This window comes from Caballeronia choica (genome assembly GCF_001544535.1).
In the GTDB taxonomy this organism is placed as follows: Bacteria; Pseudomonadota; Gammaproteobacteria; order Burkholderiales; family Burkholderiaceae; genus Caballeronia; species Caballeronia choica.
On sequence record NZ_FCON02000003.1, the window covers coordinates 1 to 55,629 of the forward strand.

The 55,629-nt window shown below is 64.5% G+C and carries 55 protein-coding genes, 1 tRNA gene and 1 pseudogene (1 of these 57 only partly in view); 33 read left to right on the forward strand and 24 right to left on the reverse strand.

Going from position 1 to position 55,629, the window contains the following annotated elements; genetic code table 11:
• The coding region (locus tag AWB68_RS01880) for a helix-turn-helix domain-containing protein (RefSeq protein ID WP_327381686.1) at positions 1-210 on the forward strand (210 nt) is incomplete at its 5' end.
• 165 nt (positions 211-375) lie between these two features.
• Positions 376-1,347 carry a thymidylate synthase gene (locus tag AWB68_RS01885; RefSeq protein ID WP_087642676.1) on the forward strand — a complete coding sequence of 324 codons (972 nt, stop codon included), beginning with the start codon at positions 376-378 and terminating at the stop codon, positions 1,345-1,347.
• Between the two features lie 85 nt (positions 1,348-1,432).
• Here the strand turns inward: AWB68_RS01885 and AWB68_RS01890 are convergent, their stop codons facing one another.
• Both AWB68_RS01890 and AWB68_RS01895 read right to left on the reverse strand, forming a co-directional pair.
• Positions 1,433-4,282, reverse strand: a complete 2,850-nt coding sequence (locus AWB68_RS01890) for a DUF6600 domain-containing protein (protein WP_087642677.1) — start codon at positions 4,280-4,282, stop codon at positions 1,433-1,435.
• Positions 4,283-4,431: 149 nt separating this feature from the next.
• Complete coding sequence (locus AWB68_RS01895; RefSeq protein WP_087642678.1) at positions 4,432-5,175, reverse strand: ArsR/SmtB family transcription factor; 744 nt, start codon at positions 5,173-5,175, stop codon at positions 4,432-4,434.
• Between the two features lie 156 nt (positions 5,176-5,331).
• Here AWB68_RS01895 and AWB68_RS48085 point away from each other — a divergent pair, with 156 nt between their 5' ends.
• From AWB68_RS48085 to AWB68_RS01905, 3 genes are all read left to right on the forward strand, one after another.
• On the forward strand, positions 5,332-5,484 hold the full coding sequence (locus AWB68_RS48085) for a hypothetical protein (RefSeq protein WP_160109947.1): 153 nt from the start codon (positions 5,332-5,334) through the stop codon (positions 5,482-5,484).
• A 121-nt stretch (positions 5,485-5,605) separates the two neighbouring features.
• Complete coding sequence (locus tag AWB68_RS01900) at positions 5,606-6,130, forward strand: acyl-CoA thioesterase (protein ID WP_087642679.1); 525 nt, start codon at positions 5,606-5,608, stop codon at positions 6,128-6,130.
• Positions 6,131-6,313: 183 nt separating this feature from the next.
• Positions 6,314-7,861 (forward strand): class I SAM-dependent methyltransferase, encoded by a 1,548-nt coding sequence (locus AWB68_RS01905; RefSeq protein WP_087642680.1) that lies wholly within the window; start codon positions 6,314-6,316, stop codon positions 7,859-7,861.
• A gap of 63 nt (positions 7,862-7,924) precedes the next feature.
• Here AWB68_RS01905 and fumC read toward each other — a convergent pair whose 3' ends face one another.
• Positions 7,925-9,331, reverse strand: coding sequence for a class II fumarate hydratase (fumC, locus tag AWB68_RS01910; RefSeq protein ID WP_087642681.1), 1,407 nt, complete (start codon positions 9,329-9,331; stop codon positions 7,925-7,927).
• 15 nt (positions 9,332-9,346) lie between these two features.
• Positions 9,347-10,912 carry a phospholipase D family protein gene (locus tag AWB68_RS01915; RefSeq protein WP_235028171.1) on the reverse strand — a complete coding sequence of 522 codons (1,566 nt, stop codon included), beginning with the start codon at positions 10,910-10,912 and terminating at the stop codon, positions 9,347-9,349.
• 459 nt (positions 10,913-11,371) lie between these two features.
• Between AWB68_RS01915 and AWB68_RS49220 the strand changes: the two genes are divergently transcribed.
• Both AWB68_RS49220 and AWB68_RS01925 read left to right on the forward strand, forming a co-directional pair.
• The gene (locus AWB68_RS49220) at positions 11,372-12,262 is read left to right on the forward strand and encodes a hypothetical protein (RefSeq protein ID WP_235028165.1); all 891 of its coding nucleotides are present in this window, start codon (positions 11,372-11,374) and stop codon (positions 12,260-12,262) included.
• 23 nt (positions 12,263-12,285) lie between these two features.
• Entirely contained in the window at positions 12,286-12,753 is a 468-nt protein-coding gene (locus tag AWB68_RS01925) for an Imm50 family immunity protein (protein WP_087642683.1), read from the forward strand.
• A 197-nt stretch (positions 12,754-12,950) separates the two neighbouring features.
• On the opposite strand, the gene AWB68_RS01930 is transcribed toward AWB68_RS01925, so the two are convergent.
• Both AWB68_RS01930 and AWB68_RS01935 read right to left on the reverse strand, forming a co-directional pair.
• On the reverse strand, positions 12,951-14,381 hold the full coding sequence (locus AWB68_RS01930) for an MATE family efflux transporter (RefSeq protein WP_087642684.1): 1,431 nt from the start codon (positions 14,379-14,381) through the stop codon (positions 12,951-12,953).
• A 201-nt stretch (positions 14,382-14,582) separates the two neighbouring features.
• Positions 14,583-14,804: an RNA-binding S4 domain-containing protein gene (locus AWB68_RS01935; protein WP_087642685.1), complete on the reverse strand. Its 222-nt coding sequence runs from the start codon at positions 14,802-14,804 to the stop codon at positions 14,583-14,585.
• Between the two features lie 285 nt (positions 14,805-15,089).
• On the opposite strand from AWB68_RS01935, the gene AWB68_RS01940 reads away from it, so the two are divergent.
• Together AWB68_RS01940 and AWB68_RS01945 are read left to right on the forward strand one after the other, a co-directional pair.
• Positions 15,090-15,494: a hypothetical protein gene (locus AWB68_RS01940; protein WP_087642686.1), complete on the forward strand. Its 405-nt coding sequence runs from the start codon at positions 15,090-15,092 to the stop codon at positions 15,492-15,494.
• 64 nt (positions 15,495-15,558) lie between these two features.
• Positions 15,559-15,807 (forward strand): hypothetical protein, encoded by a 249-nt coding sequence (locus AWB68_RS01945; protein WP_200828613.1) that lies wholly within the window; start codon positions 15,559-15,561, stop codon positions 15,805-15,807.
• Between the two features lie 223 nt (positions 15,808-16,030).
• Here AWB68_RS01945 and AWB68_RS01950 read toward each other — a convergent pair whose 3' ends face one another.
• Complete coding sequence (locus AWB68_RS01950; protein WP_087642688.1) at positions 16,031-16,918, reverse strand: nucleotidyl transferase AbiEii/AbiGii toxin family protein; 888 nt, start codon at positions 16,916-16,918, stop codon at positions 16,031-16,033.
• Positions 16,908-17,924, reverse strand: coding sequence for a type IV toxin-antitoxin system AbiEi family antitoxin (locus AWB68_RS01955; protein ID WP_087642689.1), 1,017 nt, complete (start codon positions 17,922-17,924; stop codon positions 16,908-16,910). The genes AWB68_RS01950 and AWB68_RS01955 overlap by 11 nt, the downstream gene beginning before the upstream one ends.
• Before the next feature lie 304 nt (positions 17,925-18,228).
• Between AWB68_RS01955 and AWB68_RS01960 the strand changes: the two genes are divergently transcribed.
• The gene (locus tag AWB68_RS01960; protein WP_087642690.1) at positions 18,229-20,355 is read left to right on the forward strand and encodes an ATP-dependent helicase; all 2,127 of its coding nucleotides are present in this window, start codon (positions 18,229-18,231) and stop codon (positions 20,353-20,355) included.
• Between the two features lie 15 nt (positions 20,356-20,370).
• Here AWB68_RS01960 and AWB68_RS01965 read toward each other — a convergent pair whose 3' ends face one another.
• The 6 genes from AWB68_RS01965 to AWB68_RS01990 form a co-directional block, all read right to left on the reverse strand.
• Positions 20,371-21,135, reverse strand: coding sequence for a DUF4088 family protein (locus AWB68_RS01965; protein ID WP_087642691.1), 765 nt, complete (start codon positions 21,133-21,135; stop codon positions 20,371-20,373).
• A gap of 131 nt (positions 21,136-21,266) precedes the next feature.
• Entirely contained in the window at positions 21,267-21,617 is a 351-nt protein-coding gene (locus tag AWB68_RS01970) for a branched-chain amino acid transport AzlD family protein (RefSeq protein WP_087642692.1), read from the reverse strand.
• Positions 21,614-22,282: an AzlC family ABC transporter permease gene (locus AWB68_RS01975; RefSeq protein ID WP_087642799.1), complete on the reverse strand. Its 669-nt coding sequence runs from the start codon at positions 22,280-22,282 to the stop codon at positions 21,614-21,616. The genes AWB68_RS01970 and AWB68_RS01975 overlap by 4 nt, the downstream gene beginning before the upstream one ends.
• A gap of 177 nt (positions 22,283-22,459) precedes the next feature.
• Positions 22,460-23,281, reverse strand: a complete 822-nt coding sequence (locus tag AWB68_RS01980; RefSeq protein ID WP_087642800.1) for a helix-turn-helix transcriptional regulator — start codon at positions 23,279-23,281, stop codon at positions 22,460-22,462.
• A gap of 76 nt (positions 23,282-23,357) precedes the next feature.
• A complete protein-coding gene (locus AWB68_RS01985; RefSeq protein ID WP_087642693.1) occupies positions 23,358-23,849 on the reverse strand; it encodes a CreA family protein in 492 nt (163 codons plus the stop codon).
• 303 nt (positions 23,850-24,152) lie between these two features.
• Positions 24,153-24,899, reverse strand: coding sequence for a FadR/GntR family transcriptional regulator (locus tag AWB68_RS01990; protein WP_087642694.1), 747 nt, complete (start codon positions 24,897-24,899; stop codon positions 24,153-24,155).
• A gap of 109 nt (positions 24,900-25,008) precedes the next feature.
• Here AWB68_RS01990 and AWB68_RS01995 point away from each other — a divergent pair, with 109 nt between their 5' ends.
• The 3 genes from AWB68_RS01995 to AWB68_RS02005 are packed head-to-tail and all read left to right on the forward strand — an operon-like array spanning position 25,009 to position 27,718.
• Positions 25,009-25,752: a (Fe-S)-binding protein gene (locus tag AWB68_RS01995; RefSeq protein ID WP_087642695.1), complete on the forward strand. Its 744-nt coding sequence runs from the start codon at positions 25,009-25,011 to the stop codon at positions 25,750-25,752.
• Positions 25,749-27,140 carry a lactate utilization protein B gene (locus AWB68_RS02000; protein ID WP_087642696.1) on the forward strand — a complete coding sequence of 464 codons (1,392 nt, stop codon included), beginning with the start codon at positions 25,749-25,751 and terminating at the stop codon, positions 27,138-27,140. The genes AWB68_RS01995 and AWB68_RS02000 overlap by 4 nt, the downstream gene beginning before the upstream one ends.
• Positions 27,137-27,718: a LutC/YkgG family protein gene (locus AWB68_RS02005; RefSeq protein WP_087642697.1), complete on the forward strand. Its 582-nt coding sequence runs from the start codon at positions 27,137-27,139 to the stop codon at positions 27,716-27,718. Before AWB68_RS02000 ends, AWB68_RS02005 begins: the two co-directional genes overlap by 4 nt.
• 91 nt (positions 27,719-27,809) lie before the next feature.
• Here the strand turns inward: AWB68_RS02005 and AWB68_RS02010 are convergent.
• Positions 27,810-27,885: transfer RNA gene (locus AWB68_RS02010), tRNA-Asn, on the reverse strand.
• 114 nt (positions 27,886-27,999) lie between these two features.
• On the reverse strand, positions 28,000-28,323 hold the full coding sequence (fdxA, locus tag AWB68_RS02015) for a ferredoxin FdxA (protein ID WP_087642698.1): 324 nt from the start codon (positions 28,321-28,323) through the stop codon (positions 28,000-28,002).
• A 336-nt stretch (positions 28,324-28,659) separates the two neighbouring features.
• Here fdxA and pncB point away from each other — a divergent pair, with 336 nt between their 5' ends.
• The 5 genes and pseudogenes from pncB (at position 28,660) to AWB68_RS02040 (ending at position 34,088) form a co-directional block, all read left to right on the forward strand.
• Positions 28,660-29,850 carry a nicotinate phosphoribosyltransferase gene (pncB, locus tag AWB68_RS02020; protein WP_087642699.1) on the forward strand — a complete coding sequence of 397 codons (1,191 nt, stop codon included), beginning with the start codon at positions 28,660-28,662 and terminating at the stop codon, positions 29,848-29,850.
• Positions 29,851-29,971: 121 nt separating this feature from the next.
• Positions 29,972-30,187: pseudogene (locus AWB68_RS02025) on the forward strand (lactate utilization protein C); the annotation flags it as partial.
• Between the two features lie 32 nt (positions 30,188-30,219).
• The gene (locus tag AWB68_RS02030) at positions 30,220-31,635 is read left to right on the forward strand and encodes a sodium:proton antiporter (RefSeq protein ID WP_374729547.1); all 1,416 of its coding nucleotides are present in this window, start codon (positions 30,220-30,222) and stop codon (positions 31,633-31,635) included.
• A 9-nt stretch (positions 31,636-31,644) separates the two neighbouring features.
• Positions 31,645-32,625 (forward strand): 2-hydroxyacid dehydrogenase, encoded by a 981-nt coding sequence (locus tag AWB68_RS02035; protein WP_087642701.1) that lies wholly within the window; start codon positions 31,645-31,647, stop codon positions 32,623-32,625.
• Positions 32,622-34,088, forward strand: coding sequence for a DNA recombination protein RmuC (locus AWB68_RS02040; protein ID WP_087642702.1), 1,467 nt, complete (start codon positions 32,622-32,624; stop codon positions 34,086-34,088). The genes AWB68_RS02035 and AWB68_RS02040 overlap by 4 nt, the downstream gene beginning before the upstream one ends.
• 3 nt (positions 34,089-34,091) lie before the next feature.
• Here the strand turns inward: AWB68_RS02040 and AWB68_RS02045 are convergent, their stop codons facing one another.
• From AWB68_RS02045 to AWB68_RS02070, 6 genes are all read right to left on the reverse strand, one after another.
• Positions 34,092-34,598, reverse strand: coding sequence for a GNAT family N-acetyltransferase (locus AWB68_RS02045; RefSeq protein WP_200828607.1), 507 nt, complete (start codon positions 34,596-34,598; stop codon positions 34,092-34,094).
• Positions 34,598-34,873, reverse strand: coding sequence for a hypothetical protein (locus AWB68_RS02050; RefSeq protein WP_087642703.1), 276 nt, complete (start codon positions 34,871-34,873; stop codon positions 34,598-34,600). The genes AWB68_RS02045 and AWB68_RS02050 overlap by 1 nt, the downstream gene beginning before the upstream one ends.
• 48 nt (positions 34,874-34,921) lie before the next feature.
• Positions 34,922-36,220, reverse strand: coding sequence for a molybdopterin molybdotransferase MoeA (gene moeA, locus AWB68_RS02055; protein WP_087642704.1), 1,299 nt, complete (start codon positions 36,218-36,220; stop codon positions 34,922-34,924).
• A 111-nt stretch (positions 36,221-36,331) separates the two neighbouring features.
• The gene (mobA, locus tag AWB68_RS02060; protein WP_235028172.1) at positions 36,332-36,913 is read right to left on the reverse strand and encodes a molybdenum cofactor guanylyltransferase MobA; all 582 of its coding nucleotides are present in this window, start codon (positions 36,911-36,913) and stop codon (positions 36,332-36,334) included.
• Positions 36,914-36,983: 70 nt separating this feature from the next.
• Positions 36,984-38,093, reverse strand: coding sequence for a GTP 3',8-cyclase MoaA (gene moaA, locus AWB68_RS02065; protein WP_087642706.1), 1,110 nt, complete (start codon positions 38,091-38,093; stop codon positions 36,984-36,986).
• 200 nt (positions 38,094-38,293) lie between these two features.
• Positions 38,294-41,650, reverse strand: a complete 3,357-nt coding sequence (locus AWB68_RS02070) for an Rne/Rng family ribonuclease (RefSeq protein WP_087642707.1) — start codon at positions 41,648-41,650, stop codon at positions 38,294-38,296.
• Positions 41,651-42,544: 894 nt separating this feature from the next.
• Between AWB68_RS02070 and AWB68_RS02075 the strand changes: the two genes are divergently transcribed.
• From AWB68_RS02075 to AWB68_RS02090, 4 genes are read left to right on the forward strand one after another with little or no spacing between them, the layout of a single operon-like run.
• Entirely contained in the window at positions 42,545-43,549 is a 1,005-nt protein-coding gene (locus AWB68_RS02075) for an RluA family pseudouridine synthase (protein ID WP_087642708.1), read from the forward strand.
• On the forward strand, positions 43,550-44,209 hold the full coding sequence (locus AWB68_RS02080; RefSeq protein WP_087642709.1) for an HAD-IA family hydrolase: 660 nt from the start codon (positions 43,550-43,552) through the stop codon (positions 44,207-44,209). It abuts the gene before it with no gap.
• Positions 44,206-44,583, forward strand: a complete 378-nt coding sequence (locus AWB68_RS02085; protein ID WP_087642710.1) for a Rieske (2Fe-2S) protein — start codon at positions 44,206-44,208, stop codon at positions 44,581-44,583. Before AWB68_RS02080 ends, AWB68_RS02085 begins: the two co-directional genes overlap by 4 nt.
• A 37-nt stretch (positions 44,584-44,620) precedes the next feature.
• Positions 44,621-45,613, forward strand: coding sequence for a S49 family peptidase (locus AWB68_RS02090; RefSeq protein WP_087642711.1), 993 nt, complete (start codon positions 44,621-44,623; stop codon positions 45,611-45,613).
• An 87-nt stretch (positions 45,614-45,700) separates the two neighbouring features.
• Here AWB68_RS02090 and AWB68_RS02095 read toward each other — a convergent pair whose 3' ends face one another.
• A complete protein-coding gene (locus AWB68_RS02095) occupies positions 45,701-46,420 on the reverse strand; it encodes an SAM-dependent methyltransferase (protein ID WP_087642712.1) in 720 nt (239 codons plus the stop codon).
• Entirely contained in the window at positions 46,417-47,025 is a 609-nt protein-coding gene (locus tag AWB68_RS02100) for a Maf-like protein (protein ID WP_087642713.1), read from the reverse strand. The genes AWB68_RS02095 and AWB68_RS02100 overlap by 4 nt, the downstream gene beginning before the upstream one ends.
• Before the next feature lie 273 nt (positions 47,026-47,298).
• Here AWB68_RS02100 and AWB68_RS02105 point away from each other — a divergent pair, with 273 nt between their 5' ends.
• The 11 genes from AWB68_RS02105 to AWB68_RS02155 all read left to right on the forward strand — a co-directional run.
• A complete protein-coding gene (locus AWB68_RS02105) occupies positions 47,299-47,940 on the forward strand; it encodes a DUF177 domain-containing protein (RefSeq protein WP_087642714.1) in 642 nt (213 codons plus the stop codon).
• A 103-nt stretch (positions 47,941-48,043) separates the two neighbouring features.
• Positions 48,044-48,223: a 50S ribosomal protein L32 gene (gene rpmF / locus AWB68_RS02110; protein ID WP_062633572.1), complete on the forward strand. Its 180-nt coding sequence runs from the start codon at positions 48,044-48,046 to the stop codon at positions 48,221-48,223.
• A 129-nt stretch (positions 48,224-48,352) separates the two neighbouring features.
• Entirely contained in the window at positions 48,353-49,516 is a 1,164-nt protein-coding gene (plsX, locus tag AWB68_RS02115) for a phosphate acyltransferase PlsX (RefSeq protein WP_087642715.1), read from the forward strand.
• Positions 49,516-50,505, forward strand: a complete 990-nt coding sequence (locus AWB68_RS02120; protein WP_087642716.1) for a beta-ketoacyl-ACP synthase III — start codon at positions 49,516-49,518, stop codon at positions 50,503-50,505. Before plsX ends, AWB68_RS02120 begins: the two co-directional genes overlap by 1 nt.
• A gap of 101 nt (positions 50,506-50,606) precedes the next feature.
• Positions 50,607-51,539 (forward strand): ACP S-malonyltransferase, encoded by a 933-nt coding sequence (fabD, locus tag AWB68_RS02125; protein ID WP_087642717.1) that lies wholly within the window; start codon positions 50,607-50,609, stop codon positions 51,537-51,539.
• Positions 51,540-51,579: 40 nt separating this feature from the next.
• The gene (fabG, locus tag AWB68_RS02130; protein WP_087642718.1) at positions 51,580-52,320 is read left to right on the forward strand and encodes a 3-oxoacyl-ACP reductase FabG; all 741 of its coding nucleotides are present in this window, start codon (positions 51,580-51,582) and stop codon (positions 52,318-52,320) included.
• A gap of 231 nt (positions 52,321-52,551) precedes the next feature.
• Positions 52,552-52,791 (forward strand): acyl carrier protein, encoded by a 240-nt coding sequence (gene acpP, locus AWB68_RS02135; protein ID WP_004197638.1) that lies wholly within the window; start codon positions 52,552-52,554, stop codon positions 52,789-52,791.
• Positions 52,792-52,937: 146 nt separating this feature from the next.
• The gene (fabF, locus tag AWB68_RS02140) at positions 52,938-54,176 is read left to right on the forward strand and encodes a beta-ketoacyl-ACP synthase II (RefSeq protein ID WP_087642719.1); all 1,239 of its coding nucleotides are present in this window, start codon (positions 52,938-52,940) and stop codon (positions 54,174-54,176) included.
• 33 nt (positions 54,177-54,209) lie between these two features.
• Positions 54,210-54,659 carry a protein YgfX gene (locus AWB68_RS02145; RefSeq protein ID WP_235028166.1) on the forward strand — a complete coding sequence of 150 codons (450 nt, stop codon included), beginning with the start codon at positions 54,210-54,212 and terminating at the stop codon, positions 54,657-54,659.
• Positions 54,660-54,756: 97 nt separating this feature from the next.
• Positions 54,757-55,356, forward strand: a complete 600-nt coding sequence (gene rpoE, locus AWB68_RS02150) for an RNA polymerase sigma factor RpoE (protein ID WP_027795258.1) — start codon at positions 54,757-54,759, stop codon at positions 55,354-55,356.
• 83 nt (positions 55,357-55,439) lie between these two features.
• Positions 55,440-55,629 carry the beginning of a sigma-E factor negative regulatory protein gene (locus AWB68_RS02155; RefSeq protein WP_374729548.1) on the forward strand. Its footprint extends 440 nt past the window's final position, so 190 of the gene's 630 nt are visible here — the first part of the coding sequence; its start codon is at positions 55,440-55,442; its stop codon lies beyond the right edge, outside the window.

Consider the following 55,629-nt stretch of genomic DNA (forward strand, 5'->3'; position numbering starts at 1 on the left):
GTGGAAGTGGCGCCGGTGTCGCTGGCGCAGGCGCGCGAAGCGGCCGAGCGGCAGGCGATCGAACTGGCGTTGCTGCGCCATCGCGGGCGCCTGGGCGATGCGGCCCACGAACTCGGCATTTCGCGTGTGACGCTGTACCGGCTCCTGAGCGCACACGGCATGCGCCACATCGAAGTCGACGCGCCCACCGAGCACGCGACCCGAGTCTGACCGACCGACAGGCCGTCGATTCCAGGCGGGCGCCATCCGCGCGCCCGCCTCTCCTCCAACCCTCCGTTTCTCTCGCCCGCTCCGACGCTTCCTTCGCGCGCTTGGTAAAATCACGCCTTTACGCCCATCTACAGCGAGCCGTGCAGGCGCGTCGAAGGAAATTGAATGAAACAGTATCTCGAGCTCGTCCGCGCGATTCTCGATACCGGCACCTGGCAGGAAAACCGCACGGGGATCCGCACGATCAGCATGCCCGGCGCGATGCTGCGCTTCGACTTGCAGCAGGGTTTCCCGGCCGTGACGACGAAGAAGCTCGCGTTCAAGTCGGCGATCGGCGAGATGGTGGGTTTTCTGCGGGCGTCGAAGAACGCGGCGGATTTTCGCGCGCTCGGCTGCAAGGTCTGGGACGCCAACGCCAACGAGAATCCACAGTGGCTCGCGAATCCGTACCGCCAGGGCCCTGACGACCTCGGCGACGTGTACGGCGTGCAATGGCGCAAGTGGCCGGCGTACAAGGTCATCGACGCAGGCGCGGGCGACCGTATCTCCGATGCCACCAATCGCGGCTATCAGGTCGTGACGAGTTTCGTGGAAGGCGGCCGCGAGCAGGTGCTCCTGTACAAGGCGGTCGATCAGTTGCGCCAGTGTCTCGATACGATCATCGAGAACCCGACCGACCGTCGCATTCTGTTTCATGCGTGGAATCCGGCGAAGCTCGATGAAATCGCGCTGCCCGCGTGCCATCTGCTGTATCAGTTCATCCCGAACGCCGCGAAGCGTGAAATCTCGCTGTGCCTCTATATCCGCAGTAACGACGTCGGGCTGGGCACGCCGTTCAACCTGACCGAAGGCGCGGCGCTGCTGCATCTCGTCGGGCGGCTGACGGGTTATGCGCCGCGCTGGTTCACGTATTTCATCGGCGATGCGCATATCTACGAGAACCAGCTCGACATGCTCAATGAGCAGTTGAAGCGCGAGCCTTTCGCGAGTCCGCAACTGATCCTGTCGGATCGCGTGCCCGATTACGCGACCACCGGGCGCTATGAACCGGAATGGCTCGAGAAGATCGAGCCGAGCGATTTCGCGCTCGAAGGGTATCGGCACCATGAGGCGCTCAAGGCGCCGATGGCGGTTTAGCGTCTGGTTTCCATGGGCAGCAAGGCAAAACGCGCGGCCGAGGCCGCGCGTTTTGCGTTTGTGAGGCAGAGTCTGGCGTTGAAAGTCAGCTTCTGTGGTGTTGATCGTTGCCGTTGCCTGCGGCGTGCGGCTCCTGGTGCTGCGGCTGAGCGGGCTGCGGCTGCGGGCGTGGCGCTTGATGGACTTCCTGATGCGGCTGAACCTGCTGTCGAGGCGCCTGCTGCGCCTGTTGCTGCGGCGGCGGATGAAACTCCTGACGCGGCGCTTGTTGGACCTGCTGCGGCGGCGGATGAAACTCCTGACGCGGCGCCTGCTGGACCTGCTGCGGCGGCGGATGAAACTCCTGGCGCGGCGCCTGCTGGACCTGCTGCGGCGGCGGATGAAACTCCTGACGTGGCGCCTGCTGGACCTGCTGCGGATGATTCTCGGGACGCGCGGCCTGAGCCGCAGCCGGCGTCTGAGTCGCGTGGAAGTCCTGCCGGGGTTGCTGGACATTCGCGGGTTGCGCCTCTTGCGGTGGCGTCGGCTGGAATCCGTTTTGCGCCTGCTGAACCGGCTGCGGATGATTGTCGGGACGTGGCGTCTGGATCGGCGCGGGCCGTGGCTGCGGGACGCTCACAGGTTGCAGCGCATGGGCCGGCGCCGGCTGGAATCCGTTCTGCGCTTGCTGGACCGGCTGCGGACGCGGGGCCTGACTCCGGCCCTGTGCAGCATCGAAGTTCTGGCGGGGCTGCGCGACGGCAGCGACTTGCGGCTGTTGCGGCCACTGCTGTGGCTGTTGCGGCGACATCGCGTGCGGAAGATGCTGCTCGCCGCCAGCGGGCGCCTGCATGGCATTGCCGACCGGCGGTTGGCCGACGTGTGCGGGCGGTCGCGGCACTGCGCTGGCGTCGCGCTGCGGGGCGCCATTCGGTTCGTGCGCTGGCTGACCGGCAAAACGCGAAGGCTGCGGCGCGACGCCGGCATCAGGTGGCGACAGGCCGCCCGGCGAAGTCGCGATTTGGTTACCGCGCTGCTGCGCGCCATTGGACATCTGCGGCGAGTGCTGCAAAACCCCCGGTTGCGGTTGATTCATATCGTGAGCCGGAGCGGAATGTCCCGCCTGCTGGGCCGGCCCATTGCCCCACTGCGCGACTTGCGGCGGACGTGGGACGCCGCCGTTGCGTGACGAATCGGTGGCGATCGGCGGAGCGTGTCCGCCGTCGCGCTGTGGCGGCGTCGCGATGGAAGCGCCGGTCGCCCCATTCGGACCACGCGACGCAATCCCCGCGTTTTCCAGCGCGCGCGCCGGACCATGCGTCGCGACGAGATGGATGTTCTCGCGCCCAGGCGCCTGCATCTGCGGCGCTCGAGAACCCGGATTGCGCCCGGCACTTGCTTCGGGCGCCGTCCGCACTACCGGATTTCCCGCGCCCGCCACGCGCGCACCCTGGCCGAGCGCGAGACGCTGCGCGAACGTGTCGTGGAACGCGGGAGGCGCAAGCGGCGCGCGCGTCGCCACGACCGGACGCCCGAACGCGCCCTGCGGCGGCCGGTAATCGGCGCGTCGGAGGCCCGGCGTGAAGCTGTCCCGCGTCGGCGCGATTCCCGGACCGCCTTCCGTAAAACGCGGACTACGCCAGTGCGCCGGGTCGACGCGCACGTTCTCCCGCCCGACCGGCCGCCCGTGGACGAACGCCGTCGCCGGCACGGCCGTCACGGCGCCTGGCGCGCGATAGTTCACATAGGTATTGCGAATGTGCACGGACTGGTCGACATGCACATTCCGGTTCACGCGATCGTAGTAACGCGGGCTCCAGCCGTCGCGATGGCCGCGCCACGGTTCACCTGGCCCGAGCGGAAACCACGCGACGCCCACCGCCGCCGCACCGCCGATCGCCAGACCGACATTCCAGTCGACCCCGCCGCCGCCGTCGCCGACGAACGCCACCAGCGCGGGCGCGTAGGCGGGCGGCGCAGTGTCGACGAGCGGTCCCGGCACCCAGGCCCAACGCGATCCGGCGTAAGCCCAGCGGCCATAGTGATAAGGCGCGAAACCCCACGGCGCATCGTCGACCCAGGTCCAGCCCCACGGCGCCTGCCAGACCCAGTGTCCCTGCCGATACGGCGCCCAGTCTGCCGCGACGGCATTCGGCACCCACACCTCGCCGTACGACGGATCGGTCTGCCACGTGCCATTCGCGTCGAGATCCTGATAACCGGGGATGTCGCGCGAGACGTAGCGCGCGGAAACCGACTGGTCTTCTGCCGCGTCGCGGCTTGCGGCCCACTGATCGAACGAATCCGCCGCCGGGGCGCCGTTCGCCGCGACCTGCTGCAGGGCCGTGCCGGCGAACGTGATCTGCTGGCCGGCGGTAATCGGCAATGCGCCGCCGTCGCCGTATGCGGTGAGGCTGCCGCTTCGGACGGTCACCGTCGTGCGGCTGCCGTCGGGCGCGACGTCGACGCGATAATCCCCCGGCGCCGTGACCCCGAGCGCGGCGTTCGGCGTGTCGATCTCATACGCGCCGCCCGGCGGCAGCGAGCGAACGCGCGTCGAGAGCGTGCCTTGCGCGACCTTGAGTTGGGCGCTGGCGTCATCGAGGGAAAGGACTTCGAGACTCGTTGACGAACCGAGGCGCACCGCGGTCGAACCGATATGCAGCTCCGAGCGCGCGCCGTCGTCGTTCCAGAGCTGGTCGCCGGTGGTGAGCGGGCGGTTGATCTGCGCGTAGCTCCAGTCGGAGGCGCCGGCCGGTTCGCTCGTGACCGTCCCCGCCATGTAGTTCAGGCGCGCAACGCGTCCGGGCGGATCGGTCTCGGCTTGCGGCGCGGCGGCGGAATCGGAATAGGCGGTGTCGGGTGTCTGCGCGAACGCGCTGAAAGTGAGTCCCGAGAGCAGGGCGCAGGCGAACAGCGTGGCGGCGGCGGGTTTCGTGAGGCGGCGGACGTGCATTGTGGTTCTCCAGCGGCGGCGTCGAGTTGTTGTTGTGAAGGCCGACACAGCCTGTCGAACCAATTTACCGTCTGCGCCTGTATCAGGGCGCTGTCGTTTGTAAGCGGCGACGACCCCGCGTAACAAAGCTTTGCAGCGGACCGAAGGATCTACCTGTCCGACAGAAAACGCTCGAAATGGCTGCGCCCGGCGGGCGTCACGCGCAGCACGCGACGCTTCGTCGTCTTTTCGAGCCACCCGTGCGCGCCACAGCTTTCGAGAAACGCTGCGCCGAGCGCGCCGCCCAAATGCGGCCGCCGCTCGCTCCAGTCGATGCACGTGCACGCGAAACGTCGCCGGCGCGCGCGCTGGCTTTTCAAGTCGATCCCGAGTTGCGCAAACTCGCGCGCGCCTTCAGGCGTTGGCTCCAGTTCGGTCGGCCCGTTCTCCGCCCGGCGCTCGACGGCGAGCCAGTTGCGCGTGATCATCCGGTCGAAGATCTGCACGGCGAGTTCGCCCGCCAGGTGGTCGTAGCAGGTGCGGGCATAGCGCATTTCGAGCGGCACCGCGCTCGGCAGCCGCTCGGGCGCGCGCTGCGGTGCGCTCGCCTGCGCGAGGGTGGCGAGCGCCTCGATCGCCGCCGCGATGTCGGGCGTCGCGATCCGGTAGTACCGATGCCGGCCGCTCACTTCCATCGCGAGCAGCCCGCCCTCGGTCAGCCGCGCGAGATGGCCGCTCGCCGCCGATGGTGACAGCCCCGCGATCATCGTCAGCTCGCCGGCCGGACGCGCGGTGCCGTCCATCAGCGACCACAGCATCGCGGCGCGGCCCGGATCGGCGAGCAGTGCGCCGATCCGCGACAGGCCCGGAAAGTGGCGTGCGCGGGGATCGGTGTCGTCGTGGGCGAGGGTCATGGCGTCTCCTGCGATTTCGAGATAGGCGGATAAGACCACTTTAAACGCTCTCGGCATCCGATGTTTCAGCGCGGACTGAATCGTCGATGCGTGCCGGCTTCGGCCACGGGGCTAGAATGACAGTCCGTGTCCCGAAGTCGTTGCAAGGAAATACCCATGATCAAGATCATTCTGGCGGCGGGTTTCGTCGCGTCGCTGCTGTGCGCGGGCTGTTCGGGGATGGCGGGATCGTCGTCGTCGGCATCCGGCGGTTCGAGCAGCATTACGATGTACGGCACGATCGACGAAGGCGTGTCGATCCGCAAATAGCGCGGCGGCGAGCCCGATCGAATGCGCCCGAGCGGTTCCCGGCGCTGGGCCTTCTTGCTGCCTCTATAATCATTTTTTACCTTTTTCCTGTCGCGGGGTCCGCCCCGCACCGCGAGCCGCCATGAACACGCCGATCACGTCGCTGCAAGCCGACGCCTCCACGCCCGACCGCTCCGAAACCACCTTCCGCTTTCTCGCCGAGCCGACCTCGGTAAACTTCGGCGGCAAGGTGCACGGCGGCGCGCTGATGAAGTGGATCGACGAAACGGGCTACGCGTGCGCGGCGATGTGGTCGGGCCGTTATTGCGTGACAGTGAGCGTCGGCAACATCCGCTTTCGCCGGCCGATCCTGGTCGGCAATCTCGTCGAGTTGCGCGCACGCGTGGTCGCGACCGGCCGCACGAGCATGCACCTGCACATCGCGGTCCACGCGGGCGACCCGAAAGGCGGCGACCTCCAGCAGACGACGGATTGCCTCGTCGTGTTCGTCGCCGTCGACGAGCAGGGCAAGCCCGTGCCGGTGCCCGCGTTTGTGCCGGTCACCGAGGAGCAGAAACGGCTCGCCAAATACGCGATGGACGTGAAGGACGCGCTCGACGCCATCGTCGAACTGAAGCCGGAGGAAGTGGCGGCGGGAAAGGTTTGAATCGCCCGAAAACCGGGTTTTCAGCAAATAAAATGCCCCGATTCATTCGGTTTCAGTAACAAATAAGACGCTTCTCATTCATCGATCCGCCCTTGACGGGCATAGTGCAGCGCACTCGCGCGACGCGTGCTCCAGGCCGTGCCGCGCGGAAGCCACCACTTGGATATCGATGAAGGAGCAAGCATGAGCTGGGCTGCGGGTTACAACAATTCGGTCGCGTATACGACCGGCTACTATCAGGAACAGAGCCCGACGTGGCTGAAGGCGGCGCTCGTGATGCAGCGCGTCGCGCCCCTCGCCGACGGCAAGTTCACCTACTGCGAGCTCGGTTTCGGCCAGGGCCTGACGTCGCTGATCCTTGCGGCGACGCATCCGGACGGCGACTTCTACGCCTGCGACTTCAACCCGCTGCACGTGATCGCCGCGTCGTCCATTCGCGACGACGCCCGGCTTCCCAACCTCACGCTGCTCGAAAACAGCTTCGGCGAACTGGCCGACGGCAAGGTCGACTTGCCGATGTTCGATTTCGTGACGCTGCACGGTATCGTCTCGTGGGTGTCGCATGAAACGCGCGCGCAAATCGTGCGTTTTCTCGCGCGTTACCTGAAGCCGGGCGGCGTCGTGCAGATCAGCTACAACGCGATGACCGCCTGCGCGCAGGTCCAGCCGCTCCAGCGTCTCTTGACCCTGCACGCGAACAACCAGGGCGAAAACTGGGCGGGCGCCGCCACGTTCGCGCGGCAACTGGCCGACACGAACGCGCTGCACTTCCAGCGCAATCCCGATGCGGCCGCCCGCGTCACATCGTTCGCTTCGTCGGACACGCGCTATCTGGTGCACGAATACATGCACGAGCAGTGGACGCCGTTCCACTTCACCGACATGGCGAAGGAACTGGCCGACGCCAAGCTCGTGTTCGCGGGCAGCGCGCGCTACGGTCAGATGTCGCCGGTGGCATGGCTCACCGACGAGCAGGCCGCAATCGTCGGTTCGATCAAGGACCCGCTGTTCGCCGAAGAAGTCCGCGATTATTTCTGCAACCGGTCGTTCCGTTCCGATGTCTTCGTGCGCGGCAAGGCGACGCTCAACGATATCCGCCTGCGTGAACACGCGAAACGCATTCATCTGTGGGCCAATCCGAAGGCGCAATACCAGCAGACGGTCAAGATCGAGCACGCGCAAGTTAATCGCACCGACGCGGCGCACAGGCCGCTCTTCGACCTGCTGCGCAAGTCGGATATGACGCTCGACCAGCTGTTCGACGCGCCCGAACTGGCGGGCCACGGCATCGACACGATCATGCAGATCGTGCGCTTTTCGCTGGCGGCCGGCGAGACCGCGATCCGTTATGGCGACGTGCAGCCGCGTGCGGCCGCCGACCGCCTGAACACCGTGCTGCTGAGCCACGCGGAGCGCGGCGAGAAGTGGGATGCGCTCGCATCGCCGAAATTCGCCGGCGGCGTGCCGGTCGGACTGCTCGACCAGTTGCTGATCGCGCCGCTCAGGGCCAAAAGCGATCCGAAGCGCGCGCTGACGAGCGATATCGACGAACTCGTCGTGCATGTCGAGCGCTCGCTGTTGAACACCGGGCTCAACCTGAACGTCGGCGAGCGCGTCACGCCGCGTGAGGAAATGCCGGCGGCGATCCGCAAGATCCTCGACGACTCGGGCGCCGCGCTCATCGCCTTGTGCGATGAAAACGACTTCTGGCCCGCCAAATCCGCCAAATAATCCCCTGATGAAGTGCCCAAAGCGCAGCGGCTTCAACGCCGCTGCGCTTTTTTTTTGCAACGCTCAGCGCTTGCCGACCATCTCCTCCGGCTTCACCCACTCATCGAACTGCTGCTCCGTCACAAAGCCGAGCGCCAGCGCCGATTCCTTCAGCGTCGTTCCTTCCTTGTGCGCCTTCTTCGCGATCTTCGCGGCCTTGTCGTAGCCGATGTGAGGATTCAGCGCCGTCACCAGCATCAGCGATTCGTTCAGCAGGCTCTCGATGCGCTTCCCGTTCGGCTCGATGCCGACCGCGCAGTTGTCGTTGAAGCTCTGCGCGCCGTCGGCCAGAAGACGGACCGATTGCAGCACGTTGTGCGCGATCATCGGACGGAACACGTTCAATTCGAAGTTGCCGCTCGCGCCGCCGAAATTCACCGCGACGTCGTTGCCGAACACTTGGCAGCAGAGCATCGTGACGGCTTCCGACTGGGTCGGATTGACCTTGCCCGGCATGATCGAACTGCCCGGCTCGTTTTCCGGGATCGATAGTTCGCCGAGCCCGCAGCGCGGACCGCTCGCCAGCCAGCGGATGTCGTTGGCGATCTTCATCATGCCCGCCGCGACGGTCTTCAGCGCGCCATGCGCCGCGACGAGCGCGTCGGCGGCGGCCATCACTTCGAACTTGTTCGGCGCGGTCTCGAAGGGCAAGCCCGTCAGCTTGGCGATCGCGCCCGCCACCTTCACCGCGAATTCGGGATGCGCGTTCAGACCGGTGCCAACCGCCGTGCCGCCCTGTGCCAGTTGATACAGATGCGGCAGCGTCGCCTCGACATGCCGGATGCCGTGGTCGATTTGCGCGACGTAGCCCGAGAATTCCTGGCCCAGCGTGAGCGGCGTCGCGTCCTGCAGGTGCGTGCGGCCGATCTTCACGATGTGGTCGAACGCCTTCGCTTTCTTGTCGAGCGTATCGCGCAAGGTCTTCAGCGACGGCACCAGATGCTTGACGATCGCATACGCCGCCGCGATGTGCATCGCGGTCGGAAACACGTCGTTCGACGACTGCCCGCGGTTCACGTCGTCGTTCGGGTGCACGAGGCGCTCCTCGCCGCGCTGGCCGCCCATCAACTCGCTCGCGCGGTTGGCGATCACCTCGTTCAGGTTCATGTTGGTCTGCGTGCCCGAGCCCGTCTGCCACACGGCGAGCGGGAATTCGTCGGGATGCTTGCCGTCGATGATCTCGTCGGCGGCCTCGATGATCGCGCGCGCCTTGGCGGCGTCGAGCACCTTCAGGTCGAGATTCACTTCGGCGGCCGCGCGCTTGACGATCGCGAGCGCCGTGATCAGTTCCGGCGACTGTTTCTCGCTCGATATCTTGAAGTTTTGCAGCGAGCGCTGCGTTTGCGCGCCCCACAGCTTCGCGTTCGGCACGGCGATTTCGCCGAACGTGTCCTTTTCCAGCCGTACATCGCTCTTTGCATCGTCTGTCATGGCTTCAACGCTCCTTCAAAGCTGCTCGTCGATGGGCAGCAACGTGAAAAGACCCGTCATCGCGTTACGGTACAGGCCCGCTTGCGGATCGAAGTTGTAGGTGACCGTGCCGTCGTGTTCCTCGGTCGTCCAGATGAGCGGCGAAAGCGGCGAGCCGGTCGATTTCAGGCGGGCAAGCTCGTCCGGCGACGCCAGCTCGACGCGATAGCTCGCCGCGGGCCGGACGCCGCGCTGGAACAACTGCGCGGCTTCGTCGGCGATCGGCTTGCTGTGGATCACGAGCGCCAGCTCGGTATTCAGCAGCGCCGAGCGCGGATCGAGATTCATCGAGCCGATCACGAGAATACTCCGATCGATCACGTATGCCTTCGCATGCAGGCTCGCGCGCGATTGCGAACCGAAGAGGCCGGCGGTGGGCTTCGCTTCGCCTTCGCCCTGGGTCGCCTTGAATTCGTACAGTTCGACGTGATTCCTGAGCAGCGGCACGCGATACGGCGCATAGCCCGCCTGCACGGCGACGGCATCGGTCGCGGAGAGCGAATTGGTCAGCACCGCGACCCGCACGCCGCGCTGCGTGAGCGCGCCGAGCGCCTTGACGCCGGCATCGTGCGGCACGAAGTACGGCGACAGGATCAGAAATTCGCTGTGGGCTTCCTTGATGAGTTCGCCTAGGCGCTCCATCGGCGGGCTCTTGTAGTCGTCGCTCGGGTGCTCGATCTTCGACGGCGAATCCACCTCGAATTCCGTGCGCGCCCAGACGAGTCCCATTTCTCCGCGCGCGATCTGCTGCGCGATCGGCGTCGCGTTCAGCGGCTTCGCGTTGAGCGGATCGGCCTGCGTGCGCCAGTGCGTGCGCAGGTCGTCGCGGGTCTTGTCGAGGTCGGAGGGATCGAACTTCTGCTTGTTCAGCGCCCGCAGCGGATACGCGAGCGTGCTGTTCCAGTAGTCGTCGAAGCTCGCGGAGATCCTTTGGGCGACGGGACCCGCGGTGAACACGTCGAGATCGCGGAATTGCAGCGTCGGGCTGGCGCTGAAGTATTCGTCGCCGAGATTGCGGCCGCCGACGATCGCGATCTGGTTGTCCGCGATCATCGACTTGTTGTGCATCCGGCGCGTGAAATGGCCGATCTGCGTGAAGAGGTTCTGCGTGCGCCGGGCGAAACTCTGCTGCGCGCTGCCGAACGGATTGAACACGCGAATCTCGATGTTGTCGTGGGAATCGAGCGCCGCCATGATCTGGTCGATGTCCTTGAAATTCAGGTCGTCGACCAGCATGCGCACCCGCACCCCGCGATCGGCCGCGTAGAGCGCGGCGCCGAGCAGCAGCTTGCCGGTGTTGTCCTCCTCCGCGATGTAGTACTGCATGTCGAGCGTCTTCGTCGCCGCGCGGGCGAGTGCGATGCGGGCCTGCAGCGCATCGGTGCCGCGCGGCAGCAGGCGCACCGCCGACTCGTCCGGATGCGCCGCTTCGAGCGGCGCGAGAGCGGTGGAGAGCGGGGTCGCGGTGGCGGCGGGCAGGGCGTGCGTGACGGGGCGGTCGAAAGCGGTGGCGGGCGGACGGGTCGCGCATGCGGTGAGCATGAGCGCGGCCACGGTGGCTGCGCCGAGTTTTCGATAGCGCGCGGGGCGAGTGATGGTGTGCTGGAGGTCACGCGATACGGCGTGCGCTGCGGGTACTGCGATTGTCGCTGATGATTCCCTGCATTCCGACACGTGCTTTTTCCTCATTGTTATTCGCTGCCAAACATGGCGACCAATGCGCGGGCTAATTGATCGCGTAGCAAGGTTCGTGCGCGCGAAGGTATGGCTGAACAGGCCTGTTAGCACGCGAATTTCGAATCGTATGAACAAACTTAGTATAGTTTCACCGCAAAGGTGGGAGCGCGTGGCTATCGCCCGTCATGCAATTTCCATACGCTATCAGGATAGAAGTGATCTGCATCCATCAAACCATCGCTTACTGGACGGAAATGAATGGCAGTAGAACTGAAAACCGACTCTTGGTACCGGTACACGCTGTATCGAAGCAACGAGAGATATATGGCGTTCGAACCCGAAGAGAAGCGAAGGGAAGCAGTCGATGCGGGCAAGAAATTCACGGCGTCGGCCTATGCCGACGTGTGGGCCAAGGATGCGGAGTTGGTTAAGCGCGTGCGTGCCTTCCTCGGCGAGAATTTCCACTGGCATGACCGGCTTGCCAAAAGCGGCGCCGATTTGCACGTTGTGCAGACGCTGATGGACATGGTGCGCGGCGGGAGCGTTGTCGTGATTCCCGAGAAGCCGGTATTCAGCGGCGGCGGCATTGCGTGGCCACCGAAGAAGCCCGCATCGTCGCCGTTCTGGGGCGTCGAAAATTATGATCCGCCACGCTACGCGAGCGTGCAGGAACGGTATCTTGCACAGATCGCAGAGTTGCAGGCGACCGAAACGCCGTGGGCCGAAATCGAGGCGATGAACGACGTCATCAACCAGAAGTTCATGCACGCTGCGGTTCTGATCGATCCTCTAGGTATGTTGCCCACGTTCGCCCGCGCGGGCTGGATCAGCAAATATGGTTCGCCCGACCTTTCGACCTGGGGGCAGGAAACCGATACGGGCGGTGACAGCGATACGTCCGACGCGAGTGTATCCAGCGACTCAGCCGAAGGCGACGCTTCGACCCCTCTCGGCGACGCGCAGCCGTTCGAGTACACGCCCGACATGCTCGATGGCGATACAGAAGAGGTCGCCGCACGCGGGGTTCGCATGACAGGCAACGAACCGGGCGGATACCGCATCAATCCGAATGGCCTTGACGCGGATTACTTCGATTCGAAGGGCAATCTTTGCGCCCAATACCACGAGAGTCACGGAGAAGCGCACGGCCATAATTTTGACGCTGGATTGCGAGATGACACTCATCTCCCAATGTCCCCGATCAATTGCAGGTAGAGCGCATCGCGAGGTGGAAACCAATGAGCACCGGAAACAGGACATGGGGCTGGGAAATGGCGAGAAACAGTGGCTTGCTCGTCAAGATTTTTGGAGATTACCCCTCGTTTCACGACTCGGCCGTGACGAAGTTCTCTTTGCAGAGAAAGCGGCGTTCATTCAACGGCCTAGATTCGAAACCGCTACCGGCCGGACGCGTGCGTTATTTGGTCGATCTCCAACTCGAGGTGCTGCACAACCGCTACGCGGCTCCTCCCGCTGATGGAGGTCCCGACTATCTGGTCGTGCTGGATCTGCTGGATATTCGAGGTTCCGAGATCGATGTAAACGCCATGCTCGAAGAAGCGTCGGTTATGGAAATTTCCTTATCCGATACGCCCGATGATTTGATCCGATTCGACCTTGAACCCAATATCGGGCTCGATATTCGCCTGACTTGTAAGGAGGTCGTTGTCAGTGCAATCCGACCGTACAACCGAAGCGACTTTTAAGCCCTAGAAATTCTGACAAGCCGCTCTCCGCGAAACGCAACACGCCATCGCACGGACGAAAAAAAGCCCGCCATGGGGGCGGGCCCAATACCCCTGTCACTGGAGTCTCAAGGAGGAGACGATTCGATCGTAGCGCCCGACTCCAGCGATTCCAACCAAATAAGCGTGCTTTGCTTATCGCGACACGCGTGCATCGCTTATGCGTTACGACGGATACCGCTCGCGCCGTGCGCCGCGTTATCCGCGATGCCCCGCTCGACGATGCGCCGGCTCATCCGGTGAAACCGCAAGGTCATCAGCGCGGCGACGCTCGCGAGACCGGCGGCGAGTCCCCACCACAGCCCCTTGGTGCCCGCTTCGAAGTGGAAGGCGAGCACATATCCCGTCGGAAAGCCGATGCCCCAGTAGCCGAACGCGGCGGCGAGCATCGGCACGCGCGTGTCCTTCAGTCCGCGCAGGCAGCCGGAGCCGACTGTCTGCATCCCGTCGACGATCTGGAACACCGCCGCCACGCCCAACAGCGACGTCGCAAGCGCGACGGTTCTGGCGTTCGCGGGATCGTCGAGATTCAGGTACAGGCCGACGATCGCGTGCGGCGCCGCGACCAGCACGAGCCCCGACATCATCATGAACCCGACGCCCAGCGCGATCGCGACAAATCCCGCGTGGCGAGCGGCCACCGGCACGCCCGCGCCGATCCAGTAGCCGACGCGCACATTCGCCGCCTGGCCGATCGCGAGCGGCACCATGAACGCCACCGACGCCACGTTCAGCGCGATCTGGTGCGCGGCGAGCGGCGCTTCGCCGAGGATGCCGACCATCATGCCGGTGGCGAGAAAGAGCGTCGATTCGACGCCATACGTGATCGCGACCGGCCAGCCGATGCCGAACAGTTCGCCCATCAGCGGCAGTCGCGGGCGCGCGGCGACGACGAAATGCCGGTAGCGCGGACGCAAATGCAGGAACGCGACGAGCGCGAACGCGATCGCCCAGACGGTGATCGAGGTCGCCGTCGCCGAGCCGAGGAAGCCGAGCTTCGGCAGGCCGTAAGCGCCGTGGATCAGCCCGTAGTTCAGGAAGCCATTGACGAACACGCCGCCGATCGACACCCACAGAAGCCTTCGCGCCGCGCCGATCGCCGGCAGGAACGCGCGCATCATGCCGACGCCGATCAGGCTGGCCGGCGTCCCCCAGCGCAAGACCGCGCAGTATTCGCCGACGTTTTTCGCGAGCGTGGCCGGCTCGTTGAACGCCAGCAGCAGCGGCTCCGCGTAGCTCAGCAGCACGAACGCGGGAATCGAGAGCAGCACCGCGAGCACGAGGCCGGTCCAGTAGATATGCGGCACGCGGTCATCGTCGTTTGCACCGCGTGCATGCGCGACCGACACGCTCACCGACGTCAGCACGCCCTGCAGCAGCGTCACCACGACGAAAAACAGGTTCGCACCGAGGCCGCCGGCCGCGAGCGCATCGGGGCCGAGCGAGCCGAGCAGGATGGTATCGGTCACGCCCATCGCCATTTGCGACAACTGCGAGATGGCGAGCGGCGCGGCAAGCCGGGCGGTATCGGCGGCGTGGCGGGAAAGACTGGGCGGCGGCGTGGCCGCGCGTGTGAAGCCGGGTTGCATGTCGGATCGAAGAGAGGACGGCCCAGAGCGGGCGCCGCCGGATTTGAACAGCGGATTCGGAAAAGCTGCCGGGCGCCGCTACCGTTTCAGGTCCGTGCCCCGCTCGTTCATGCTGCTGAAACCTGAACGAAAGACGACTAGCTTATTGCCAGAACGACCGCATGTCGATGGCGGCGCGGTTATTCGCGCTATCCGCCTGCGTCAGACGGCCTTCAGAACCCTGATCTTCGACCCGTCGAGCGAAACCGTCTGTCCCGCGCGGATTTTGCAGGTCTTGCGCAGTTCGACCTTGCCGTCGACCTTCACGTCGCCCATCGCGACGCGCGCCTTCGCGGCGCCGCCGCTGTCGGCGAGGCCCATCAGCTTGAGCAGGTTGTGCAGTTCGACGAACTCGCCCGTGAGTGTGAATTCGAGTTGCGGCATGGTGGGCGGCGCTTGAGGACAGGAAAGGGCGCCCATGATAAACCACGCGGGCACGCGCCGTGCTGAACTGGAACCGCAGTGGCCCGGCGCAGGATGTTGGCAAATGTAGCCGAGTGAAACGGTCGGTAACAATGACTCGTTTTGGCGAACTCGCCGCACGGGCGCCGGGTCTGTACTCGTGATCGATGCGTTATGTATGGTTCGCAAAGGTCATTCGTCAATCGAAGAAGTCGGGCAAGCCGGTTTCATCGCTTCGCCCGAGGCTGAACAAGAGAGGAAAAACTCATGAAGAAGATTCAAACGCTGCTGATCGGCTCCGCTTTCGCTGCAATCGCTTCGTCCGCTGCGTTCGCGCAGACCGCGCAACCCGCCGATGCCGGCGCGCAGATGTCGGCTCAGGTACAGGGCGCACCGGGCGTCACGCCGCCGCCGCAGAACCTCGTCGCGCCGGCCTCGACCGATCCGCTCGTCCAGAAGCGCAACGCCAACGCGCAGGCGAACGCGGAATACCGCGCGTCGAAGAACGCGTCGAAGGAGCAACTGAAGGCGACCAACAAGGAAGCGAAGGCGCAATACAAGGAAGAAGTGCGCAACGCCAAGATCAACCAGAAGGCCGACAAGCAGACCGCCAAAGATGAACTGAACGCGGCCGAACCGTCGACGCCGAAGGACAGCGGCCTGCAGCATTAAGCTGGGCCGTGGAGCGGCCGCCGTCCGTCGGCGGCCGCCATGAGGACAAGGAGGACGCATGACGATGCATAAACTGTGCGCCGCGCTTGTGGCGGGCGTTGTCGCGACGGGTGCGACAGTGTCGTTCGCGCAGACGACCACCGACGCGCCGGCGACCCACGCCGACAAGAAGGCCGCGAAGAAGCAGGCCGAAGCGGACAAGGACGCGACCGTCGCGCAGGCGAAGGCCGACAAGAAGAAGACCGAATCGCAATCGAAGGCGAATGAAGCCGCCGCCGATGCGAATTTGAAGGACGCGAAGAAAGCGCAGTAACGGCAGCGATCTTTCGTAGGAACGCCGAGGCCCCGCTTGCGGGGCCTCGGCGTTTTGCAGGAGAACGGAATTGGTTCGACCGAACGCCATTAAAAATCAAATGCTTATTAACGAATTCGCTCACCCTGCTCATGACGCGGAACCGAATAAGTTGGACTCACCCGATTTGAGACGCTAATTTGCTGGATTCGCAGGAGGGTGAAATTGCACACGTCGCATCCACTCAGGTATCGGCGGCGAATACTCGATCGAGCGTCGTTCGAAATGCGTTGAACAAGTCCTCGTTCGCACCAGGTCTTTCTCCTTCGATCTGTAGCGTACGGTGTCCCCCGCCCAGCATCTGGTTAAGCAACCGGGGGTAGGCTTCGCCTGGTGCCAACGCCTCCAGAATCAGCGGCCGGATCGCTGGTGCGACGAGAGCCGCCATGTCCCGCGCGAGCAGTGCAGCCCCAGCGACGTCCGGATCGAATCCGTGGGCTTCGAGAAGGTCCAGAGCGTCGCCGTCGTAGAGTCGATCGTAGTTACCCGCGTCTGCATATCTCGACATCAGGAACCGCAGATCTGTCGCGTCCCTTGCATGCGCGGTGTGCCTGTCTCGCCACGCGAGGATCTTGAGCATCGCGAGAGCCGGAAGGGACGCAACGAGGACAACGACGTCGTGTGCCAGTTCAACCTCGACGGCCGCCTCCAGCGCTTCGCCAAAGCCTGCGACATTCATCCGGAATGCGCCGCCTGGCCATTCAATCTCGCGGTCGCCCTCGCGCTCGAGTCCCCCGAAGGGAACGATATCCAGCCACATCCTTTCGCCTGAGTCGGGCGCCGTGTAATCGAGCCGCTGAGCCTCCGCACTGGGCTCGAACCTTCCTGTCCCAATGAGCGCGTCGCGCAGTTCCCTGTCGCCTTGCCAGCTTTCGATGCACACACCAATGTCGACGTCGGCGGTCGCTCGCGACTGCTCGATCCCGAAACGATGCGTGGTCAGGATGTCGCGGGCCGTCGCCCCGCCCACAAACCATGCTGCGCCAACTTGATTCGCCGCGTTCGAGACGTCACGCAGGACGGCGACGGACATCTCGCAGATAGGATGGGCCTCGTGCAGCTTAATTGCCATGTTGGATGTACTGGTCACGAATCATCTGCGCGGTTTCGAGGTTGCGCGAGTCACCGCTCGCGACAAGATCGGCGTAGACGAGCACGGGATAGACGACGTTGTCGACCAACCCCGGGGTGCGGTTCAACTCGAAGGGCGCCTTGAGAAACTCAACGTTTCCCGTAGGCTCCGGCCGCAGCCGCCCGCGACTGATCATCTGGGTAGGGATCCCGTTGGTGCAGTACACCGTCACGACCGCCGGCTTCAGATAACTCGTCATGAGCGCAGCGGCGGACTCACCACCCAACATCCATTCGTTGTTCGGCGCCAGCATGTCGGTCCACCAGTTCGGCTCCGTCGCGCGGTATCGTCCGAGTTTGAGTGATTCCCTCAGGAGCGAGGGATAAAGGGTGACCCATTCATCGAGCAACCGATCGAAGTTGGTGAAAGCCAGCCCGTCCCCGCGCTCGATCAGGTCTTTACGCTGCAGTAGAGTTTGCACAGTGGTGTGTGCGGTGCCGGTGCTCACGCCGGCGAACATTGCGATCGTGCGTCTGCTTTCGTGGAGTAGCGCTGGCCTGACGAGCAGCGCGAGGATGACCTGAAGTGATCGCTTGGACCAGAGGCTGGGTCGACGGCGCTCGGTGGCGCGCGGACGACCCGAAATCAGGACCAGAGTGCTACCGTCTTTCACGAATGCGTTGCCGGACTCGTCGATCGCGTTCACGCCAAGGCTGCGGCAGGCGTTGACTAGCGCGGGTGAAAGATACGAAGTCACGAGGAGAACATGCTGAGCGTTGAGCAGGCCGCTGGTGGCGGCCAGGGCGGAGAGCCGCTCCTGGCGGTCGATTGAGGGCACTACGACGGCCACGCGGCGCACCGGTGGATCTAGCTCAAACTCGACCGTGCTGTTGTAGCCGGTACCGGGCGGCGTCGGGATGACCGACGTCGCAACCCCCGCGCTGACGCTGAAAGCCTGCGTGGCGGATGTGATGAGTGGATCGGGGGCGGCGACTGGTGCGCGCATCTCAACTCCGTTCAATTTTCTCTAGTGTACACGATGCGTGAACGGTGATAAATATTGAACAACGTCAGATAAGTGTTCAAACCGGCTGGCTGTTCACGGAGCGATGCAACGTAAAAATGAACGCGGGATCTCTGATTTCCTCGCTTTCGGCAGTCCAATCAATTTCTTGCTTCCGAGCCCAGCTAATTTCACCTCACTCCAAAGAATTCCGTTTCCCGCCAGTTGTTTCACGCACCCCAAGCGCTTGCATGCACGGGTTGTATGGATATACAGTGTGCGTCACTTCGCCCGCTGACTTTATCCCGTGCTCATCGCTACCGACACTCCCGCCGCCGATACCGTCGCGACCCAGGTTGCTTCCTACCTCGCGAAGCTCAATGACGCGCAGCGCGAGGCCGTCGAATTCGGCGCCGACACACCGGATGCCCCTGCCGGGCCGTTGCTCGTGATCGCGGGCGCGGGGTCGGGCAAGACCAATACGCTGGCGCATCGCGTCGCGCATCTGCTGGTAAAAGGCGCCGATCCGCATCGAATCCTGCTGCTCACATTTTCGCGGCGCGCGGCGCTCGAAATGACACGGCGCGTGACGCGCATTGCGATCGGCGCGCTCGGCAGCAAGAGCGCGATCGCGCAAGGTCTCACCTGGTCGGGCACGTTCCACGGCATCGGCGCGCGGCTCCTGCGCGATTACGCGGATCTCGTCGGCTTGTCGCCGTCGTTCACGATCAACGATCGCGAGGATTCCGCCGATCTGATGAACCTCGTGCGCCATGAACTCGGCTTGTCGGCGAAGGAGAAGCGCTTTCCCGCGAAATCCACCTGCTTTGCGATTTACTCGCGCGTCGTGAACACGGGCGCGTCGCTCGCCACCGTGCTCGACCAGGCGTTTCCGTGGTGCCGCGAATGGGAGCTGGATTTGCGCCGCCTCTTCGCCGCGTACGTGAACGCCAAGCAGTCGCAGAGCGTGCTCGACTACGACGACCTGCTGCTCTACTGGTCGCATCTCGCCGCCGAGCCGAGCCTCGCCGCCGATTTGTCGCGCCGCTTCGATCACGTCCTCGTCGACGAATACCAGGACACCAACCGCTTGCAGGCGTCGATTCTCCTGTCGATGAAACCGGACGGGCGCGGCCTGACGGTCGTCGGCGACGATGCGCAGTCGATCTATTCGTTTCGCGGCGCGACCGTGCGCAACATCCTCGACTTCCCGAACCACTTCGATCCGCCCGCGCGCTGCGTGACGCTCGAGCGCAATTACCGCTCGACGCAGCCGATTCTCGCGGCATCGAACGCGGTGATCGGGCTCGCGTCGGAACGCTACACGAAGAACCTCTGGACCGACCGGGCGTGCGAGCAGAAGCCGCGCATCGTGTCGGTCGCGGACGAGGCCAATCAGGCGCGCTATGTCGTCGAAAAGGTGCTGGAGGCGCGCGAGGCGGGCATGACGCTCAAGTCGCAGGCGGTGCTGTTTCGCGCGGCGCATCACAGCGCGGCGCTCGAGATCGAACTCACGCGACGCAATATCCCGTTCGTGAAGTTCGGCGGGCTGAAGTTTCTCGATTCCGTGCACGTCAAGGACGTGCTCGCCGTGCTGCGCTGGGCGGAGAATCCGCGCGACCGGGTCGCGGGCTTCCGGGTCGTGCAATTGCTGCCGGGCATCGGGCCGGCGATTGCCGGGCGCGTGCTCGATCAGGTGTCGAATGGCGACGCACCCAACACGCCGCGCGCGCTGGCGTCGTTCGCGGCGCCGCCCCGCGCGAGCGAAGACTGGCCGCAGTTCGTCGCGCTGATGGCGAAGGTCTGCGCTCGCGAGACCGGCTGGCCCGCCGAATTCGAAATGATCCGGCGCTGGTACGAGCCGCATCTGGAGCGCAATCACGAAGACGCCGCGATTCGTCACGGCGACGTGCTGCAGATGGAAAGCATCGCGTCGACGTATCCGACGCGCGAGCGTTTCCTCACCGAACTGACGCTCGATCCGCCCGACGCGACCAGCGACGAATCAGGCGTCCCGCTCCTCGACGAGGACTACCTGATCCTCTCGACCATTCATTCCGCGAAAGGGCAGGAGTGGCGCAATGTCTTCGTGCTGAATGGCGTCGACGGCTGCATTCCGTCCGATCTCGGCACCGGCAGCGACGAGGAAATCGACGAGGAGCGGCGGCTGCTCTATGTGGCGATGACGCGGGCGAAGGAAGATCTTCACATCGTCACGCCGCAGCGGTTCTACGTGCATAACCAGACGCACCTCGGCGACCGCCACGTCTGGGCGTCGCGCACGCGCTTCATTCCCGCGCAGTTGATGGACCGGTTCGAAGCGGCGGCGTGGCCGCCGGTGCCGGTTGCCGCCGCGCCGACGGCGGCCGGGCTGGCTGCGGCGGCGAAAGCGAAGATCGACATTGCCGCGCGGCTCAAGGGAATGTGGGACTAGGCGCGCAAACTCGGCTCAGCGCGGCGCCCGCGACGCGTCCGGCACCTTCGGCGCCGGCGCAAAGATGCTGCGCAGCCACGAGGCGAGGCGCGTGAAGCCGTCGTAAGGCTCCTCGATGAAAAGCTCGGGCCGCGTCGAGCGCAAATATTCCAGCACCTGCTGGGCTTCCTGCTTTTGGATCGAACCGTGGAAGATGCCGAGTCGCAGCAGGCACCGCAATTCGCCGAGCTTCTCCCGCGCGGTCGACCCCACGCTGTGCTCGACCGCGATCTTCGTCTCGTACACCCGCTGGCGCAGCGAATCTGCCAGACGCCAGGCCGGCGTCTGCATTTTCTCCTCGACCTCACGGATGTCCATCGCCGCCGCCTTGATCTGCGAGGCCAGCACGTCGACCTGCGACGCATCGCCCTTCGCCTCCGTGACGATCGCCGTCGCCCATTCGCGCGATGCGTTGATCAGATCCTCGGGCGTCCAGTCCGAACGGATCGCGAAACTGAAGCCGTGCTCGGCCGCCTGCCGGATCAGGATCTCGACGACATCCGGAAACTCCTTGTCCAGCGCGCGCTTCGCCCACGCATACTGGCCGTTCTGCAACATGTGCTGCACGGCCTGTTCGGTGAGCGGCGTCGGGTTGTCGAGGAGCTTCGCGCGCAGGAAGTCCTCGAACGACGGCGTGATGAAGTGCGGGTCGAACTTGAGCGACAGGCGAACGAACGCCTCGAAGTCGCGATGCAGCGAAACGATGGTTTCGTCGCGAAACGAAAGGGTGATTTGACGCATGATGGTTCCCGGTTCCGCGCATGAGCGTCGCTGATGGCGGGAGTGCAGTCGGCCGGCGCCATTGGGCGAAGACCATTCGTCTCTTTTAACGGCGCGCCGGCCGGGAACTTGAGGTTTTTCGAAAGCCGCGCTCAGGCGAGCACGACGAGTTGCCAGAAGAAAAATACCGCCAGCGACACGGCGATCGTCAGGAGCGGCCGGCGCGTCGCGACGCATACGCCGATCGCGACGATCGCCGCGACCAGTTGGGCGTTGCGCCAGGTCAATTCGGCGCCGTTGCCGTGCGGCGAGACGGTCATCGGCACGATGATCGCGGTCAGCACCGTCACGGGCACGAAGGAGAGCGCGGTGCGCACGAGCGGCGGGAACGCGATCTTGTCGCCGAACACGAAGACAGCCGCGCGAATCAGGTAGGTCACGAGCGCCATGCCGAGGATCAGCAGGACGTAGCTCGAGGAAACGTTATCGATCAGAGAATTCATTGCGTGTGCTCCTGAGTGCGCGGACGGCTCTCGATCGCCGTCAGAACCATGCCCACCGCGACGCCGACGAATACCGCGGCCAGCAGCCCGAGCTTGTACGGCCAGCCCTGCCACGCGAACGACAGCACGCCCGCCGCCAGCGCCGCCGCCACGAACCGCGCGGCGACCAGTTGCGGCACGATGATCGCGATGAACGTCGCGACCATCGCGAAGTCCAGTCCGAGCGCTTGCAAACCCGGAAACGCCGCGCCGAAGACGAGACCGACGAGCGTCCACAACTGCCAGTTGAGGTACATGGCGAGGCCCGAGCCGAGGAAGTAGTGCGGCCCGGTCTCGCCGGGCGCGCGCTTCTGGTAGTGCGCGTAGGCGACGGCGAACACTTCGTCGGTCATCAGCGCGCCGAGCGTCCAGCGCCAGCGCGCGGGCAGGTGCGCGACGTACGGCGCGAGCGTCGCGGAGTAGAGGAGGTGGCGCAGGTTGACGATCAGCGTCGTGGCCCAGATCACGGCGAAGCTCGCTTGCCCCGCGATCAAGCCGACCGCGATGAACTGCGCCGAGCCCGCGAAGACCGCGAGCGACATCAGTTGACCGTGCCAGAGGCTGAGCGGGCTCGCGGTCACGAGCGTGCCGAAAATGACGCCGAAGGGCGCGGCGCCGACCATCATCGGGATGGTGTCGCGCGCGCCGGCGGCGAGTTCGCTGAAGGTGTTGCGGGGCAGTGCTTTCAAGGTGTCCTCCTGTGGCAGCGAGGATAGGGCGGGAGGGTGATGGTGCGCTTGTACGTTCTTGCGGTGGGTCGCGGCGATCCTCGCGCTTTCTGGCGCGCACAGCCTGCCTGCCGCCTATCGCCAGCGCCCTGGCGGCACGCCGAAAGCGCGCTTGAAATGCCGCGTGAAATGGCTTTGATCGGTGAAGCCGCTACCCGCCGCGACCTCCGTTACCGACACCCCCGCGCGCAACGCCCCGAGCGAGCGCGCGAGCCGCATCTGGTTGCGCCAGGCATGCGGCGCGAGGCCGGTTTCGCGGGTAAAGAGGCGCGCCGCATGAAACGTCGACAACCCCACGCTCGCCGCGAGTTCCGCGAGCGTGACGGGCGCGGTGAGATCGTCGGTGAGACGGGCCTTCATCGCTTCGACGCGCACGGCGTCGCTGCCAAGCCGTACGACGGAAGGACGCTGGCCCGCGTGACGTGCAAGCAGGCTCGAAAGCGCATCGAGCAGCGCGGTTTCGGCGGCGAGCGGATCGGCGCCGGCTTCGAGCGCCCGATGCGCCAGCGCGAGCCGTCGCGCGAGATCGCCGTCGCGGATGATGTCGGCCGGAAACCAGGGCAGCGGCTCGGCGCGCCCCGACACTTCGCTTGCGACCGATTGCACGAACTCCACCGGCAAATAAAACACGCGGTACCGCCAGCCCGCATCGACTGCCCGCGCGCCCGTATGCAGTTCGCCCGGATTGATGACCGGCACCGAGCCCGCCTCCGCGACATAGTGCGAGCCGCGATAGTCGTAGCACTCCGCGCCCGCTTCGATCACGGGCACCGTGTACGCGTCGTGCCAGTGCGGCGTGAACGAGTGGTCGTGATATTCGGCGGTCAGCATGTCTGCGCCGGGCGCAAGCGGCGAGCGCCAATAGCGTGCGGAATCGCTGAATCGGTTGAGGGTCATGACTGCGGATTTCTGGATCGAGCCAGTGATCTTACACGTCATGCGCTTTTCAGCGGCTTGCGTGCAACGCGCAGAGTCACTTCACTGGAATCGTCGTGCCTTGCGGCATCGGCACGGCCGTCACGCTGTTCTTCGCGCTGCCGGTCGCGATCCGGTCGCTATAAGTCAGATAAACGAGCGTGTTGCGCTTCGCGTCGACGATTCGCACGACGTGCAGCGTCTTGAAGATGAACGACATGCGGTCGGTGAACACATCCGCCTTCTGCTTGAGCGGTTCGGCGATCTTGATCGGCCCGACCTGGCGGCACGCGAGCGACGCTTCGGTCGGATCTTCGGCGATGCCGAGCGTGCCCTTCACGCCGCCCGTCCGAGCGCGCGACACGTAGCACGTCACGCCCGTGACGAGCGGATCGTCATACGCTTCGACGCTCACGCGATCCGAGCCGGTGAAGCGAAAGTTGGTGTTCACGCTCGCGATTTCCTCGGCCCGCGCGAACGGCGTGGCGATGGTGGCAACGGCGGCGAGCACGCCGAGGGAGCGGGCGGCGAGACTGAGAGCGCGTTTCATCGGAATCCTTCGGAAAAAAGAAAAGGCGTCGTATTGTAACGACGCCTTTTGCGATGACGCGCGCTTGCCGCGTGATCAGTGAAAAATCAGGTACAGGATGACGAGGACGACAACCGGTACGCCGAGCAGCCAGCCGAGTAGATAAGGCATTTTTGGTTCCTCCATTCGTTTTCTGGTTAGACGGCTTCAGTATCGATGGAGAGGATGTCTGCGTGTAGCCGGGCCCGTCCGAAACGTGTGTAGGCGTTGTCCTATGCGAACCTTACTCGATGCTTGATGCGCATGGTCAAAGTGCGACTTTGCTCATACGGAAGGCTCTTGCGAATGCTTCACCAGCCGCTCGCGATAAAGCGTCTGCACATAGTCGAGATGCGCGCCTGCCGCGTCGCGGGCGCGCTCGGCATCGCGCGCGACGATCGCATCGAAGATCGCGCGATGCTGCGCGAGGAGGTTCGCTTCGACCTCGTCGTCGTAATCGACCAGGCGGTGCGACGTCAGCATCGATTCGCGGATCAGTGCGTGCAGCCCATGCATCACGTGTGCGAGCGCGACGTTGTGCGTGGCATCGGCGATGGCGAGATGAAATGCTGCGTCCTTTTCCGCGATGCGCGTGCGCTTCGGTTCGGCGGCGGCGGACTGCAGCGCATCGAAGGCGGCGGAAATGCGTTGCAAATCGGCTTCGGTGGCGCGCTCGGCGGCATAGGCCGTCGACAGCGATTCGAGTCCGCGCCGCAGTTCGAGCACATCGGCGCTCGCGTCCGGATGCTGGGCGAGGAGCGCGGCGAGGGGATCGGAGACGAGCGGCGCGGTCACATCCGACACGATGAACCCGCCGCGCGCCACGGCCCGGATGAAGCCATCCGATTCGAGCCGGATCAGCGCCTCGCGCAGAGACGGCCGTGACACGTTCAACTGTTCGGCAAGCTCGCGCTCGGCCGGCAGGCGCTGGCCCGGCAGCAGTGAGCCGCTCGAGATCAGCGACCGGATCTGGCCCGACACGACATCGGACAGGCGCACGCGCGCGTAGGAATGGACGGGCTCGAAGGTCATCGATTTAGCAAAGCTGGCGGATTTCCCTAGTTTGACATGAAAGAACACAAACTTTAAAGTCTTGGTCAGACCAAGCTGACCAAAGGCGTTGCATGCGCTTCCTTATCTCATGAAAGTTGCCCTGTTCGTCCCTTGTTTCATCGATGCCTTCTACCCTGAAGTCGGCATCGCCACGCTGGAATTGCTCGAACGACTCGGGCTCGATGTCGACTATCCCGGCGAACAAACCTGCTGCGGCCAGCCGATGGCGAACAGCGGCGCGCAAAAGGAAGCGGCCGGCGCCGAGGGCGTGTTCGCGCGCAATTTTGCCGACTACGACTACGTGGTCGGGCCGTCGGCGAGTTGCGTGCATCACGTGCGCGAGCATTTCACGGCGATCGAGCAGACCGCCGCCGTGCGCAAGGTGCGCGCGAGCGCGTTCGACCTCACCGAATTCCTGCACGACGTCCTGAAGGTGCGGGAATTTCCGTGGGCCGAATTCCCGCATCGCGTGGGGCTGCACAATAGTTGCAGCGCGATCCGGCATCTGAACGAGGTGTCGCGTTCGGAGATCGCCGGGCCGGCGTTCTCCAAGCCGCGCGCCTTGCTGGAAGGCGTGAAGGGCATCGAGTTCGTCACGCCCGCGCGCCCCGACGAATGCTGCGGCTTCGGCGGCACGTTCTCGGTGACCGAGGAAGCGGTGTCGGTGAGAATGGGGCAGGACAAGGTGCGCGACCACGTCGATGCGGGCGCGCAGTACATCGTGTCCGGCGACATGTCGTGCCTGATGCACCAGCAAGGCTGCGCCGAACGACTGAAACTCGACGCGCGCTTTATCCATATCGCGCAGATCCTGAACGGAGCACGCGGATGAGCAAGACGATCCGGATCGATCACGCGAAAGCGGCGGGCGCGTTCCTGCAGAAGGCGGATCACGTCGCGTTTCACGACAAGCGCCTCTGGGACCTGCGCAGCAAGCGCGATGCGCAGGCGCATGGCATCGCGGAGTGGGAGACGCTGCGCGACCTGGCGTCGGGCATCAAGGAGCACACCCTCTCGCATCTCGCCGACTACATCGGACAGTTCGTGACGCAGGCGGAGAAGAATGGCGTCGTCGTGCATTTCGCGGCGGACGCGGAGGAGCACAACGCGATCGTCCACAAGCTGATGAGCGAGCGCGGCATGTGGACGCTCGTCAAGAGCAAGTCGATGCTCACCGACGAATGCAAGATGCGCGAGTTCCTGGAGCCGCGCGGCATCTCGGTGATGGAAACCGATCTCGGCGAGCGCATCCAGCAGCTCGATCACCAGGACCCGAGCCACATGGTCGTGCCGGCGGTCCACAAGCTGCGCGCGGACGTCGCGGAACTCTTCGGCCGCACGATCGGCACCGATCCCGCCAACAGCGACATCCACTATCTCGCGGAAAGCCAGCGCATGAATACGCGGCCGTACTTCGTGCGCGAGAACACGGCCGGCATGACCGGCTGCAACTTCGCGGTGGCGGAGACGGGGACGGTGGTCGTCTGCACGAACGAGGGCAACGCGGACCTGTCGGCGAACGTGCCGCCGCTGCACATCGCGTCGATCGGCATCGAGAAGCTGATTCCGACCATCGCCGACCTCGGCGTGTTCGTGCGGATGCTTTCGCGCAGCGCGCTCGGCTCGCCGATCACGCAGTACACGTCGCACTTCCGCGCGCCGCGTCCGGGCACGGAGATGCACTACATCCTCGTCGATCACGGCCGCTCCGAGCGCCTCGCGATGGACGACTTCTGGTACTCGCTCAAGTGCATCCGCTGCGGCGCGTGCATGAATACGTGTCCGGTGTACCGGAGAAGTGGCGGGTTGTCATATGGCGGGACGTATTCGGGGCCGATCGGCGCGATCATCAACCCGACCTTCGATCTTAAGCGCTACAGCAGCTTGCCATTCGCCTCGACGATGAACGGCAGTTGCACGAGCGTGTGCCCGGTGCGCGTGAACATCCACGAGCAGATCTACAAGTGGCGCGAGGTGATCGCCGAGCGCCACGAAGTGCCGTTCGTGAAGCAGGAAGTGCTGAAGATGGCGGGGCGGCTGCTGGCGAGCCCGACGCTCTATCGTGCGACGGTCGCTTCGCTTGGCGGCGCGCTGAAGCGCCTGCCGAACTTCGTGCTGTACAACCCGCTGAACATCTGGGGTCGTCAGCGCGACCTGCCGGACGCACCCGCCGAAACCTTCCACGAGTGGTATCGGAAAAACCGGAAGCAACCGAAATGACCACTCGCGACGCCTTTCTGGCGAAGATCCGCGCGGCCCAACCTGCGCCACGGCCGCGTCCTGAAGTGCCGCTTTTCAGCGTGCCGGAAGGCGAGCGGCGCGCGCGCTTCACGGCCGCGCTCGCGCTGATGGGCGGTACGTGCGTCGAGGCGCAAAGTATCGACGACGTGCGCGCGCTCATCGCCGCGCGCTTCGGCGCCGATGCGGTGGTCGCGTCGGCAGTGGACGGCATCGACGGCAACCGGACGCTCACGCCCGACACGCCGCCGGCGTCGCTGCAGGATGTCGACGTCGGCGTGGTGCGCGGGCGATTCGGGGTCGCCGAAACGGGCTCCGTGTGGTTCAGCGAAGCCGAATACATCGTCAATTCGATCGGCTATCTCGTGCAGCATCTCGTCGTGCTGCTCGATCCGGCGCAAATCGTCGATGGTTTGCAGGAGGTTTATCGCCGAGCGGATTTTCAGTCGGCGCGCTATGCGGTGCTCGTGACCGGGCCGTCGGCGACGGCCGATATCGAAGGCGTGCTGATTCGCGGCGCCCAGGGCGTTAGGTCGCTGACGGTGGTGTGGTGGGGATAGCGGCGGTTTCTCCACGGCGAGCGCAACCTGAAGCGCCCCGGAAAAGCAAAAAGCCCAATCTTTCGATTGGGCTTTTTGCTTTGAAACTTTTTGGCTCCCCGACCTGGGCTCGAACCAGGGACCTACGGATTAACAGTCCGGCGCTCTACCAACTGAGCTATCGGGGAACATCTGCAGCACAGAAATGAAATTATATGGAGCGTTTTCTACCCTGTCAACACCCTGCATTCATCTCGATAAATTTATTTCCATCAAGCTGGACGCGGCGCTGACGGCTCGAATCAACGTTCGAGCAGATCGAGCTTTTCCTTCACGTCCTTGAAGTCGTCCGCTTCGGGAAGCGGCGCTTTCGTCTTCGTGATGCTCGGCCAGTTGCGTGCGAGTTCGGCGTTCAGTTCGGTGAAATGCTGCTGGTCGCCGGGAACGTCTTCTTCTGCGTAGATTGCGTTCACCGGACATTCGGCCACGCAGACGGCGCAGTCGATGCACTCGTCCGGATCGATCGCGAGAAAGTTGGGACCTTCACGGAAGCAATCCACCGGGCACACGTCGACGCAATCGGTATAGCGGCACTTGATGCAGCTTTCGGTCACAACGTGAGTCATTCAGGCTCCTGCATGCGGAATTCGTGGGGGCGGCGGCCGGTGCGGCTACTTGGGCCTTGCACCGCGTCGCGCATGGACTCATGCGCGTTCATGCACACTGATGTGCCTGTCGCGGGCACGTATCGCGCGCCAAAACCGATATTGTAGCGTACCGGTCAATTTCAGCGCGAGCCCCGCAGGGCGGGCTTTAGATCGTTTCGTGATTTGTTTATGGGACACGGCGCCCGCTTTGCGCGCCCCGTGATGGAGCGCGCATTCGGGTAACATGGGACGCAGAAGGCCACGCGGCACGACTCAAGCGCGAGCCCGCTCTTCATCGAAGTTTCGAACCCCACCATGATCATCAATTCGCTGCTCGATACCGATCTCTACAAGTTCACGATGATGCAGGTCGTGCTGCATCACTTCCCGGCGGCGCACGTCGAGTACCGCTTTCGCTGCCGCACGCCGAACGTCGATCTCGTGCCCTACATCGACGAGATCCGCGACGAGGTGCGCCAACTCTGCAACCTCCGCTTTCAGGAAGAAGAACTCGAGTACCTGCGGCACATGCGCTTCATCAAGAGCGACTTCATCGACTTCCTCGCGCTCTTTCACCTGAATGAAAAGTCCATCACGATCGCGCCGTCGCCGAAGAAGAACGGCGAGATCGACATCGTGATCGACGGGCCGTGGCTTCATACGATTCTCTTCGAGATCCCGGTGCTCGCGATCGTCAACGAGGTCTATTTTCGCAATACGCAGGGCAAGCCCGACTACGCGATCGGCCGCGAGCGCCTGCGCGAGAAAATCAAGCTGCTCGCCACGCCGCCCGAATTCTCCGACTGCAAGATCGCCGACTACGGCACGCGCCGCCGCTTCTCGAAGCAATGGCACGAGGAAGTCACGCTCACGCTGAAAGAGGGCCTCGGCGCGCAATTCGCGGGCACGAGCAATGTGCTCTATGCAATGAAGCACGGCCTGCGTCCGCTCGGCACGATGGCGCACGAATACCTGCAGGCGTGCCAGGCACTCGGGCCGCGCCTGCGCGATTCGCAGATCTTCGGCTTCGAGATGTGGGCGAAGGAATATCGCGGCGACCTCGGCATCGCGCTCTCCGACGTCTACGGCATGAAGGCATTCCTGCGCGACTTCGACATGTACTTCTGCAAGCTCTTCGACGGCGCCCGCCACGACTCCGGCGATCCGTTCGACTGGGGCGAGCGTCTCATCAAGCACTATGAAGAGAACCGTTGCGACCCGCGCACGAAGGTGCTCGTGTTCTCGGACGCGCTCGACATCCCGAAGGTCCTGCAACTCTACGCACGCTTTCGCGGCCGCTGCCAGCTGGCGTTTGGCGTCGGCACGAACCTGACGAACGACCTCGGCTACCAGCCGCTGCAGATCGTCATCAAGATGGTTCGCTGCAACGGGCAGCCTGTCGCGAAGCTCTCCGATTCACCCGGCAAGAACATGTGCGACGACAAGGCTTATCTCGCGTACCTGCGGCAAGTGTTCGGCATCGAGCAGCCGGTGGAAGAAGCTTAAGCGCTGCCGCACGGTTCGGGGCCGTGCGCGCGCTTCGTTGGCCATTCGGCCGAGGGGTCGCACGGAAAGCCCCTCGCTATAATCGTGTCGAACATCGACGCAGGCCAACGAGGAAAGCACCATGGATACATCGGCTGCTCGCCGAAACATTTTCGCGAGGATTCGCAGCGCTCAGGGCCGAACGCTCACGCCGACGGATGCCGAACGCGCAGCCGCCCACGACTACCTCGCGCGTCATCCTTCCGGACCACGGCCCGAACTGCCGTCGACGGCGGACGAACGCGTCGCGCGCTTCGCGCTGGAGGCCGGACGGCTCTCGACGACCGTCGCCGAAGTGGACGCAGTGCATGTGATCATCGTGCGCGGGGCATGAGCGCGATGCGGCGTCTTATTACCGGCGGCGCGCTCGCCGCGTTGCCGCTCGGCGCGTCGGCGGCGACGCTCGACGGTGCCACGCTCTCCGCGTTGTGGGGCATTCCGTTCGTCGGCGTCCTGCTGTCGATCGCGGTCTTTCCGCTCGTCGCGCCGACCTTCTGGCATCACCATTTCGGCAAGGTATCGATGGCGTGGGCGGTCGCGTTCCTCGCGCCGTTCGCGTTCACGTTCGGCGCCGGCGCGGCGTTCGGCGCGTTCGTGCATGCGATGCTCGAAGAATATCTGCCGTTCATCATCCTGCTGACGGCGCTCTATACCGTGGCGGGCGGCATCTGCGTGCGCGGCAACCTGCACGGCTCGCCGCGGCTGAACACGGGACTGCTCGCGCTCGGCACCCTGCTTGCGAGCATCATGGGCACGACCGGCGCCGCCATGCTGCTGATCCGGCCGCTCCTGCGCGCCAACGATAACCGCAAGCATGTCGTTCACGTGGTCGTGTTCTTCATCTTCCTGGTGGCGAACGCGGGCGGTTCGCTGTCGCCGCTCGGCGATCCGCCGTTGTTCCTCGGCTTCCTGAACGGCGTGAGCTTCTTCTGGACGACGGTCCATCTCGCCCTGCCGATGCTCTTCATTTGCGCAGTGCTGCTCGTCCTTTTCTACGCGCTCGACAGTTACTACTTTCACGCCAGGGAAGAGGCGCGCAGTCCGTTTCTCGATCCGACGCCCGATACTCCGCCGCTCGGCATCGACGGCAAGATCAACTTTCTGCTGCTCGCCGCCGTGATCGGCCTCGTGCTGATGAGCGGCCTCTGGAAACCGGGCATCACATTCGACGTGTACGGCACGCACGTCGCGTTGCAGAACGCGCTGCGCGACATACTGCTCGTGGCCGTGGCGCTCGCGTCGCTTGCGCTCACGCCGAAGCGCGCGCGGGCGGGCAACGCGTTCAACTGGGCGCCGATCGAGGAAGTCGCGAAGCTCTTTGCCGCGATCTTCGTCACGATCGTGCCCGTCATCACGATCCTGCGCGCGGGCGAGTCGGGCGCGTTCGCCGGCATCGTGCATCTCGTCACCGACGCCGAAGGCAAGCCGATCGACATCGCCTATTTCTGGGCGACCGGGATCTTGTCCTCGTTCCTCGACAACGCACCGACCTATCTCGTGTTCTTCAACCTCGCGGGCGGCGATGCACAGACGCTGATGACGACGGGCGCATCGACGCTCGCCGCGATCTCCGCGGGCGCCGTCTTCATGGGCGCGAACAGCTATATCGGCAATGCGCCGAATTTCATGGTCAAGGCGATCGCGGAGTCGCGCGGCATCCGGATGCCGGGCTTCTTCGCGTACCTTGGCTGGTCCGCGGTCGTGCTGCTGCCGATTTTCATCGTCACCGGCTGGCTATTTTTCTAGGAGCATTCGATGAAAAAAGTTTTTGTCTCGCGTCCCATCTTCCCCGACGTGATCGACCGCCTCAGGCGGTATTTCGAAGTCGACGCTCACGACGGCCTGGCGTTGCCCGCCGATGAAATCGCTGCGCGCCTCGCCGACAAGGACGGCGCGTTCATCGCAGGCGACCCGGTCGGCGCGAAGGCGATCGAAGGCGCGCCGAATCTGAAGGTCGTGTCGAACATGGCGGTCGGCTACAACAACTTCGACATGCAGGCGTTCAACGCGCACGGCGTGCTCGGCACCAACACGCCCGACGTGCTGAACGAAACCACGGCGGACTTCGGCTGGGCGCTGATGATGGCGACCGCGCGCCGCATCACGGAGTCGGAGCATTTCTTGCGCTTAGGCAAGTGGAAGGAATGGTCGTACGACGCGTTCACTGGCTCCGATATCTACGGCTCGACGCTGGGTGTGATCGGCATGGGGCGCATCGGCCAAGCGCTCGCGCGGCGCGCGCGCGGCTTCAGCATGCGCGTGATCTATCACAACCGCTCGCGCGTCGCGCCCGAGATCGAGGCCGAACTGAATGCGGAATACGCGTCGAAAGAAGATTTGCTGAAGCGCGCAGATCACGTCGTGCTCGTGGTTCCCTACAGCGCCGAGAGTCATCACACGATCGGCGAGGCCGAACTCGCGCTGATGAAACCGAGCGCGACGCTGACCAACATCGCGCGCGGCGGAATCGTCGACGATGCAGCGCTGATCGACGCCTTGCGCCGCAAGCAGATCGCGGCTGCCGGTCTCGACGTGTTCGAAGGCGAGCCGAACTTCAATCGCAATTTCCTGACGCTCTCGAACGTCGTGCTGACGCCGCACATCGCGAGCGCGAGCGAGGCGACGCGCCGCGCGATGGCGAACCTCGCCGCCGACAATCTCATCGCGGGCCTGGGCGAAGGTCCGCGCGCCGGCAATCCACCGAACCCGATCAATCCGGACGTGCTCAAGAAATGACGATGCTGTTGCCGGGCGCGGTCGCGCTGCTCGCGATCGCGCTCGTGATCGCCCTGATCGTGCTCGTGGTCTTCGCGCGCCGCAATGCGCACACGGACACCGAGGAAGAATTCGCCGCGCTGACCGACCGCATCAACGATATGGGCGAGGCGCAGGCGCGCGCGCAGGAGCGGCTCGAACGCGGTCTGCGCGGCGATATCACCGAAACGGCGCGGGCGTCGCGCACCGAAGCGAGCAGCGGATTCGCGCAATTCCAGCAGACGCTCGCCACGCAGCTCGCCAGCATGGCGACGGTGCAGAACGCGCAGATCGAAGGCTTCGCGCAGCAACTCGTGAAGCTCACCGAGAGCAACGCGCTGCAAAGCCAGCATGCGCGCGACGAGCAAAGCACGGCGCTCAAGCGCTTCGGCGACACGCTGACGGCGCAACTGGCGCAACTGTCGGAGACGAACGACCGGCGCCTCGGTGAAGTGCGCGCGACGCTCGAAGCGCGATTGAAAGATATCGAGGCGAACAACGCGGCGAAGCTCGAAGAGATGCGGCGCACCGTCGACGAAAAGCTGCACGCCACGCTCGAACAGCGGCTCGGCGAATCCTTCAAGCTTGTCTCGGACCGGCTGGAGCAGGTGCATCGCGGGCTTGGCGAGATGCAGACGCTCGCGGCCGGCGTCGGCGATCTGAAGAAGGTGTTGACCAACGTCAAGACGCGCGGCACGTGGGGCGAAGTGCAGCTCGAATCTCTGCTCGAACAGGTGCTCACGCCCGACCAGTACGCGAAGAACGTCGCGACGATTCCGAATAGCAACGAGCGTGTGGAGTTCGCGATCAAACTGCCGGGACGTCACGACGTGCCAGGCACGACCGGTAGCATCGCGACGCCCGTGTGGCTGCCGATCGACGCGAAGTTTCCGCGCGAGGACTACGAGCGTCTGATCGATGCGCAGGAACGCGCCGATGTCGTCGCGGTGGAAGAAGCATCGCGCGCGCTCGAAGGGCGGGTGCGCGCGGAAGCGAAGGCGATTGCAGAGAAGTACGTCGCGCCGCCGCACACGACGGACTTCGCGCTGCTTTTCCTCCCGACCGAAGGGCTATACGCGGAAATCCTGCGGCGTCCTGGGCTGACCGACTTGCTGCAACGAGAGTATCGCGTGAGCGTCGCGGGTCCGACGACGCTGACCGCGCTGCTCAACAGCCTGCAAATGGGCTTCAGGACGCTCGCGATCGAGAAGCGTTCGAGCGAGGTCTGGCAGGTGCTCGGCGCGGTGAAGACGGAGTTCCGCAAGTTCGGCGATGTGCTCGCGAACACGAAGCGGCAACTCGAAACCGTGACGCGTTCGATCGAAGCGGCCGAGACGCGCACGCGGCAAATGAGCAAGAAGCTGCGCGACGTGGAAGCGTTGCCGGGTGAACAGGCGGCGGGTCTGCTCGGCGCTTTGCCGGATGATGACGCCGAAGGGCCTTGAGCGTCAGCCTGCGTGAGCGAGCTGGTCGAGCGACTCGCCGGTGATGCGCACGATGCGCCAGTCCGGCAGCACGGTGGCGCCCATTTTTTCGTAGAAGTCGATGGCCTGCTGGTTCCAGTCGAGCACCGACCACTCGAAACGGCCACACTGGCGCTCGACCGCCAGCGCCGCGAGCGCGCGCAGCATCTTCGTGCCGAGCCCGCTGCCACGCAGGGCCGGGCGCACATAGAGGTCTTCGAGATACAGGCCGCGCTTGCCCAGAAACGTCGAGAAATTGTGGAAGAAAAGCGCGTAGCCGACGATCTGCCCGCTTTCTTCCGCGACGAGCGCTTCGGCGGCGGGGCGCGGGCCGAACAGCGCATCGTGCACGCCATCCTGGGTCGCGACGAACAGATGCGTGAGCTTCTCGAACTCGGCGAGTTCCATCATCAGCGCGAAGATGGCGCTGACATCGGCGGGAGCGGCGGCGCGGATCAAGGTGCGGATCGGGGTGCGGATCGGGGCGCTCATCACGCCTCCTCCGGCGCATCGGACAACACGATCTCGATGCCGCCGAAGCGCGACGCCACCCAGTTGTACGCGTGGCATGCAATCCACAACAGGATGAAGCCGAGGATCGCGTTGAGCAGCAGCGCGGTCGTGATCGTGCTGACTTCGACCGAACCGAAGCGGAAGAACGCGACCAGCACGCCGATCAGCACGATCGGCACGCTGAACGTCAGGTACACGAGGATCAGCGCCTTGGCGGTCTGACCTGGTGCGATGAAGGAAATCTGCTTTTTCATTGAAGGAAAATCCCCGTCTGTCGATGATTCAAGCGTTTGCTGCGGTTTTCAGATGAGCCCGTCGAACGGCAGGATATCGACGGAATCGCCCACATCGATGTCGCCACGTTCGTGTTCGAGCACGATGAAACAGTTCGCCTCGCTCATCGAACTCAGCACGCCGGAACCTTGCGGGCCCGTCGTCACGACGTGGAAATGTCCGTCGTCGTCGCGGCTCGCGATGCCGCGCTGGAATTCGGTGCGGCCGGCGCGCTTCCTGATCGGCTCGGTGCTCGTCGCGCGGATCGTGCAGAGCGCCTCGCGCGTCGCGCCCGACAGGGCGAGCAAGGCCTCGCGCACGATGAAATAGAACGTCGCCATCACCGCGACCGGATTGCCGGGCAAGCCGAAGAACAACGCCGATTCGCCTTCGCCCGCGCGCGGACCCGACCACAGTCGCCCGAACGCGAGCGGGCGGCCCGGACGCATCGCGATCTTCCAGAACGCGACGTCGCCGAGCGAATTCATCAGTTCGCGCGTGAAATCCGCATCGCCCACCGATACGCCGCCCGAGCTGATCACGACATCGGCGGTTTCGGTTGCGTGGCGCAGCGCCTTTTCGAGCGACGCGCGATCGTCGCGGACGATGCCGAGATCGATCGGCTCGACGTTCAGGCGCCGCAACATCGCGAAGAGCGTGTAGCGGTTGCTGTCGTAGACGCTGCCGGCGGTCAGTTCTTCGCCGACCGAGCGCAGTTCGTCACCGGTTGAGAAAAACGCGACTCGCAGACGCCGGCGAACCGCGACTTCCGCAATCCCGAGCGACGCGAGCAAACCGAGGTCCGATGCGCGCACGATGCGTCCCGCGCGCAGTGCCGGACGGCCCCGGGCAAGATCTTCGCCAGCGAGCCGGCGGTTCTGGCCCGGCTGCAATGCGTCCGTGGCAAAGAGGATCGTGTCGCCTTCGCGCGAGACACTTTCCTGCGGCACGACGGTGTCGCAGCCCGGCGGGATCAGCGCGCCGGTCATGATGCGCACGCACTGCGTCGCGCCCGGCGTGTCGAGAAACGGTCGCCCGGCGAGTGCCGTGCCGGCGACGGTCAGGCTCAGCTCCCGCACGCCGCCCAGCGACGCGCCCGCGAACGCATAGCCGTCCATCGCGGAGTTGTCGTGCGACGGCACGTCGATCGGCGATATCACGTCTTCGGCCAGCACGCGGTCGAGCGCATCGAACAGGCTCACGCGTTCGCTCGGCGCATGCCCGCGCGGCGCGGCCCACTGACGCACGATATCCTGCGCCGCGTTGACGGGCAGGGCGTTCGGGTCGTAGTACGCGACGCAATCGGGGAATTGCCTGGATGTGGTCATGAATCGGGAGAGTCGCGACTGGAGTCGGGCGATTGAATCAGGAGTCTCGCGACGCCGGGTGCGCTGAACGCGGGTGGGTCGGGAGAAGAAGGCGCTCGACCGGATTGGATGTCACTTGAAACCGTCGGAGACCGGCGGTTGCGGGCGCTCCAGCTCGGCCAGCTGCTGCAAATCGTTGATATTGTAAAACGCGTGCACATCGGCGAATGGCACTTCGACCGTCTTGTGGCGCGCGTACCACGCGCGCACCTTGCGCTCGCCCGCACGCAGACTGGCTTCCAGGTCATCGGCGAGTGACGTCCGGAGCAGCGCGAAGACGGGATGCAGGTCGCGCCGGCCATTCGCGTCGATGGCCACGGCGGTCGCGATGTCGGCGTGTTGTGCGTCGAGTGCATCGGCGAGTTTTTGGGCAAGTTGCGCGTCGACGTAGGGCGCGTCGCACGGTGCGGTCAGCACGAACGGCGTTTGCGCCGCCCGCATCGCCGCGGCGATCCCGGCGAGCGGGCCGGGATAATCGGGAAGCGCATCGCAGACGACCTTCGCGCCGAACGCCTCGCCGATCCGCGCGTAGTCCTCGATGCTGCGATTCGCGCTGATCAGCGTCGCGCCGACCTGGGGCGCGAGACGCCGCAGAACGTGCAGTGCAAGCGGAATGCCGTCGAACGGCTGCATGCCCTTGTCGACGCCGCCCATCCGCGAACCGCGTCCGCCGGCGAGCACGACGCCGGTGATCTCGTTGCGCGCAACGTGCGGTTGCGCCACGTCAGCCGCCGATATACGACATCTCGACACGCGGCGCGTCGGGGTCCGGCAACGGCAACGCGTTGCTGCCGCGCAGCAGCGAATAGCGGTCGGTGCGCTGCGCCCAGATGCGGGCGATGGCGGTCTCGATGGTTTCGTCGCTCGCGCCGTTGCGCATCAGGCCGCGCAGGTCGTGTCCGTAGCTTGCGAAGAGGCAGAGGTACAGCTTGCCTTCGGTCGACAGCCGCGCTCTCGTGCATTCGCCGCAAAACGCGCGCGTCACGCTCGAAATCACGCCGATTTCGCCGCCGCCGTCCGCGAAAGCCCAGCGCTGGGCGGTTTCGGCAGGGGTGTGCGCTTCGAGCGGGGCGAGCGGGAAATGCTCGGCGATGCGCGAAATGACCTCGGCGGAAGGCAGCACTTCGCTCATGTTCCAGCCGTTCGACGCGCCCACGTCCATGTATTCGATGAACCGCAGCACCGTGCCGCTGCCCTTGAAGTGGCGCGCCATCGGGACGATTTCCGCGTCGTTCGTGCCGCGCTTCACCACCATGTTGACCTTGAGCGGCGCGAGCCCGGCGGCGTGCGCGGCTTCGATGCCGTCGAGAACGTCGGCGACCGCGAAATCGGCGTCGTTCATGCGGCGAAACAGGGCGTCGTCCAGCGCATCGAGACTCACCGTCACGCGCGACAAGCCCGCGTCTTTCAGCGACTGCGCCTTGCGCGCGAGGATCGAGCCGTTGGTGGTGAGGGTGATGTCGAGCGGCCGGCCTTCGGGCGTGCGCAGGAGCGCGAGCCGCTCGATCAGGAATTCGATGTTCTTGCGCAGAAGCGGTTCGCCGCCCGTCAACCGGATTTTTTCGACGCCATGCGCGACGAAAATCCTCGCGAGCCGCTCGATTTCCTCGAACGACAGCAACGCGGCGTGCGGCAGGAACTGGTAGTCCTTGTCGAAGACTTCGCGCGGCATGCAGTAGACGCAGCGGAAGTTGCAGCGATCCGTCACCGAAATGCGCAGGTCGCGGAGCGGTCGTGCGAGTGCGTCGGTGAGGAGGCCCGACGGCGCCGTCGCGATGCCGGAGAAATCCGGGATCGTGCTGACATCGGCAACGGGAATGATGCGTCGGGACATGGCGGCTCGGGTGGCGACGGTACTTTGTATTTACAAGGCTGTATCCACCATTTTAGCGGATGCGAGGGTGCGCGACGCTCAGACCTTTTACGATGCAGCGTTTCGCCGGACGCAAAGAAAAAGCGCCACGCGGCATTTGCCGGTGGCGCTTGCTTGTCGTTGCGGGCACCTTCTACGACGGTGCCCGCAGGTCATGCTGCTCAGTGAGCGTCCTTGCCCGTTTCGACTTGCTGCATCGGAGCCGTGTCGAGCGCCGGCAGCGGCTTGCGCTCGCGCGGCACGCGCTTCGGCGCTTCCGCTTCTGCCGCGGCGGCGCTGGCCGCGCGCAGCTTGTCGGCATCGGTGTTCACCCATACGAGGCCGGCTGTTTCCAGCATCGGCTTCAGGGCGTCTTCCTTCAGCGCGGTCACCTGAATCGGCGCCGGAGCGGGCGCGGCAACCGCTACGGGTTGCTCGACCGCAACCGGTTCGAATGCCTTGACCGGCTCCGATTCGACAGGGGCGGGCGTTTGAACCGCGACCGGTTCCGGAGCGGCTACCGGTTCGATGACTTCCGACTCGGGCGTCGCGGCGACAGGGGCGGTCTTCACCGGCTCGGCCTCGACGGCCTGCGGTGCTTCCACCGGTTTCTGCGTTTCAACCGTTTCAACCGCTTCAACCGCTTCAACCGCAGAGGCTGCCGGCTCGGTTTCCACAGCCGGCGTTTCGACGGCTTCCACCGATTCCGGAGCCTTCGGCGCTTCCGCGACGTGCACGAACGGGTCGACTGGCTTCGTTTCCGCAAGCTTCGGTTCCGGGCCGAACGGATTCTCGACCGGTTGTGCCGGAGCAGGCTTCGCGAACAAGTCTGGCGTCGGCGCGGCGGTTTCCGGCTTCGACTCGACCGGTGCTTCGGCATGGGCGGCCGCGACGGGCTGTGCCGCTTCAGCACGCACTTCCTCGCGCAACTCCGTCACGGACACAGCGGCCGCCACGACCGGCACGGCAACAGCAGCGGCTTCCACCGGCGCGACCGGACGCGTTTCGCGCCGCTCGCCCGCTTCCTGCGACGATCCCGTATCGAACACGCCTGCCTGCGCCGACATGCTTTCCGAGGCACCTTCGCTCTCCGCGACATCGGCCGCATGGTTCACGCCGACGCCTTCATCTTCGCGCTCGCGACGTCCGCCACGACGGCCCCGGCGACGGCGACGGCGTTCTTCACCGTCACGCGCCGCGGCTGCCTGATCGGCTTGTGTCGAATCGATGCCCGCCAGTTGCGTTTCCGCTTGCGCGTTTTCGTTCACATCGGTTTCAACGGTTTCGCCCTGGTTCAACGCCTCGACAGCGGATTCCTGCTGCGGCTTCTTGCGCTCGCCGCGCTCGGGCCGTTCGCGACGCTCCTGGCGTTCCGCGGTTTCCGGACGCTCCGCGCGCTCGACGCCACGTTCCTGACTCCGCTCGACGCGTTCGCCACGTTCGCGGCTCTCGCGCGGTTCACGGGCTTCGCGCGGCTCACGGGCCTCACGCGGTTCGCGGAGTTCACGCGGTTCCCGAGCCTCGCGCGGTTCGCGGCCTTCACGCGGTTCGCGTCCTTCGCGTCCCGCGCGTGCGTCACGCGGCTCGCGTTCCTCGCGACGGCCGCCCTGACGGCCACCCGCGCCGCCGGCTGCACCGTTCGCGGCCGCAGGCGCGCCATCGCGCGCCGTAGCACCGCCACGGCGATTGCGATTGCGATCGCCGCCCGGACGCTCGCCGCGCTCCGTGCGTTCTCCGCGATCGCGCGTGGGCCGAGCAGGCGGCGTCGCTTCGACGGGCGCGGGCGCCGGCTTCACTTCCGGCTTCATGCCGAACAGGTTTTTCAGCCAGCCGATGAATCCGCCCGCGGCCGGTGCCACGGCAACAGGCGCCGGCGCAACTTCGACCGGCGCCGGCTTGACAGGCGCGCTCGGCGCCGGCGATGCCGGCGTGATGCCCTTCACCGCCGCTTCCTGCTTCGGCTTCACTTCTTCGACTCGCTTGCTGTAGCCGGTCTCCGATTCCATCTCGGTCGCGGCTTCCACGGCCATCTTCCACGAGGCGCGCGGCTCGTCGAGGCGGGCGTCGTCGTGACGCAGGCGCTCCAGCTTGTAATGCGGCGTCTCCAGATGCTTGTTCGGGATCAGCACGACGTTGACCTTGAAGCGCGACTCGATCTTGTTGATCTCCGAGCGCTTCTCGTTCAGCAGGAAGGCGGTCACCTCGACCGGCACCTGGCAATGGATCGCCGCGGTGTTTTCCTTCATCGCTTCTTCCTGAATGATCCGCAGCACTTGCAGCGCGGACGATTCGGTATCGCGGATGTGGCCCGTGCCGTTGCAGCGCGGGCAGGTCACGTGGCTGCCTTCGGAAAGCGCCGGACGCAGCCGCTGACGCGACAGTTCCATCAGCCCGAAGCGCGAGATCTTGCCCATCTGCACGCGCGCACGGTCGTGCTTGAGTGCATCCTTCAGGCGCTGCTCGACTTCGCGCTGGCTCTTCGCCGACTCCATGTCGATGAAGTCGATCACGATCAAACCGCCCAGGTCGCGCAGACGCAACTGGCGCGCGACTTCGTCGGCGGCTTCGAGGTTCGTGCGCGTGGCCGTTTCCTCGATGTCCGCGCCCTTGGTCGAGCGCGCCGAGTTCACGTCGATCGCGACCAGCGCTTCCGTGTGGTCGATCACGATCGCGCCGCCCGACGGCAGCGGAACCGTGCGCGAGTACGCGGTTTCGATCTGGTGCTCGATCTGGAAGCGCGAGAAAAGCGGCACGTCGTCGTGATAGCGCTTCACCTTCGAGAGGTTGTCGGGCATCACGATGTCCATGAAGGCGCGCGCCTGGTCATGGATTTCGGTCGTGTCGATGAGGATTTCGCCGATGTCCGGCTGGAAGTAGTCGCGAATCGCGCGGATGACGAGGCTCGATTCGAGATAGATCAGCATCGGCGTGCCGGCGACGCCGCTCTGCGACGCCGCTTCGATCGCGCGCCACAGTTGCATCAGGTAGTTCAGGTCCCACTGCAGTTCTTCGGCCGAGCGGCCGATGCCTGCCGTGCGCGCGATGATGCTCATGCCGTCGGGCAGTTCGAGCTGCGCCATCGTTTCGCGCAGTTCCTGCCGCTCGTCGCCTTCGATCCGGCGCGAGACGCCGCCGCCGCGCGGGTTGTTCGGCATCAGGACGAGATAGCGTCCGGCGAGCGAGATGAAGGTGGTGAGCGCCGCGCCCTTGTTGCCGCGCTCTTCCTTTTCGACCTGGACGATGAGTTCCTGGCCTTCGCGCAGCGCGTCCTGGATGCGGGCGGAGCGCATGTCGACGCCGTCACGGAAATACTGGCGGGCGACTTCCTTGAATGGCAGAAAACCGTGGCGGTCTTCTCCGTAGTTGACGAAGCAGGCTTCGAGCGAGGGCTCGATGCGGGTGACGACTCCCTTGTAGATATTGCCTTTGCGCTGTTCGCGCCCGGCGGTTTCGATGTCGATGTCGATGAGTTTTTGCCCATCGACGATGGCGACGCGCAATTCTTCTTGCTGCGTCGCGTTAAACAGCATGCGTTTCATTGAACGGCTCCAGAGCGGCTATGCCGTCCCTCGTCTGGCGAATTCGCGCGCTTGTCAGGCGCGCGAAGCGGGAGGGCGGGCATGCCGCGCTTTATTGTGTGTTGTCACAAAGCACGCGGGAGCAGGAGTTCTGGCGGGGAGAATTGCCTGAAGAGGGACTTCGGCCGCCTCTCGCGACGAAACGCGCCGCGGCGGCCCAGCCCTGGGGGCACATGCGAAAACGGCCTAGACACGCCGTGAATCAGACGCGGCGCGCGGCCCGGACGGCACGGGAAACCCCCGGCATGCGTCCAATGACGATCAGACGCGCCGGGCAGCCGTGCGCGAAAAGAGCCGCGTTCCTCCTGATGCTGCTTAGCCGTTGGCGGTCCGCGCGAAATCCGCGCGAATCATCGGTGACCGACGACGTCGAAGCTGCGGCCAGGCCGCGGTGGCAGATCGTGGGCGTCGAATGCTCCCGGCGACCTGCCTTGGGTGTCTCGCCTCATTTGCGACGTTCCTCGCGCTTCGCACATTCCAGCGCAGCAGCGTTTCCCGTCGACGTTTGTTCGCAATCGGCGAGCTTCGATATCCGGTCCCGCTCGATACCTCTTGATACCCGAGCCGGGCGCGGATGACATCCGGGTTTGAACCGGACATCCTCGCATCTCGCCGTTTAAATTCTTGTCTACCAAAAATCCGTTACCGATCAGCGATCGACCCGACCGAACGCGCCTGTGGGCGTCGTCCCTGCCGCGCGATATCGCCGTGCGTGCAACTCGTTACTCGGTTTTCCGGGTGAGCAACGGACCCTGGGCGCAAGTAAAATGATGGTTTATCGCTTGCACCTGTACAGTCTGATAAATCCCGGCGAGATTTTTCGCCTTTTCAGATTGCTCGCAAATTATATTCATAATGAATGAGTTAGGCAAAACATCCCATAAAAAGGTCGCAAGCGAGCAGGTCTCGATGATCGAGATCGACGAAAACGCAGTCGGGCAGCGCATCGACAATTTCCTCTTGCGCGTCTGCAAAGGCGTGCCGAAGAGCCATATCTATCGCATCCTGCGCAGCGGCGAAGTGCGCGTGAACAAGGGCCGGATCGACGCCGCGTACCGGCTCGAACTGGGTGATCTCGTGCGCGTGCCGCCGATCCGCACCGCGCAACCCGATGAAACGCCGGTTTCGTCGAACGCGCCCGCCGCCGAATTCCCGATCATTTTCGAAGACGACCACCTGATCGTCATAGACAAACCGTCCGGCGTCGCCGTGCACGGCGGCAGCGGCGTGGCGTTCGGCGTGATCGAGCAGTTGCGCAACGCGCGGCCGCACGCGAAATTCCTGGAACTGGTGCATCGGCTGGACCGCGAGACGTCCGGCGTGCTGATGCTCGCCAAGAAGCGCTCCGCGCTCATCGACCTGCACGAGCAGATTCGCGAGAATCGCGTCGACAAGCGTTACTACGCGGTCGGGCACGGCGATTGGGCGAGTGACTGGGGCCGCCGGCGCATCGTGAAGGCGCCGCTGCACAAATACGTGGCCGGCGACGGCGAGCGGCGCGTGCGCATCCAGGAAGACGGCCTGCCGTCGCATACCGTGTTCAACCTGATCGAACGCTGGACGGATTACGCGTGGGTCGAGGCGGAACTGAAGACCGGGCGCACGCATCAGATTCGCGTGCATATGGCGAGCATCGGCCTGCCGATCGCCGGCGACGCCAAGTACGGCGACTTCGCGCTGAACAAGGATTTGGCGCGGCCCAACGCGAAACCGTCGCTCAAACGCATGTTTTTGCACGCATATCGGCTCAAGCTCACGCATCCGGCAACCGGCGACGTCCTCCAGTTGGAGGCGCCGCTGCCCGCCGAGTGCAGGCGCTTCATCGAACAACTCAAGCAGCTTTCCAGCGAGACTCAATAAATGGCGCGGCAGCAATTCGATCTGATCGTCTTCGACTGGGACGGTACCCTGATGGATTCCACGGCGCACATCACGCGCAGCATCCAGGCGGCGTGCCGCGACCTGGCGTTGCCCGTGCCCGCCGACGAAGCGGCGAGCTACGTGATCGGCCTCGGTCTGCGCGACGCGCTGCAGATCGCGGCGCCCACGCTCGACCCATCCGACTATCCGCGACTCGTCGAGCGCTACCGCTTCCATTATCTGGTGAAGGATCAGGAGACCGAGCTTTTCGACGGCGTGCGCGATCTGCTTCAGGATTTGCGCAACGAGGGCTACCTGCTCGGCGTGGCGACGGGCAAAAGCCGCGTCGGCCTGAATCGTGCGCTCGACCAGTCGCGGCTGACGAGCCTTTTCGACGGCACCCGCTGCGCCGACGAAACCTTCTCGAAGCCGCATCCCGCGATGCTGCACGAACTCACGCGCGAACTCGGCCAGGACCTCGCGCGCACGGTGATGGTTGGCGACACGACCCACGATTTGCAGATGGCGATCAATGCCGGCGCGGCGGGCATCGGCGTGGGTTACGGCGCGCATCCGGCGAATTCGCTCGTGGCGCTAAAGCCGAAATTCTGCGCCGACAGTGTCGAGTCGCTGGGCCGTTGGCTGCGGGAGAATGCATGAGCGAGGCGGTCAGAGTCTGCGCGGCCGAGGATCTCGTCGACGGCGGCATGGGCGTCCGTCGCGATGCCGTCGAGAAGTCCGGCGGTGAATCGGTCGTATTTTTCGTGCGCTACGACGGCAAGCCGTACGGTTACCTCAACCGCTGCGCCCACGTGGCGATGGAGCTCGACTGGTCCGAGGGCCAGTTCTTCGAAAGCTCGGGCCTATACTTGATGTGCGCGACGCACGGCGCGATCTACGAACCGGATACGGGCAAATGCGTGGGCGGTCCGTGCCGCGGCGCGCGTCTGCGGGCCTTGCAGGTCGAAGAGCGTGACACGCCGGAGGGCCGCGCCGTCTTCTGGATCCCGGACGACGCGCTCCGTCCCGCCTGATTCATCCCCTCTTACTTAAAGACCAACCAGACGCCGCATGTCCGATCAATTCCCGACCGATCCCGCCGCTTCGAACCGCGTGCCGCCGCCAGCCGGCGAAAACTGGGAGCGCGCTGCGCTTGAGCGCATCGCGCTCGCGGCGATCAACGAACAGCGCGCCGCGCGCCGCTGGAAAATCTTCTTCCGTTTCGTGTTGCTGGGCGTTGCCGCGCTGATTGCCTGGGGCGTGTTCGACTTCACCGGCGACAAGGTCTCGAAGACGGCGCGCCATACCGCGCTCGTCGACATGGAAGGCGAAATCGCCGCGAACAGCAACGCCAGCGCCGACAACATCGATTCCGCGCTGCAGAGTGCGTTCGAGGATGACGGCACGGCCGGCGTGATCCTGCGCATCAACAGCCCGGGCGGTTCGCCGGTGCAGGCGGGCATCATGTATCGCGAAATCCGGCGCCTGCGCGCGAAATATCCGTCGAAGCCGCTGTATGTGGTCGTCGACGACATGTGCGCGTCGGGTGGCTATTACGTCGCGGCGGCGGCGGACAAGATCTACGTCGACAAGGCGAGCATCGTCGGCTCGATCGGCGTGCTGATGGATGGTTTCGGCTTCACCGGCCTGATGGACAAGCTGGGCATCCAGCGCCGGATTCATACGTCGGGCGAAAACAAGGGCGCTTTCGACCCGTTTTCGCCGGAAACGCCCGAAATGACGGCGCACGCGCAGGAAATGCTCGATCAGATCCACACGCAGTTCATCGATGCCGTCAAAGAGGGGCGCGGCAAGCGTCTCAAGGACGATCCGCAACTTTTCTCCGGCATGTTCTGGACGGGCGAAAAGAGCGTCGCGCTGGGCCTCGCCGACGGTTTCGGCGACGCCGATTACGTCGCGCGCGAGGTGATCAAGCAGCCGGATATCGTCGATTACACGCAGAAGGAGAGCATCAGCGAGCGGGTCGTGCGCAAGTTCGGCGCGGCGGTGGGCAGTGCCGCCGTGCACACGCTGATGGTCGGCGGAAAGATGCAGTTGCGGTGAGATTCCGCGCTTTGCGACTGAATGCCATGTAACCGGAGAACGCCACGAACGAGTTGTTCGTGGCGTTTTGCCTTTGTGGCGAGCGCTTTACGCGCCCAGCAGCAGGAAAATCGCCGGCCGCTTGTGCAAATCGGGCGCCGGCTTTTTTTTCCACTCCGCGACCGTCCGCGTGACGATGGTTTCAGCGGGCAGCGTCAGGTCCACAGCCACGCAGACAAGCGTCGACGGCGCGCACGTCGCGATCACCGTGTCGAGCAGCGCACGGTTCCGGTACGGCGTCTCGATGAAGATTTGCGTCTGGTTCGCCTTGCGCGATAGCTGTTCCAGTTCGCGCAGGCGCTTGGCACGCTCGTTCGGATCGACGGGGAGGTAGCCGTTGAACGCGAAACTCTGGCCGTTCATGCCCGAAGCCATCAGCGCGAGCAGGATCGAACTCGGTCCGACGAACGGCACGACTTTCACGCCGCGTTCGTGCGCACGCCGTACGAGCAGCGCGCCCGGATCGGCGACGGCGGGGCAGCCCGCTTCGGAAACGAGGCCGGCATCGGTGCCCGCGAGAATCGGCGCGAGCAGCTTTTCGACTTCGCCGGGCGGCGTGTTCACGTTGAGCTCGCGCACCTCGATTTCCTGGATCGGCCGCTCGGTGCCGACCTTCTTCAGGAACGCGCGCGTCGTCTTCGCGTTTTCGCCGATGTAATAGGAGAGCGCCGCGGCTTGCGCGCGAACCGGCTCGGGCAGGACTTGCGCGAGCGCGGCGGCGTCGCCGTCGCCGAGCGTGTTCGGGATCAGGTACAGAACGCCGCTCATCGCGCCTCCAGCAAGGGAAAGCCGGCCGCGCGCAGCATCCGCGACAGCGCGATCAGCGGCAGGCCGACGAGCGCAGTCGGATCGGTCGAATCGATTGCATCGAGCAACGCGATGCCCAGGCCCTCGGATTTGGCGCTTCCGGCGACGTCGTAAGGTGTTTCGGCGCGCAGATACGCTTCGATTTCAGCGTCCGACACGTCGCGGAACTGGACGCGCGTAACGATATCGGCCGACTGGACGTCGTCCGAACGGCTGTCGAACAGGCACAGCGCGCTGTGAAACTCGACGCTGCGCCCGCGCATCGCCCGCAGTTGCTCGAAGGCGTTCTCGTGCGAGCCGGGCTTGCCGATCTGCCGGCCGTCGAAGGTCGCGACCTGATCCGAGCCGATCACGAGCGCGCCCCGCGCCTGGGCGGCCGCGGCGCGCGCCTTTGCAATCGACAGCCGCACGGCCGTGGTTTCGGGCGTTTCGCCGTCGAACGGTGTTTCGTCGATGTTGGGCGCGATGACGTCGAAGGGAACGCGCAACCGTTCGAGCAATTCGCGGCGATAACGCGAACTCGACGCAAGGACGAGGCGCGGCGGCGTGGTTGAGGCGACGGGCATGGATGAAATCGGCTGGAAAACGGTGGAAAGGAAGGCGGGAGCGGGCGCTGCACGAACCGCCCCTTAAGTATTTGACGCGTAAACACAAAACCGATATAGTTTTGGGCTTTTCATCGGTATGTCTTGGCTGTCGGGGCTTGTGGTAGTACCCCGCAACCGGCGCGGATCAGGCCCAAGAATCGGGCCCAATCAAGCTGATTCGGGCAAACCACACCAGCCGGCGCCCGGCGCGCAGTGCATACTGACGAATCCTTGGCACATGCAGGAACGCACATGACTCAGAATCCTGGCAAACCTGCGAGCCCCGCCGATCTGCGCGCGCTCGACATCTTCGAATTCGCACAAAGCGGCAGGCAAGCGGCCGGCGCCGTGCGCGTCTCGCAACTGCCGCGCATGTTAAACGAAGTCCCGTCGGATGCGCCAGACCGCGACACCGCGTTCACCTGGCAAGCCGAAGGTTCGACCCAGCCCGAACTGCAGGACAACGGTGTCGAGGCGCCGCAGCCGTATCTGCGGCTCGCGGTGCACGGTTCGGCGTGGATCGAATGTCAGCGCTGTCTTTCGCCGTATTCGCAGCATCTCGATGTCGATGCAACCTATCGCATCGTGGCGACGGAGGAAGAAGCCGACGAGTATCCGCTCGACGACGATGAAGTCGAAGTGATTGTTGGCTCGCGCCAGTTCGATCTCGTCGACTTGATCGAAGAGGAGTTGTTGTTGTCCTTGCCGCTCGTGCCCAAGCACGATGTGTGTCCGGAAGTGCACGAGAGCCTGGTGACGGGCGCCGAAGGCACCGAAGGCGAGCCCGACGAGGATGGTGAAGGCGCGCCGGCGGGTGACGAACCCGCGAAGCCCAACCCGTTCGCCGCACTCGAAAAGCTCAAGCAGGGCGGCCCCGGCGACAAGAAGCATTAATCAATTGGCGCGACACACGCTGGTTGCCTTTGCTGGCCTTTCGGCCAGAGGCCGCCGGCAGGTCGAGCTGTGTTAGAATTCGCAAAATTTTTCTGGAGTTATCATGGCAGTTCAGCAAAACAAGAAATCGCCGTCGAAGCGCGGCATGCACCGTTCGCACGACTTTCTCAACGCAGCGCCGCTGGCAGTTGAGCCGAGCACGGGTGAAGTGCATCTGCGTCACCACGTGAGCCCGAACGGCTACTACCGTGGCAAGAAAGTCATCAAGACGAAGAACGACTAAGCGTACGACGCTTATCGCGTCTCGCGTCACCGTCTTGAATTACGGTCGCTCGCGCTTGACATTTCCTCGGTACGACAAGAAGGCGGCATTTCACTGCCGCTTTTTTGTGCCTGAAATTCGTCGCACTCCATGACTGTAAAGATCACCATCGACTGCATGGGAGGCGACCACGGCCCGGCCGTGACGGTTCCCGCTGCCGTCAGTTTCGTGCGTTCGCATCCCGACGCACACCTGCTGCTCGTGGGCATCGAACCCGCGATCCGCGCGCAACTCAAGAAGTGCAAGGCTGTCGACGAAGCACGCCTGACCGTCGTGCCGGCGACCGAAGTCGTCGCCATGGACGATCCCGTCGAAGTCGCGCTGCGCAAGAAAAAAGATTCATCGATGCGCGTCGCGCTGAACCTCGTCAAGGAAGGCGAGGCTCAAACCTGCATCTCCGCTGGCAACACCGGCGCCCTGATGGCCGTTTCCCGCTACGTTCTCAAGACGCTCGCGGGCATCGAGCGGCCGGCGATCGCCTTCGCGATGCCGAGCCAGCGCGGCTACACCACCGTGCTCGACCTCGGCGCGAACGTCGACTGCGAACCGCAACACCTGCTGCAATTCGCCGAGATGGGCCACGCGCTGGTGTCCGCAATCGAAGGCCGCGACCGCCCGACCATCGGGCTGCTCAACATCGGCGAAGAAGTCATCAAGGGCAACGAAACCATCAAGCGCGCGGGCGAACTGCTGCGCGCGAGCACGCTCAACTTCTACGGCAACGTGGAAGGCAACGACATCTATAAGGGCACCACGGATGTCGTCGTCTGCGATGGTTTCGTCGGCAACGTCGCGCTGAAGACCTCCGAAGGTCTCGCGAAGATGCTCACCGACATGATCAAGGAAGAATTCGGCCGGTCGCTGCTCACGAAGCTGATGGCGCTCGTCGCGATGCCGGTGCTCAAGCGCTTCAAACGTCGCGTCGACCCGGCGCAGTACAACGGCGCCGCGTTGCTCGGCTTGCGTGGCCTCGTCATCAAGAGCCACGGATCGGCCGAAGCCTACGGGTTTGAGTGGGCCATCAAACGCGGGTATGATGCCGTCAAAAATGGCGTGCTCGAACGCCTCGTGCGCGCGATGGAAGAAAACGCCGCGCCCATCCAGCAGGCGGCTCTCGATGCCGGGCGCGCGAACGGTGCCACCGAATCGAACCCGGCGAACCCGGCCGGACCGTTGCCGGATGGCGTCGCCGCAAGTCGGCCCAATCCGCCTGCGCCGGGCGAGCCCGGCGCCGCGCTACCCTCGAAGGCATAATGGCTCAATCCAATCTCTACTCACGCGTGCTCGGCACGGGCAGCTACCTGCCGGCGGATCGCGTCACGAATCAGGATCTGGCAGACCGTCTCGCGAAGCAAGGCGTCGAGACGAGCGACGAATGGATCGTGGCGCGCACCGGCATCCACGCCCGGCACTTCGCCGCGCCCGATGAGACCACGAGCGATCTCGCGCTCGAAGCGTCGAAGCAGGCGATCGAAGCGGCGGGTATCGACGCCCATTCGATCGATCTGATCATTGTGGCGACCTCCACGCCCGATTTCGTGTTTCCGAGCACCGCCTGCCTGTTGCAGAACAAACTCGGCATCAAGAACAATGGCGCCGCGTTCGATGTCCAGGCCGTCTGCTCGGGCTTTGCCTACGCGGTAGCAGTCGCCGACAGCCTCATTCGCAGCGGCGCGCATCGCACGGCGCTGATCGTCGGCGCGGAAACCTTCTCGCGCATCCTCGACTTCAACGACCGCACGACCTGTGTGCTGTTTGGCGACGGCGCGGGCGCAATCATTCTTCAGGCATCCGATGAACCGGGCGTGCTCGCGAGCGCGCTTCACGCCGACGGCAGCTATTCCGACATTCTGTGCACGCCGGGTAACGTGAACGGCGGCGTGGTCGCGGGCAGCGCGTTCCTCCATATGGACGGCCAGGCGGTGTTCAAGCTCGCGGTCAACGTGCTGGAAAAGGTCGCGGTCGAAGCGCTGGAGAAGGCGCAACTTTCCGCAGACGACGTCGACTGGCTGATTCCCCATCAGGCCAACATCCGCATCATGCAGAGCACCTGCCGCAAGCTGCGCTTGCCGCAGGAGCGCATGGTCGTGACGGTTGGCGAGCACGGGAATACGTCGGCTGCGTCGATTCCGCTCGCGCTCGACGTCGCCGTGCGCGACGGACGCATCAAGCGCGGCCAGAACGTGCTGATCGAGGGTGTCGGTGGCGGCTTCACGTGGGGCGCGTCGGTCTTCCGTTACTGATCGGGCTTAGCCGCGCGCGTGCTCGCGCCGCCTGATTTGGCGCGCCGCGCCGCGTCGATCATCGCCGATCACCTCGGCCATCCCAATTCATCGAGGACGATATGAAATTTGCGTTCGTTTTTCCCGGACAGGGTTCGCAGTCGGTCGGCATGCTCAACGCTTTCGCCGATCACGCCGTGGTGCGCGAAACCGTCCAGCAGGCGTCCGACGCGCTCGGTCAGGACATGGCGAAGCTGATCGCCGAGGGCCCGGCCGAAGAACTCAACCTCACGACGAACACCCAGCCCGTCATGCTGACGGCGGCCTATGCGATCTATCGCGTGTGGGAACAGGAAGCCGGCGTGAAGCCGGCAATCGTCGCGGGCCACAGCCTCGGCGAATACACGGCGCTGGTCGCGGCCGGCGCGCTCGCGTTCTCCGACGCCGTACCGCTCGTGCGCTTTCGCGCGCAGGCGATGCAAAGCGCGGTGCCGGTCGGCGAGGGCGGCATGGCGGCGATCCTGGGCCTCGATGACGACGCGGTGCGCGCCGTGTGCGCGGAAGCGTCGGCGGCGGGTGTCGTCGAGGCGGTCAATTTCAATGCGCCGGCGCAAGTGGTGATCGCGGGTGCGAAGGCGGGCGTCGAGAAGGCTTGCGAGATCGCCAAGGCGAAGGGCGCGAAGCGCGCGCTGCCGCTGCCGGTGTCGGCGCCGTTTCACTCGTCGCTGCTCAAGCCCGCGTCCGACCAGTTGCGTGACTACCTCGCGAGCGTCGAGATCAAGGCGCCGCAGATTCCGCTGATCAATAACGTCGACGTGGCGATCGTCTCCGACCCCGCTGCGATCAAGGACGCGCTGGTTCGCCAGGCGGCCGGCCCCGTGCGCTGGGTCGAATGCGTGCGGGCGATGGCGCGCGATGGCGTGACGCACGTCATCGAATGCGGCCCGGGCAAGGTGCTCGCGGGATTGACGAAGCGAATCGACGGCTCGCTCGTCGGCGCGTCGATCTTCGATCCGGCGTCGCTCGAGGAAACGCGCAAGCTGATCGCCGGATAAATCGAAGTAGTTTATCGACCACGATTCTGGACCACTCGACATGAACTTGGACAAGCAGATAGCCATCGTTACCGGCGCGTCGCGCGGCATCGGACGCGCGATCGCCCTCGAACTCGCGCGCCAGGGCGCGACCGTGATCGGCACGGCGACGAGCGAAAGCGGCGCGGCGGGCATCACGCAGGCGTTCGAAGAAGCGGGCGTCAAAGGCCGCGGCGCAGTGCTGAACGTGAACGACGCGGCCGCGGCCGACGCCTTCATCGACGCCACCGTGAAGGAATTCGGCGGCCTCAACGTGCTGGTGAACAACGCCGGCATCACGAAGGACCAGCTCGCGATGCGCATGAAGGACGACGAATTCGATGCCGTCATCGATACGAACCTGCGCGCCGTGTTCCGCCTCTCGCGCGCCGTGCTGCGTCCGATGATGAAGGCGCGCGGCGGACGGATCATCAACATCACGTCGGTGGTCGGGTCGTCGGGGAATCCGGGGCAGGCGAACTACGCCGCCGCGAAAGCGGGCGTCGCCGGCATGACGCGCGCGCTGGCGCGTGAAATCGGCAGCCGCGGCATCACGGTGAACTGCGTCGCGCCGGGATTCATCGATACCGACATGACCAAGGTCTTGCCCGAAGAGCAGCGCACGGCGCTGACCGCGCAAATACCACTCGGCCGACTGGGCAGCCCCGACGATATCGCGCATGCTGTGGCTTTCCTCGCATCGCCGTTTGCGGGCTACATCACCGGCACGACGCTGCACGTGAACGGCGGCATGTACATGTAATAGGCATTTCGTTTAATATCCGCGCCTTGGCGGGTGCGCAAAATGCTTCGAAGCATCGCGCGCCCGCCTGAAATGCGCTGTAATGAAGCAGTCGATCGATCGCGCGTGACCGGCCGCAACCCCGCGTCACGTACGGCGAAAGCATGAAATCGAAGTGGCGTTTTTGCGGGTGCAAACCTGATAAAATGCGCGCACTCGCAACTTTGAACCTAATTTCCCTCGGAGGGCTGCATGGACAATATCGAACAGCGCGTGAAGAAGATCGTCGCCGAACAACTGGGCGTCGCCGAAGCCGAAATCAAGAACGAAGCTTCGTTCGTCAACGATCTGGGCGCTGACTCGCTCGACACCGTCGAACTGGTGATGGCACTGGAAGACGAATTCGGCATGGAAATTCCCGATGAAGAAGCCGAGAAGATCACGACCGTTCAGCAGGCGATCGACTACGCTCGCGCGAACGTCAAGGCCTGAGGCCAGGACGCGCAAGCCACTCATCGCCCTCGAGCTTGACGCTCTGTCGCGACCGAGACCGATATAACAGCCACAGGGCTAACAGGGCAGGTTCCTGTGGCCGCTGTGGCTTTTGCTTTTATGTCATCTATGGATAAGGGGTTACCGTGAGCCGTCGTCGTGTTGTTGTTACAGGCCTTGGGCTGATTTCGCCTGTCGGCAATACCGTTGCCGACGGCTGGGCCAATCTGGTGGCGGGCAAGTCTGGCATCGCCGAGATCACGAAGTTCGACGCGTCGAACTTTTCGACCCGCTTCGCCGGCGAGGTGAAGGGCTTCAATGTCGAGGACTACATGCCCGGCAAGGAAGCGCGTCATATGGATACCTTCATCCATTACGGCATTGCAGCGGGCGTGCAGGCCATGCAGGACAGCGGCCTCGAGATCACCGAGGAAAATTCGGAGCGCGTCGGCGTGGTCGTGGGCTCGGGCATCGGCGGCCTGCCGTTGATCGAAATCACGCAGACCGAGCTGCTCAACCGCGGTCCGCGCCGGATTTCGCCGTTCTTCGTGCCGGCGTCGATCATCAACATGATCTCCGGCCACCTGTCGATCCGTTTCGGACTCAAGGGGCCGAATCTCGCCATCGTCACGGCCTGTACGACGGGCCTGCATTGCATCGGCGAGGCGTCGCGGCTGATCGAATACGGCGACGCCGACGTGATGATCGCCGGCGGTTCCGAGGCGACCGTGTCGCCGCTCGGCGTCGGCGGATTCGCGGCGGCGCGTGCGCTTTCGCAGCGCAATGACGATCCGGCGACGGCGAGCCGCCCGTGGGACAAGGATCGCGACGGCTTCGTGCTCGGCGAGGGTGCTGGCGTGATGGTGCTCGAAGAGTACGAGCACGCGAAGGCGCGCGGCGCGAAGATCTACGCGGAAGTGTCGGGCTACGGCATGAGCGGCGACGCGTACCACATGACCGCGCCGCCCGAAGACGGCGACGGCGGCCGCCGCAGCATGGTCAACGCGATGAAGAACGCGAAGATCAACCCGGACGAAGTGAACTACCTGAACGCGCATGGCACGTCCACGCCGCTCGGCGACCTCGCCGAGACCAGCGGCATCAAGCGCGCTTTCGGTGACCACGCGAAGAGCATGGTCGTGAATTCGACCAAATCGATGACCGGGCACCTGCTCGGCGGCGCGGGCGGGCTGGAATCGGTGTTCACGGTGCTGGCGATCCACCATCAGGTGTCGCCGCCGACCATCAACATCTTCAACCAGGACCCGCAATGCGACCTGGACTACTGCGCGAACACCGCGCGTGAAATGAAGATCGACGTGGCGCTGAAGAACTCGTTCGGCTTCGGCGGAACGAACGGCACGCTCGTTTTCAGGCGTCACTGAGCGGCTGGCGCTCGGCATCGTCGGGGAAAATCGGTGCCGGGCATATCTGACCAACACGACACGCCGCTCCGCCATGCGCTTCGCGTCTCGTGGATGCTGCGCGGCGCGACGCTCGGATTTGTCGGCGTCGCGGTGGCGTCGGTTTTTCAGTGCGTCGCCGTGCGATCGGGATGGTTCAATGGCGGCGTTGCCGCAGCTACGTGCCTCGTTGCGCTCGCCGCTGCCGCGCACGCGTGGGAACGCCGGCTGCCAGTCGCGTTGCGCCTCGGGCCGGATGGCATCACCACGTGGGATCGAACGGGCGCGGCGCAGTATCGGCGGATCACGGGTTGCGCGCAGTGGAGCGACCGGCTGCTTGCGCTAACCCTGCTTTCCGCCAGCGGACGCCCGGCGCACCTTCTGATCGCCGCCGATGCCGTCCCGAGCGAAATCTTCCGCGAACTCGCCGTGCGGGCCCGCCGCGGCGCCCAGGCCTATCTGTAACGACTGTAACGGCTCATGAGCACCCGGCGTAGTGCGTCGGCCCCAAAGGCTACAATAGCGGTCCGCGAAGCACCCCAAAAGTTAACGGATTTCCCGAGTGAGCGAAAAAGAAATCGACCAGGTTCTGGTCGAACGCGTGCAGAAAGGCGACAAGGCAGCGTTCGAGCTACTGGTCTCCAAGTACCACCGCAAGATCATTCGACTGATCTCACGCCTCGTGCGGGACCCCGCCGAGGTCGAGGACGTCGCCCAGGACGCCTTTATCAAGGCTTACCGGGCGTTGCCGCAATTTCGCGGCGAATCGGCGTTTTATACGTGGCTTTACCGGATTGCGGTGAACACGGCAAAGAACTACCTTGCGACCCAAGGCCGGCGCGCTCCAACTTCTACCGAAGCAGACGCAGAAGAAGCGGAAACTTTCTCCGACGCAGACCAACTAAGGGATATCAACACGCCTGAGTCGATGTTGATGAGCAAGCAGATCGCACAGACGGTCAATGCTGCGATGGCGGTTTTACCGGAAGAGCTGCGTACCGCCATTACTCTTCGTGAAATTGAAGGATTGAGCTACGAGGAAATCGCCGAAATGATGGGCTGCCCGATCGGGACCGTCAGATCAAGAATTTTCCGTGCTCGCGAAGCCATTGCGGCAAAATTGCGTCCGTTGTTGGACACTCCTGAAGGCAAGCGCTGGTAAGCAGCGAATATCGCGCGGGACAGGGACGCAATATCTGGGTTAGTTGGTGTCACTACGGGTGTTGTCAAAAGATGGGGAGCATCATGGGGTCGGTCTCGATGCAATCGCAAGCGGGCTCGCGTGGCGAGCGTATGTCGGCGTTCGTTGACGGGGAATCGCTCGACGAGCTTGGGAACATCAGCCAGTTTCTGGCGGATTTGAAGAATCAGGACCGCGCGGCGTGGTCGGACTACCACCTGATCGGCGACGCGCTGCGTTCAGACGATCTCGCGA

Coding starts and splice junctions, on each gene's coding strand:
- AWB68_RS02080 (WP_087642709.1), top strand. CDS start 43,550: ATGGCGCGGCAGCAATTCGATCTGATCGTCTTCGACTGGGACGGTACC.
- AWB68_RS01930 (WP_087642684.1), bottom strand. CDS start 14,381: ATGCAACCCGGCTTCACACGCGCGGCCACGCCGCCGCCCAGTCTTTCC.
- AWB68_RS02105 (WP_087642714.1), top strand. CDS start 47,299: ATGACTCAGAATCCTGGCAAACCTGCGAGCCCCGCCGATCTGCGCGCG.
- AWB68_RS01970 (WP_087642692.1), bottom strand. CDS start 21,617: ATGAATTCTCTGATCGATAACGTTTCCTCGAGCTACGTCCTGCTGATC.
- AWB68_RS01985 (WP_087642693.1), bottom strand. CDS start 23,849: ATGAAACGCGCTCTCAGTCTCGCCGCCCGCTCCCTCGGCGTGCTCGCC.
- moaA (WP_087642706.1), bottom strand. CDS start 38,093: ATGTCCCGACGCATCATTCCCGTTGCCGATGTCAGCACGATCCCGGAT.
- AWB68_RS01995 (WP_087642695.1), top strand. CDS start 25,009: ATGAAAGTTGCCCTGTTCGTCCCTTGTTTCATCGATGCCTTCTACCCT.
- AWB68_RS01935 (WP_087642685.1), bottom strand. CDS start 14,804: ATGCCGCAACTCGAATTCACACTCACGGGCGAGTTCGTCGAACTGCAC.
- AWB68_RS02045 (WP_200828607.1), bottom strand. CDS start 34,598: ATGAGCGCCCCGATCCGCACCCCGATCCGCACCTTGATCCGCGCCGCC.
- AWB68_RS01955 (WP_087642689.1), bottom strand. CDS start 17,924: ATGCGCGCACCAGTCGCCGCCCCCGATCCACTCATCACATCCGCCACG.
- AWB68_RS01890 (WP_087642677.1), bottom strand. CDS start 4,282: ATGCACGTCCGCCGCCTCACGAAACCCGCCGCCGCCACGCTGTTCGCC.
- AWB68_RS02035 (WP_087642701.1), top strand. CDS start 31,645: ATGAAAAAAGTTTTTGTCTCGCGTCCCATCTTCCCCGACGTGATCGAC.
- AWB68_RS01965 (WP_087642691.1), bottom strand. CDS start 21,135: ATGCGTCAAATCACCCTTTCGTTTCGCGACGAAACCATCGTTTCGCTG.
- AWB68_RS02120 (WP_087642716.1), top strand. CDS start 49,516: ATGGCTCAATCCAATCTCTACTCACGCGTGCTCGGCACGGGCAGCTAC.
- fdxA (WP_087642698.1), bottom strand. CDS start 28,323: ATGACTCACGTTGTGACCGAAAGCTGCATCAAGTGCCGCTATACCGAT.
- AWB68_RS02000 (WP_087642696.1), top strand. CDS start 25,749: ATGAGCAAGACGATCCGGATCGATCACGCGAAAGCGGCGGGCGCGTTC.
- AWB68_RS02040 (WP_087642702.1), top strand. CDS start 32,622: ATGACGATGCTGTTGCCGGGCGCGGTCGCGCTGCTCGCGATCGCGCTC.
- fabD (WP_087642717.1), top strand. CDS start 50,607: ATGAAATTTGCGTTCGTTTTTCCCGGACAGGGTTCGCAGTCGGTCGGC.
- AWB68_RS02005 (WP_087642697.1), top strand. CDS start 27,137: ATGACCACTCGCGACGCCTTTCTGGCGAAGATCCGCGCGGCCCAACCT.
- AWB68_RS01905 (WP_087642680.1), top strand. CDS start 6,314: ATGAGCTGGGCTGCGGGTTACAACAATTCGGTCGCGTATACGACCGGC.
- plsX (WP_087642715.1), top strand. CDS start 48,353: ATGACTGTAAAGATCACCATCGACTGCATGGGAGGCGACCACGGCCCG.
- AWB68_RS02100 (WP_087642713.1), bottom strand. CDS start 47,025: ATGCCCGTCGCCTCAACCACGCCGCCGCGCCTCGTCCTTGCGTCGAGT.
- AWB68_RS01885 (WP_087642676.1), top strand. CDS start 376: ATGAAACAGTATCTCGAGCTCGTCCGCGCGATTCTCGATACCGGCACC.
- AWB68_RS01945 (WP_200828613.1), top strand. CDS start 15,559: ATGCATAAACTGTGCGCCGCGCTTGTGGCGGGCGTTGTCGCGACGGGT.
- AWB68_RS02075 (WP_087642708.1), top strand. CDS start 42,545: ATGAATGAGTTAGGCAAAACATCCCATAAAAAGGTCGCAAGCGAGCAG.
- AWB68_RS49220 (WP_235028165.1), top strand. CDS start 11,372: ATGGCGTTCGAACCCGAAGAGAAGCGAAGGGAAGCAGTCGATGCGGGC.
- acpP (WP_004197638.1), top strand. CDS start 52,552: ATGGACAATATCGAACAGCGCGTGAAGAAGATCGTCGCCGAACAACTG.
- AWB68_RS02070 (WP_087642707.1), bottom strand. CDS start 41,650: ATGAAACGCATGCTGTTTAACGCGACGCAGCAAGAAGAATTGCGCGTC.
- AWB68_RS02030 (WP_374729547.1), top strand. CDS start 30,220: ATGAGCGCGATGCGGCGTCTTATTACCGGCGGCGCGCTCGCCGCGTTG.
- AWB68_RS48085 (WP_160109947.1), top strand. CDS start 5,332: ATGATCAAGATCATTCTGGCGGCGGGTTTCGTCGCGTCGCTGCTGTGC.
- AWB68_RS01925 (WP_087642683.1), top strand. CDS start 12,286: ATGAGCACCGGAAACAGGACATGGGGCTGGGAAATGGCGAGAAACAGT.
- AWB68_RS01950 (WP_087642688.1), bottom strand. CDS start 16,918: ATGGCAATTAAGCTGCACGAGGCCCATCCTATCTGCGAGATGTCCGTC.
- AWB68_RS01900 (WP_087642679.1), top strand. CDS start 5,606: ATGAACACGCCGATCACGTCGCTGCAAGCCGACGCCTCCACGCCCGAC.
- AWB68_RS01990 (WP_087642694.1), bottom strand. CDS start 24,899: ATGACCTTCGAGCCCGTCCATTCCTACGCGCGCGTGCGCCTGTCCGAT.
- mobA (WP_235028172.1), bottom strand. CDS start 36,913: ATGGGCGGCGTCGACAAGGGCATGCAGCCGTTCGACGGCATTCCGCTT.
- AWB68_RS01975 (WP_087642799.1), bottom strand. CDS start 22,282: ATGATGGTCGGCGCCGCGCCCTTCGGCGTCATTTTCGGCACGCTCGTG.
- AWB68_RS01915 (WP_235028171.1), bottom strand. CDS start 10,912: ATGCTCACCGCATGCGCGACCCGTCCGCCCGCCACCGCTTTCGACCGC.
- moeA (WP_087642704.1), bottom strand. CDS start 36,220: ATGACCACATCCAGGCAATTCCCCGATTGCGTCGCGTACTACGACCCG.
- AWB68_RS02095 (WP_087642712.1), bottom strand. CDS start 46,420: ATGAGCGGCGTTCTGTACCTGATCCCGAACACGCTCGGCGACGGCGAC.
- fumC (WP_087642681.1), bottom strand. CDS start 9,331: ATGACAGACGATGCAAAGAGCGATGTACGGCTGGAAAAGGACACGTTC.
- AWB68_RS01980 (WP_087642800.1), bottom strand. CDS start 23,281: ATGACCCTCAACCGATTCAGCGATTCCGCACGCTATTGGCGCTCGCCG.
- AWB68_RS01940 (WP_087642686.1), top strand. CDS start 15,090: ATGAAGAAGATTCAAACGCTGCTGATCGGCTCCGCTTTCGCTGCAATC.
- AWB68_RS01895 (WP_087642678.1), bottom strand. CDS start 5,175: ATGACCCTCGCCCACGACGACACCGATCCCCGCGCACGCCACTTTCCG.
- fabG (WP_087642718.1), top strand. CDS start 51,580: ATGAACTTGGACAAGCAGATAGCCATCGTTACCGGCGCGTCGCGCGGC.
- rpmF (WP_062633572.1), top strand. CDS start 48,044: ATGGCAGTTCAGCAAAACAAGAAATCGCCGTCGAAGCGCGGCATGCAC.
- AWB68_RS02085 (WP_087642710.1), top strand. CDS start 44,206: ATGAGCGAGGCGGTCAGAGTCTGCGCGGCCGAGGATCTCGTCGACGGC.
- AWB68_RS02090 (WP_087642711.1), top strand. CDS start 44,621: ATGTCCGATCAATTCCCGACCGATCCCGCCGCTTCGAACCGCGTGCCG.
- pncB (WP_087642699.1), top strand. CDS start 28,660: ATGATCATCAATTCGCTGCTCGATACCGATCTCTACAAGTTCACGATG.
- AWB68_RS02050 (WP_087642703.1), bottom strand. CDS start 34,873: ATGAAAAAGCAGATTTCCTTCATCGCACCAGGTCAGACCGCCAAGGCG.